The sequence below is a fragment of the Oceanobacillus luteolus genome, from assembly GCF_023715655.1.
Taxonomy (GTDB): Bacteria; Bacillota; Bacilli; order Bacillales; family Amphibacillaceae; genus Oceanobacillus; species Oceanobacillus luteolus.
On record NZ_JAMBON010000021.1, the window covers coordinates 1 to 54,398 of the forward strand.

A 54,398-nucleotide genomic window follows, 5' to 3' on the forward strand; every position below is an offset into this window, starting at 1 on the left:
AATACTAAGAATCGGGCACTACAGTCAATGGCAAGCAGCAAAGCTGTGGCTGCTCTCACACTATGGTTTCAAATAATATTACTACTGGTCGAAAATATGCTTTTACACAGAATTATGGACTTGACTACGAAAGCGCAGAAAGGATTTTTGTTCGTGCACATAGAAAGGTTCTAACGACACGAACAAACAAAAGTCATCTATAATCATGTCAATTGAGACATTAAAAACTATACAGCAGAGGAGGTAACCATATGGGGATTCGTTTTATCACTGGTCGTTCCGGTACGGATAAAAGTGATGTCGTAATTGAAGAAATAAGAGAAAAATTGTTGTCCAACCCGCATGGTGCACCGATCTATTATATTGTTCCTGACCAAATGACGTTTCAGCAGGAGCGTGCTTTATTTACAGCGGGAGGAATTGAGGGAAGCATCCGTGCTCAAGTGTCCAGTTTTTCACGACTTGCTTGGCGGATTTTGCAGGAAGTTGGTGGCGGAAAAAGACAATTTATCAGCTCCATCGGTATTCAAATGATGCTGAGGAAAATCATAGAGGAAAAGGATGGGGAGTGGCACACCTTCCAGAAAGCGGTCGAAAAACAAGGCTTCCTGCAGGATATGGAACGGATGATCACTGAATTTAAGAGGTATCAAGTGACTCCCGAATTGCTGCATCAGGAGATTGCTCAAATGGAGAAGTTTGTACATAAAGAACCGACTGAGGTGACTTTAGAAAAGAAACTTCGAGATCTTTTGTACATTTACGAACGTCTTACTGAAAAACTGGCACCTCATTATATTGATAGTGAAGACCAGCTTCAGTTGCTTGCTGAGAAAATCAATGCGTCCCGTCTGTTGGAAGGGGCAGAGATTTACTTGGATGGTTTTCATCAATTTACGCCAAATGAAATGGCAGTCGTTGAAGCGTTACTTAAAAAATGTAAGATGGTGACGGTTGTCCTGACGTTGGACGACCCTTATGAAGAGACTACGGAGCTTGATTTGTTCTATCAAACGAAGGAAACTTACCATCAACTGTTACAAACAGCGGAGGCAAATGATATCCCATTAGAGGAACGTATTGAGTTTAGTCCGGAACATGGGAGATTTAGAGACAGGCCTTATTTTGTCCATATGGAAAAATATTTCGATACGAGACCAGCACCTGCTTATGAAGGTAGTGTTCCAATAACAATTGCTGAAGCAGTGCATCCACGTGCGGAAGTGGAGGGAGCTGCTCAAGAAATACTTCGTTTAGTGCGCGAGGAAAATTATCGTTTCCGTGATTTTGCTCTATTTATGCGGGAAGCACCTGTGTACCATGATTTGATCGCCACAATTTTTGAGGATCACGGCATCCCCGTCTTCCTTGATGAAAAAAGGTCAATGTTGAATCATCCATTTATTGAATTCATCCGTTCCATTTTCGACGTGGTAGAAGGAAATTGGCGTTATGATGCGCTGTTTCGCGTATTGAAGACAGGATTCGTTCCAGCGTCTGACGAGGAATACCCACTGACAGCGGATGCGATAGATGAGCTGGAAAATTATATCCTCGAATATGGAATCCGTACGCGAGAACGGTGGTTTTCAGAGGAAGAGTGGATCTTCCAGCGTTTCCGTGGATTTGATGAAGCTCGGCAAACGGATAAAGAACTAGAAAAACAGAAGCGGATCAATCGCTACCGCAGACAAATTGTCGCTGCTTTGCAAGAATTTGATGAAGCAGTAAGAGCGGCAACCACTGTCCGGGAACGCTGTGAAATTTTGTATGCATTGTTTGAGAAAGTGAGAGCACCGGAAAAGCTGGAAAAATTACGGGATAGCGATGATGCGGCTGGAGAAATTGAAAAGGCACGTGAACAGGAGCAAGTGTGGGAAGGTGTAATCCAAATACTGGACGAACTGGTGGAAATAGCAGGTGACGAACATTTAAGTGTCGATGTCTTCCGAAATACGTTGGAAGCTGGTTTGGAAACACTTGAATTTGCTCACGTACCACCCAGCTTGGATCATGTCATTGTGGGGACGATTGACCGCTCGCGGGTTGGTGGAGTGAAAGTCGCGTTTCTACTTGGTGTGAATGAAGGTACATGGCCAATGAAACCTGGCGGTGATGGTCTTATTAATGAAACGGAAAGGGGTCTCCTGGAGCAGCATGGGATTCGTCTGGCTGAAAGCAGTGTCCGCCAGTTGCTTGATGACCACTTTTACATGTATTTGGCCTTTACTGTGGCAAGGGACAGGTTGCATATCAGCTATACACTAAGTGATGAGGAAGGGAAGGGGAAGATGCCATCACAGCTTATTAAGCGGATGGAGGCTCTTTTCCCGGAAACTAGTGAACGTTTGTTACTTCAGGATCCAGATGAGCTCGTATATGCAGACCGCTTCATTACGAATCCGGTGAAAACAAGAGCGGCGCTGACTGCCCAACTTGCTCGTTACCGTAGAGGTTATCCGGTAGAGGATATTTGGTGGTCTGTACTTAACTGGTATATAGAAAATGAACCGAAACATCAAACGACTTATACCATTCTACAAAGCCTCTATTACCAAAACAGACCAACGGACCTTTCGGAAGATACAATCAACGAATTGTATCCGAAACAAATTAAAGCGAGTGTCAGCAGGTTGGAAACCTATTATCGTTGTTCCTACCAACACTTTGCAAGATACAGTTTGAACTTGGAGGAGCGGCAGACGTATAAACTGGATGCACCGAATATCGGACAGTTATTCCATGAAGCTTTAAAAGTGATTACGGATTGGATCCGGCTTGAAGGCAGAGATTATAAAGAACTTACCGAAGAAGACTCCAATTACTTTGCAAATCGAGCAGTCGGAAAGCTGGCACCGATTTTACAGCATCAAATCCTGCATAGTTCGAACCGTTATAAATATATTCAGGAGAAGTTACAGCAGGTTATTGCGAGGGCGACATTTATCTTAAGTGAACAAGCAAGGAAAAGTAATTTTTCACCTGTAGGTCTTGAAGTTGCTTTTGGTGAAAATGCACCATTGAAACCATTGACGATGCAGTTGCCGAATGGTTTTGAGCTTATTCTTCGCGGTCGGATTGACCGTGTCGATCAGGCGGTGGACGATTCGCAATTGTATTTGAGAATTATAGATTATAAATCTAGTTCAAAGGGCTTGAATTTAGTCGAGGTATACTATGGTCTTGCTTTGCAGATGTTGACGTATCTTGATGTTGTCCTGTCTCAAGCTGAGTCGTGGCTTGGCATGAAAGCAACCCCAGCAGGTGTGCTGTATTTCCATGTACACAATCCAATGATCAGTGAAGAACCTGATATGGAAGAAACTAAATTGGAAAAGGAACTATTCAAGAAATATAAAATGCAAGGTCTAGTGCTGGCTGATGAATCCGTCGTCCGAAATATGGATACTGCGCTATCCTCAGGTTATAGTGATATGCTGCCGTTGGCGATTTCAAAGAATGGCAGTTTCTACAAAACATCGAAAGTTGCATCTGAGGATACATTTCAGCAATTGCAAGAGTATATCCATGGGTTGATTGAAGAAGCAGGTATTGAAATCACGACCGGAAAAGTCAAGCTCAACCCTTACCAATATAAACAAGAAACAGCCTGTACGTATTGTCCTTTCCTATCAGTCTGTCAGTTTGATACAGGATTGGAAGAAAACAACTTCCACCGGTTGAAGCAGATGAGGGAAGAAGAAGTGCTGAAGAGAATCAGTGGAGAGGAGGAGCAATAATGGTACAGTGGACAAAAGAACAAGAGCAAGCAATCTATACATCAGGAACGAATATCCTCGTAGCTGCTGCAGCTGGTTCGGGAAAGACGGCAGTCCTTGTGGAACGGATCATCCAAAAGCTATTAAACAAGGAAAATCCAGTAGATATCGATGCTTTATTGGTCGTAACTTTCACGAATGCTGCTGCACAGGAAATGCGCAATCGGGTCGGACTTGCATTGGAAAAAGCATTGGAATCCGAACCGCATTCGATTCATTTGAAAAAGCAGCTTTCCTTACTGCAGCGCGCGTCGATTTCGACACTGCACTCCTTCTGTCTAGATGTAGTAAAACAATACGCTTATTTATTGGACATCGATCCAGGTTTTCGTATCGGTGATGGTATGGAGATGGATTTAATCAAACAAGATGTCCTTGATGATTTATTTGAAGTATGGTATGGCAACGAAACAGGAAAAGTAGAAGAATTTTTTGCGGTCGTCGATCGTTTCTCAAGTGACCGCAGTGATGTGGATGTGGAACAGCTTATCCTCGATCTTTATCATTTTTCCGTTCAAAACCCTCAGCCGGAACAGTGGCTCGATTCGTTAGCCGAGGCATATCAGATTCCGGAAGATTGGCAGGAAGAGGATTTAGAATTCCTGGATATCCTCAAATATGAAGTGAGAAATCAATTCACTGCTCTCCGTGAACAGATGGAGCAAGCAATGGAAATCGCTAGGGAAACTGATGGCCCATACGCTTATATTGAAACGATTGAGGCTGACTTGAAAGGATTATCCGAGGCTGAGGAACATATGGACTCATGGGATAACCTGACAGCTTATATGAGCGCTTATAAATTTGCTCGTCTTTCATCGAAGAAAATGGATTGTAATGAAGATAAGAAAGATGCGGTAAAAAAATTACGTGAAGTTTATAAAAACAACTTTAATAAAATCAAGGAAAAGTGGCTCAGCAGATCCCTGGAACGACATATAGCGGATATGCGGGAACTCTACCCTGTCGTGAAGAAGCTTACAGAACTCGTAAAAGAGTTTAAAGATAGATTCACAAGTATTAAAAGGGAGAAGGCGCTCGTTGATTTTTCCGATTTGGAGCATTATTGTCTGGAGTTGTTATCGGATAACGAGGAAGCAGATGCTATAAAACCTTCTAGTGTGGCTAAACATTTCCAAGAAAAATTTGTAGAAGTTTTGGTTGATGAATATCAGGATACAAACCTCGTTCAGGAAACGATCATCCGTCTTGTAAGTAAACAAGAAGAGCCTGGAAATATCTTTATGGTGGGTGATGTGAAACAGAGTGTGTACCGTTTTCGACATGCGGAACCAGGATTGTTCTTGGAGAAATATAAACGGTTTGCTACAGAGGAAGATAGCGGAATCCGTATTGATCTTGCGAGTAATTTCCGCAGTCGGGAAGAAGTTTTGGCAGGGACGAACTATATATTCCGACAAGTTCTTGATGAAGCATTAGGGGAAATAAATTATGATCAAGCAGCTGAATTGATCTATGGAAATAAAAGTTACGATGATGCTCCAATCGGCCAGCCTGAAGCAGAACTTTATTTAATCGATGGAGAGAAGGAAGAAGTGTCTGGATTTGTGACGAATGATGAGAACGGGGAGTCAGAAGATTTTCGTGACTTGGAAAAAGCTCAGATCGAAGCCCGCTCTTATGCAGATCAAATTAAGAACTGGATTGGAAAAGAAGGAAAGCCGTTCTTAGTGTTTGATAAAGAAACAGGTTCACAACGACCTGCACAATATCGTGATATCGTTATTTTACTCCGTTCGATGACACAGGCACCTGTTATTGTCGACGAGTTGAAAAAACAAGGAATCCCTGTATATGCAGAAGTATCACAAGGATACTTTGAAGCGATTGAAATAAAAATAATGATGAGCTTATTAAAAGTGATCGATAATCCACGTCAGGATATTCCATTGGCATCTGTCCTACGTTCTCCAATTGTCGGGTTGAATGAAGACGAGCTTGCGAATATTCGGATGGCCAATCGCCAAGCTTCGTATTATGAAGCACTCCAAGAATATGAAAAGGCGAATAACAATGAAACGACAGAAAAAATCAATTTCTTCCTTTCCCACTTGGAGCAATTCCGCCGGGCTTCGAGGGAAGGAGCGTTATCGGAACTGATCTGGGATATCTACCGTGAAACAGGGTATTATGACTTCGTCGGCGGAATGCCTGGTGGCAGACAGCGACAAGCGAACTTGCGGGCATTGTATGATCGGGCACGCGGTTATGAATCGACCAGTTTCCGAGGCCTATTCCGTTTCTTACGATTTATCGAACGGATGGAGGAACGTGGGGATGATTTAGGTGTCGCCCGTGCCCTTAGTGAGCAGGAAGATGTTGTCCGTATTATGACCATCCATAAAAGTAAAGGGCTGGAGTTCCCAATTGTCATTGTCGGTTCCATGGACAAGCAATTCAATTTGCGGGATTTGAGCCAAAAATACTTGCTCCATAAAGATTATGGATTTGCGACGAAATACATTGATCCAGTGAAACGTTTATCTTATACGACGCTTTACTACGAAGCAGTTAAAAGAAAAAAACTACGTGAACAGTTAGCCGAAGAAATGCGAGTGCTCTATGTAGCACTCACCCGTGCGAGGGAGAAGCTCGTCATGGTCGGTTATGTCAATTCCCTGGAAAAGAAACTGGAAAGCTGGGATCAAATGCTTGACCATCATGATTGGGTGTTGCCGGAACATTATCGAATCGATAAAAAGTCATATCTCGACTGGGTCGGCCCAGCACTCATTCGACATGAGCATAGTGAAGCATTAAGAAGCCGTGAACCTTCTGATCATTTATTGACGGAAATAAGGAAAGACGCTTCTAAATGGAAAGTGACGATTCTGCATGCTAGTGAATTGACTAATTTGGAATCGACGGACGAGGAAGAAAAAGAACTATTAAAAAAACATATCGAAAGCTGGGAGCCGGTTCCCCATGAAAAAGAGGGTCAACGGGAGGTTGTCGATGCCAGATTGAATTACCGCTACCCGGATGAAGAGGCGACGGTTACTAGGGCAAAACAGACGGTAACGGAAATTAAACGTCAGCGGGAAATGTTTGATGAATATAGCGGGGACCAATTAATAAAAGATTACAAACCCCCAATCGTGAAGCGGCCGAACTTCCTGCAAAAAGAGAAAAAATTGAGTGCTGCAGAAAAAGGGACAGCAATGCACACGGTTATGCAGCATTTGCCGCTCGATCGTCCGCTCTACGCTGATGAAATCGTCGAGCAGATCGACCGGCTTGTAGCAAGGGAAATTCTTATTGCTGAAGAAGCAGAAGAAATCAATATCGAAGCAATACAGCATTTCTATCAAACACCTCTTGCTGAATATATCATGACAGTCAAAGAAGTCTACCGGGAAGCTCCTTTCAGTCTGATGTTGGATGCAACAGAAGTTTATCCGTCGTTTGATCCGGAGAAAAATGAAAAGGTGTTGATTCAAGGGGTAATTGACTGTCTGATTCCTAAAGATGATGGCTGGATCATTTTGGACTATAAGACGGATATGATCAACGAACCGGTCAGTGATGCTTTGATTGAAAAGCTGAGAAAAAGATATGAAACGCAGCTTACGTTGTATCGTTCTGCTGTCGAGCGGATATGGAAACAGCCAGTTAAAGAAGCTTATTTATATTTCTTTGACAAACAACTTTTCATTGAAGTACCTGAGGTGTACAATAAAGACAAATAATATTAATTCTTCATAATAGAAGGTGGCTCATTCATATAACGATTGTGAAGAGCCACCTTTTTTGAAAGTAAATTTAAAAAGGGTGATTATTAAGTATGCACGGTCAACTCAAACCAACGTCTGATCAAAATCGTATAAACCATATTGATATGATCAGAGGTTTTGCAATTCTAGGCATCTTTATGGTGAATATCGGTGCTTTCTCTGCACCTTATTTTCTTCGTGGAGGTGCGGAGGAGGCTTGGAATTCACCATTAGACCAATTTACATTAGCATTTATTGATATCTTCTTCCAAGGCAGCTTTTATACGTTGTTTTCCATTTTATTTGGTTTTAGTTGGCAGCTGATGAAAGACAGACTGCAGCTCAAAGGGATGAAATATTCCAGTTTTCTGTTTCGCAGACAGGTTGTATTAATTGGATTTGGTCTCGTGCACGCTATCCTCATTTGGCATGGAGATATTTTATTTTCTTATGGCTTGATTGGATTATTGTTATTGCTTTTCCTTGAAGTTAAGGACCGGACACTTTTAATTTGGGCTGCAATCCTCTTTGGAGGCAGTGTTGGAATCATCACGTTACTTCTATATCCTGTAAGGCATTTGATGAATTGGACCGATCAAGAAGGAATTCGTGTGGCAATTCATAACTATTCCAGTGGTTCATTTCCGTTGATCTGGCAACAGAATTTACAAGATTGGTTGATGGCGAATTCAGGGATTACTTTTATTTTACTTTGCTTTATTCTATTGCCTTTATTCCTATTCGGAATGTATTTGGCAAGAAAGCGCTGGTTTCATAAACCAGAAGAATTTCAGAAGGTTTTATCACGTTTGTTGGTGATTACATTCATATTAAGTGTCATTTTGAAATTCGGACCTTATCTATTTGGTAATCCTTTATGGCTTACGTATGTGCAGGATAACTTCGGTGGCGCAGCTTCAGCCCTTTTCTACATGACTCTCATTACATTGGGAGCACAGACTGATATCGGAATGAAAATTTTCCGTCCGCTTCAATATGTAGGGAGAATGGCGTTGAGCAATTATATATTGCAATCCGTTGTTTGTTTTCTGCTTTTTTATGGTGTAGGTTTAGGGTTATATCATTCGGTTACTCCAGCTGTTTCTGTATTAATTGCACTGATTATCTTTGGACTGCAAATCATATTAAGTAAATGGTGGCTGCTTCGTTTTCGGTTCGGTCCATTGGAATGGGTATGGCGCAGTCTGAATTATAAGCAACGTCAAGCATTACGGAAGTGATGGAAAGGAGAGGCGTATATGAAAAGGCAGGAACTTGAACGGGAAGGAAAAGAGTGGGTAAAAGAAGGGATTATTTCCGAGGAACAATTGAATCGCATTTTAGCACGCAAGAAGGAAACTGGACCGAATTATATTATTATCCTTTTCGCAGTATTACTGACAGGTCTAGGATTTTTAACTTTCATTATGTCGGAATGGGCACGGCAAGCCCATCTATCTCGTGTCGTTATTTTACTTCTTGTCACGTTGTTCTTCTATATACTTGGCGATATCCTTCACCGGAAGAACAACACACTCTACGGGATAAGTTTTATCGTGCTAGGATATATTGTTTTCGGTTCCGGATTATTGCTCGTTATTGATATATATCAAGTGACGCTCTTTTCCGCTTGGCCGTTCATCATTTGGACTGCTGTTGGTCTCGTGCTTTTCTATCTTTATCAACACCCACTCCTATATTTCGTTCTGGTTGTCATCGGAACAATTGGTCAATTGTATAATGGATTGTCATTTTCTGACTTTAATTGGATTTTATTTGTAGTGATGGTTCTTGGAGCTGGATATTTTGCTTTCCGTGAAGAGTTAGGTTTGTATTATTATTTACTTGCTGCGAGCTTTGCTTTGCAGAGCATCGTACTTACCATGACTGTTTCTGAACATTATTATTGGTACCTGATTCCGATTCTTATACTTTATCTAGTGGGGGATGCATTAAGGGAGCAAGAAAATGCTGTTGTGATATCTTATGTCACCCTCATTTCCATCTTTATTTACGGCATGTTTCAGACGTTGCTGTTACAAGATGAATGGTATTCTCCACAAATCCCAAGTTTCGATACTAGCTTTTTTATTGTTTGGCTGTTTGTCTTTATTTTCGCGCTTTATGTTAAATGGCGTACTGAGCGCAAGGAGGAAATGGTTGATTTTGTGCTGTTTTTACCGATCGTTTTATTACCGCAAGCTCATTTATTCAGTATCATCGTGTTATTTGTTTTCTCGTTGGGTTGGATATTTATCGGCTACAGAATACAGCTCCCACAGCGAATAATGCTTGGGACGGTTGCTTTCCTATTCAGCACTTTCAATGTCTATATCCAGTATGCCTGGGATGCACTCAATAAGTCGTTGTTTTTCTTTATCGGCGGAGTGCTTTTGTTCCTGATTAGTTTTATCTTTGAAAGACAACGGAGAAGGCTGAAAAAAGAGGGAAGTGATTTGAGATGAAACGATTGATTTTTATTTTCCTGCTAATCGTTCAAGCTGCTATTATTCTACTCGTTGCTTTCCAGTATGAATGGATAAAAGATAACGGTAAACCTATTTTTTTAGAAACTAAAACTCCAATAACTACGTATCATGCTAACAATGATGTTTACGTAGAATATGAAATCAATTATCTTCCAGCAGAAATTTGGGAAATCGATGAGGAACTCGATTATCGGGAGAAAGTCTTTGTTGTATTGGCTCCCGATGATACAGGAGTTCATCGGGCTGTCCGAGTGACAAAAGAGAGACCAGAGCTTCGTGCGGAAGAAGTATCACTGCCAGCAACCTATTCTTATGTTGATTCTATAAAGGATGAATATCGGGTAGACTACGGGATAGAAAAGATTTCTCAAGTCGATCCTGGCAAAGATAAGCATAGAAGATGGCTCATCACTTTAAAGGTCGCTCCTTGGGGACAAAAAGCTATAACGGAAGTGGCAGAATTATAGGCTCGGAAATTGTGTCTGTAGTTTGACATAGGTAATGTGAAATCCAGCTCCTAGTCTTAGTTATAAAATGAATTCTTTTTTGGAACATGGTATGATTGGTGTTGACAATCTTTAATGAAATTAAGGAGGAAACCTACATTATGCTGCACATGCATGTTACATCCTGGATTTTAGGAATAATTTTACTATTAGTGGCGTTTTTCCTTTATAAACAAGGAAATGAAAAAGGCGCAAAAATCGTCCATATGATTTTACGTTTAATGTACTTATTTATCATCTTCACTGGTGGTTATCTGCTGTTCGATGTTTATCTTGCGAACTTCCAAATGCCATTAGGAGCAGAAGCGATTACAAAAGGATTAGCTGGAATCTGGCTCATCGGTGCGATGGAAATGGTACTTACAAAAACGAAAAAAGGCAAACCAGCAACGTCCGCATGGGTTCAATTTGCAATTGCTTTTATTCTCGTACTTGTACTTGGATATATTCGTTTACCTTTATCATTCTAAGTTTGAAAAAGCTGTCTCTTTATTGTGGGGCGGCTTTTTTAATTGATTTACATATGAGTTTAAGTATTGGAATGCTCACGATGGACTGTCTCCGGAAAATCGAGATTGCATCGCACGCAAGAGTCCCTCGCGTGCAATTGTTGCTTTGGAATCGTGGGTGAATCGAACGCAAGGTTCTCTTACGTGCGATTGTCGCATTAGAATCGTGGGTGAATCGAACACAAGGTTCTCTTACGTGCGATTGTCGCATTAGAATCGTGGGTGAATCGAACGCAAGGGTCCCTCACGTGCGATTGTTGCATAGAAATCGTGGGTGAATCGAACGCAAGGGTCCCTCACGTGCGATTGTTGCATAGAAATCGTGGTCGAATCGCAAGCAAGGGTCCCTCACGTGTGATTGTCGCATTGAATTCATTGGTGAATCAAACGTAAGAGCCCAGCAAGTTCGGCTGCCACTTAAAAAGTCCCGCAAGCTGCTATCATTTTCAGTATCACCATGAAGTTATGAAGGTTTTTTAACAATTTTTGTATTTCAATTGACTAATAAATAATTTCGTTAATAATAGTACAGGACACGTAATAGAAATGATGGGGGAACAGTGATGAAGAAGAACATGATAATGAGTATTGCGGTATTATTTTCACTATTAATATATGGTCTACCAATAGAAGCTGCGGACAGACAGATTGAAGATGAAATCATCTATAAAGTCATGATCGACCGCTATAATAATGGTGATTTCTCTATCGATGAAGGAGTGGATGTGGATGATCCGCAAGCCTATCATGGTGGAGATATCGAAGGAATTAAAAAACGCCTCAATGAAAAAGCAGACCTTGGAGTAACGACGATTGCCCTTTCCCCGATAATGGCTAATTCGGAAAATGGTTTTCATGGATATTGGGTAGAAGATTTTACGGAAATGGAAGAACAGTTTGGTACAATAGAGGATCTTGATGAGCTTGTAGCAGAAGCGCATAAACTTGGTATGAAAGTCGTCATTGAATTCGTCACGAATTATGTTTCGCGCGATCATGAAATAGCACTGGAGCCAGAGTTTGCCGATTGGATCTTGACTGATGAAGTGAACGGTCCGGATTGGACAGAGAATGTGGTTCAATTAAACCAAGATAATCCAGAGGTACAGAAATTCTTGATTGATGCTGCTTCGTTTTGGCTAAAAGAAACGAATGTAGATGGATTAGTGCTTCACGCAGTTGACCAATCTTCTGTTGATTTTTTATCGAATATTACATCAGAACTTAAAAATAGTTATCCCGATCACTATTTGATAGGCGATGTTCTAAATCCCGAATCAGATGTTAGTGAAATTATGGAGAATACAGAACTGGATGCTGTTGATAATTATGCGTTAAGTAGAGGAATAGCGGAAGTGTTCAGCGAGGTCGACCAGTCGCCTGAGGAGATTTTAGAGCTCCATAAAGAATATGCTGAAGCGGGAAGTATACTGTTTGTAGATGATTTCTATTCTGAGCGTTTTACACAGAAGTTTTCCGAGAACGGCAGAAATTCGGTAACGACATGGACGCTGGCCTTAACTTATATGTACACCACACCTGGAACTCCGATGATAATACAAGGTTCTGAGGTAAGTATGTACGGTGAAACTGCCGAGGATTCTCAGCGGCTCGTCCCACACCATAGTGGAGAACCAGAGTTGAAAGAATTCCATGATCGAATCTCTTCTTTGCACGATGAATTCCCTGCATTACGCCACGGTGATTTTGAGTTAGTAGATTCAAGAGATTCGTTTGCTGTATTTAAGAGGACATATGAGGATGAAACATTGTATGTTGCTATCAATAACGGCAGTGAATCGAGCTATATAGATATAACGGATGTGGATTCTGATAAGATGTTAAGAGGTTATCTTGGAGATAATATCGCCCGTGAAAATGAAGAAGGAAACCACCGGATCGGAATACCTCGTGAATCCGTAGAAGTTTATGAAGTAGTCGACTATGAGGGCTTCAACTGGCTTCTGATTTCACTCGTCGGTGGAGTGATGATTGTTTTTGTTACTGGAATCATCTATCTGACCTTGAAGCAGAAGAGACGAGAAGCAAGCGAACAAACCAAATAATTTAAAGCGCTTGGTGCGAAATCCGCCAAGCGTTTTTATGTCCAGTAAGACGTGTTGGTTGAATGGCGCTTAGTTAGGGATAGCAGTGGTTAATTTTCCTGAATGTCGAGAAGGGAATCAAATTCGGGAAGATATGATGTGTTTGTTTTCCCGATTGTTGAGAAGGCAATTCTGTTCGGGAAGATATAATGCGTTTGTTTTCTCGAATGTTGGCAAGCAACTCTTATTCAAGAAAATATCTATTGTTTATCATCCCGAAGCACGTGGGTAGTTGTAGTTTGGGAGAATAAACTTGTAAATTTTCTCGAAGTGAGGGCTTCGTATGTTTGAAATGGCCATTCTTGTGTAAAAGTGTTATAAAACAATTAAAAAGACGTCTTGTCTGATTTTAGAACAAAACGTCTTCAAATTTATTATTTATTTGGTTGGTTGGAGAAGAATAGGGAAAGGGTGCCTGGACCAACGTGTGCACCGATTACGGCTCCGACCATTTCAATGACAATATTTTCTTTAGCTACGCCAAATTTATCTTGAATCATGCTTGATAATTGTTCTGCTCTCTCTAAGTCATCTCCGTGGCTGATTCCGATGACTTGGTGTTGGAAGTCTTTTCCGCGTTCTTCCATCAGTTCAATCATACGACCAAGCACTTTCTTAGAACCGCGAATTTTTTCGATTGGAACGAGTCGTCCATCTTCCACGTTAAGTAGTGGTTTGATCTTCAGCAAGCCACCGACGAAGGCTGATGTTTTACTGACTCGGCCACCGCGGTATAAGTATTCTAAATCATCTACAGTGAAGAGATGCTCCATATGTTTTGCTTGATACTCGGCAGCTTCTATAATTTGTTCTACGCTAGCACCTGCTTTTGCCATTTTAGCAACATGCAAGACAACGAGACCATAACCGATGGAAGCACATTTGGAATCGACAATATAAAGAGGGGCATCTGGATAGTCTGACTTTACCATATCCTCCATAATTTTAGCGCTTTGGTAGGTTCCAGAAAGTTCCGAGGAAAAAGATACATAAACGAGTGGTTCGTTTTTTTCTGCACAAGCCATGAAATGCTTTTTAAAAGCCTCTGGAGCAGGTTGAGATGTTTTTGGTGCTTTCCCATTACGCATCGCATCGTAAATCGTTTTTGGATCAATTTCATTTACATCTGCATAAGCACGATCATCTAGATGAACATTTAATGGTATCATTTCAATGCCATATTCGTTATAATGGTCTTTTGACAAGTCAGATGCTGAATCTGCTAGGATTTTTACGTTCATGATTTCACTTCCATTCTAATTTGCTTACTTATTATAGTTTAAAGCTTGATTGTCATTTAGTCAAAAAGTATTTGAAAAGTTATGAATTTGTTATCAGGAGGACCAAATATGTTTATGATGGAAGCAAAAAGGATTATTATAGTAATCATCGGTGCTTTCTTAACTGCAGTATCGCTAAACTTCTTCCTCATTGCTGCTAACGTTTATGCTAGTGGTTTTGCAGGTGCGGCTCAGTTATTAGCAAGTGTTTTCCAAGATTTTATTGGAGTCAATATCGGAACAGGTCTGTTTCTACTCTTACTGAATATACCTGTATTTATTCTGGGATGGTTTAAAGTTGGCAAGGGATTTACCATTTACAGTGCTATTTCTGTTGTTTGTGCTACGATTTTTCTTGAGATTATGCCAGTAATTGCTTTATCGAATGATATTATCCTGAATGCGGTATTCGGTGGGGTAATTGGAGGAATCGGTGTCGGTATTTCTCTGAAAATCGGTGCTTCAACAGGGGGAATGGACATTGTTGCTATGGTCCTTTCCCGTTTGAATGATAAACCGGTTGGCAGATATTTCTTATCTCTTAATGCGGTGATCATTGTATTGGCAGGTGTTCTTTACGAACCTGAAAACTCTCTTTATACACTTGTTGCTCTCTATGTCACGACAAGAATCATTGATGCAATCCATACTCGTCATGTGAAACTGACAGCGATGATCATAACCCAGAAAGCTGAAGAGATGCAGCAAGCGATCCACAGTAAATTTATTCGCGGCATCACGATTCTTCCAGCCCAGGGTGCATATACGAAAACAGAGAAGAAAATGTTATATCTTGTACTTACCCGTTATGAACTATACGATCTTGAGAAAATTATCCATGAAGTAGACGAACAAGCGTTCACAAATGTCGTTGAAACGACTGCGGTATATGGACAATTTAGAAAGGATTAGATGGAATGAAGAAGAGTTATTTATTAGCTATTTTACTCATTATTTTCCTCGCAGGATGCGGGAGTGATCCCGAGCCTGCGGAAGAATCGGACACAGAAGAAACAAGCTCATTGTTGTTCCGTAATTTAGATTTACAACAGGAGGAAAACACGTTTGTGTTATCTGGTGAGGTCACTTCAGACGAGCAAGTGTTTTATTATCGTTTAGAGCAAGGTGAAGAGGAGCTTCAGGAAGAGGCTGTTTACGAACTCGAAGCTGAAGCAGCAGGAACGTGGGAAAGTTTTGAAATAACTGGAGAAATTCCAGCTTCCGCATCTGAAGCAGAAGCTAGTCCAATTTTGACTCTTTATGGCAAGGCAGAGGATGGGGAGACGATTCATCCGAATTATATTCCAATTGATATGGAAAATTAGAAAACAAAAAGAATCATCCACAAATCAGGATGATTCTTTTTTTATTCCCACTCCGAACTCGTGAAGCAGTTCTTGTGGATATGTATTAGTAGCCTTTCTTTTCCAATAGTTCAATTACGTTAGGTGATAGTTGCTCCCACTCGACGTCGAACTTTTTATTTACTGTTACAAAATTTTGATAGCCGAAAACGTTATCGACTCCTTCAAGTTTCATCAATTCATTTAAAATTTCATGTTCACTCGTATCTCCTGGCATAAGGGAGAAGCTTTTCGTACCTTCAAAAATCAGCTTATCCGATGTAAATTTCATTGCGTTTGGGTTTGGGGTCCCTTCCATACGAATTGCCATTTCACACACTCCTTTTTGAATCATACTTACTAATATAGTAGCAGATATATAGGAAATTAAAAAGTAAAGCGAATGAAGTCAAGTCGGGCCTGCTTAAGGGGGATGAAACGCTTGAAAATGTAAGCAATGAAACTATTGATTCAGCAGTAAAAACAAACGGATTCACCTTTATCGAGTGAATCCGTTACGTATTAAAGCTGCTGATTATTTTTTAATTTACTCTCAAGTTGTTCAAGTTCTTGTTTTTCCTCTGGCGTCGCTTCTTGATAAGCTGCTTGAATGGCATGCTGTACAGCTTCACGGTCTGTATCTGATGCTTGCTGTCCCATGTTCATCATTTCCATTACACGTTGTCTTGCTTGTTGAAAAAGTGATTGTTGTTGGTCCATTTAAAATCCTCCTCGAGTATGTTCATCAACTTCTGCTTTCTTACGAGCCTTATCAGTAAAGGCTTTGTTGGATGCTACAGCATTTTCTTTTACTAATTCACTGTTTCCCTTTTTCTTCTTTTTGTTCAGGTAAGTCAGCCTCCTTATCATCAAATATTGAAAACACAAAAAGGGAACGTTCCACACGCTCCCTTTTAGTATGAACACTTCTAACCTTGCTATGCATGAATATATCAGCTTGGTGTGTTCGTTTTTATTTTCAGGTATTCTTCTAAAAAGACGCCGATACCGTCTTGTTCATTTGTTTTTGTCACATGTTTGGCGACGGATTTCAGTTCCTCAATAGCGTTGCCCATCGCTACGCCGACTCCAGCGTACTCGATCATTTCCAGATCATTATCTTCATCTCCGAATGCGATGATGCGGTCTTGTGGAATGTCGAAGTAGTGGGCGATTTTTTGAAGTCCTACTGCTTTGTTCATTCCTTTTTTGATGATCTCAATCACGTTCCAAGGAGCACCCCATTTACGATGCTCAATTACTTCAGCATGATACTCATCGAGGTGGTTACGGAGTTTATCGACTTGATTCTCTTCTGGATAGACGAGGACCGAGGTCGGGTCTACTTCAAGCTTCTGCTTTAGGTTCCCGATCACATAAGCAGGCTCATTTTCCAATTCATCGAAGAAACTCAGGAGTTTACTGTCATAGGAATCGAGATAGACGTCATCCATCACTTCAGCGAGAATATTATTAACACCGAGGTCATAACATGCATCAATAATTTTATGGGCAGTTCGAATTGGCATTGGACTATGTAATGCATCCCATTTGCTGTCTTGAGGATGGTGGATCAATGCTCCATTGAAGTTGACCATCGGAGTATCCAATTCGAGCTCATTGTAGTAATTGATGCTGGCCCGGTGTGGTCTTCCGGTTGAAATAACCAAAAGATGTCCTTCTTCTTTTGCCCGAAAAAGTACTTGTTTCGTGTGCTCACTGATCTTTTTATCATCTGTAAGTAATGTCCCATCTAGGTCTAATGCAATCATATGTTTTTTCATCTTTTTTCATTCACCTCATTTGTAATAACTAGTCTATAAGGGATTGAGGCGAATGTAAAGTAAATTAAAATTAAAATGAGCATTGACGTTTATACTGGAAGGTGGTTAGAAATACAGGTAACATTAGAATGAGAGGTGAAGTGGATGATTGGAATTATTAAAGAGAAGTTTGAAAATATACCGAGTTTAGTTGTAGTAGATAGCAATAAACAGAGAGAAGCACTGCCAACCGTCATCTTTTTCCATGGATTTACAAGTGCGAAAGAGCATAATCTAACTATAGCCTTTTTATTAGCGGAAAAAGGATATCGTGTTGTGCTTCCAGATAGTGAGCTTCATGGAGATAGGGAGCAGGAAACAACGGAACTTAAGAGGCAAATTTCCTTCTGGGATATTGTGCTGAATAATGTAAAGGAACTCGAGATAATAAAACAAATCTTAGATGATGAAAATTTAATCTTAGATGGAAGAATTGGTGTAGCGGGGACGAGTATGGGCGGAATCACTACCTCCGCGGCACTCTCACAATATGAGTGGATCAAATCGGCTGTTATTTTAATGGGTTCACCAAGAATTACAACTTTTGCCAAGACACTTGTTGAAAGCTTTAAGAAAGAAGGGGACTTGCCGATTACGGATGAGCAAATCGCCGCTCTGTATAACCAGCTGGAGACCTGTGATTTATCGTTACAGCCGGAAAAATTGAACGAGAGGCCGCTTTTATTCTGGCATGGACAACAAGATGCCGTCGTTCCATTCGACCACTCTTATACGTTTTATGATGAAGTGAAGCAGGATTATTCGAATCCGGAAGCTATCCAGTTTATCAAAGAACAAAATGCCGGACATAAAGTAAGCAGAAATGCTGTTTTGGAACTTGTAAAATGGTTCGAAAAATATTTGTAACAGAGTGGACAATTTAATTACTTAAATTTTTCATGCAAATATGGTTTAATTAATACAAGAAGGATAAAGGAGGTAGGAAACATGGATGAAGCAACAAAAGAGTATCTGATGGGTGCACTCGAGAACGTAATTGACCCTGAATTAGGCATAGATATCGTCAACCTCGGCTTAGTATATGATGTAGATCTTGATGAGAATGGTGTATGTACGGTTACAATGACATTGACTGCAATGGGTTGTCCATTGGCAGGGCATATTGAACAAGATATTAAATATGCACTTGGTGACCTTCCAGAAGTAAAGGAAACCGTAACAAATATCGTATGGAACCCACCTTGGGATAAAGACAAAATGTCCCGCTATGCGAAAATTGCATTGGGAATTCCTGATTGATTCAAACACATATAGTCATAAAATAAAAGCAACAGCTAACGAGAAATTCGCAGCTGCTGCTTTTTATTTTTTATAAGAAAATGATAACCAGTAAACCGACAACGACACAATAATAAGAGAAATACTTCAAGTTTCCGCGTGCCATGATGCCCATAAACCATTTTAGTGCGAAGTAGGTCGCAACAAATGCGGTAATAAATGCAATGGTGTTTGGAATCCATAGTGCTTGGAAATCTGGACTTGTTACGAGATCTGGTACCTCGAGAATTGTCGTACCTAGACTGACAGGAATATATAATAGAAATGCAAAACGTAATGCGGTATCCTGTTTCATTCCAACCATCATGGCGGCGACAATACTAGCTCCAGAACGGCTGATACCAGGAGTGACTGCGACAGCTTGTGCTAGTCCAACAATAACGGCGTCTTTCATTGTTAAATCACCGTCTTGCTTTCTCCCCCGCAAGTTACGAATCATCCAAATGGCTGCAGCTGTTATTAAGAGCGTAATACCGATGACTTCCGTTCGGCTTAGTAAATCCCCAAGATAGTCACCAAACAGAACTCCAACGACCCCTACTGGAATCGTTGCGATAATTAGATAAATGACAAATTGAAAGTCGCTTCGTGCCGCTTCATCCTTTTTGAAGAGAAAAAGCAATGTATTTTTAATTAAACGTATAATATCTTCCTTATAGATTAAAAGTACAGCCAATAGTGATGCAAAGTTCACAAAAATTTCAAAGGAAAGTCCTTTTGCTTTAATCCCGAATAATTCTCTGAATATGACCAGATGTCCACTAGAAGATATCGGAATAGGTTCAGTGACTCCTTGAACTAGTCCAAGGATAAAATATTGAATGATTAAGATAAGATCTTGAATATAATCCATTGTTTTTCGCTCCTTTTTTCACGCAGTCAACCCCCTCTAGACAAGTTCCAATTTTCAACTAGGTGAATAGTCTAGTTGATGAGGAGGGGTGATTTGTGTGACGATGAATAGTGATACTATGAAAATGTATGAACAATGTAAAAAACATATGCATTCTTATGTTCTTGTTGAAACGGTAGATGGGCTGAGTGTAGACGGGATATTAACCGGTTTAGACGATGAATATGTATACATGGCCGTCCCAAATGATGCTTACCCGGGTGATATGAATTCGATGCAAGGCATGAGCCATTATGATAGACAGTTCGGTTACCCATTCTACGGTCCTTTTGGCTATGGGCCAGGCTTCTATGGGTACGGACCATTCGGGGTACCTAGGTTCCGCAGACTGATTCTACCTCTTGCTGCCTTAACGGCCCTAACTTTATTACCCTGGTATTAACACGAAATAACAAACCCTTGCCAATTCCTTGAAGGCAAGGGTTTGTTAAATGGTTAGTTTTCTTTTTGTTTGAGAGCGACTTCACCTAGTAAAAATACGATTACCATAAAGAATGCCGCTAAAATAACTACCTCTGAAATTACGAATGGTTCTCCAGCCATACTAGTCAGTACGTACGAAACCGCTGCGCTAATAAGCAGTGACCAAATGATTGTCATAATGTATCGCATATTTGGCACCTCACATTTCTATGAATTTCATATGTATTAGTTATCTTTATAAAAATTATGTCCTTATACAGTTTAACAAATAAGGAATAAAAATAAAAGCTTTAATTTGAACATATATTAAAGTAGGGAGGAGATGACTATGCAAGCCCTAGTGTTGAATATTACAGATTGGATCAGCTACCATATTGCCGATCGGTTATTAAGTGAAGGTTATGAAGTGAATGCAGTGAAAAGTAATAATAATAATGAACATCTTGTTGACTTTTTTCCCCGTAACAGTAATTTTGAATTAGTGGAAGAGCCGTTGCAAACATCTTATCCTTTAGTTATTTGTGTCGGCCCTCTACCACAGTTTGCAAAAAAGCTGGAATGTAAAAGGATTTTTCTGATCAATAGTGATTCTATAAATTTAGATCACGCAATTTCTATTCAGGCTCCTTACTTATTTGGAGAATGGATGCCGCTGTCAGATGATGATTTACTCCAGAATGAAAATCAAATTACATTTTCTGCTTCTGAATATGAGAAAGAAGGCCTGTATATTGCTGATTTTCTCGAAGTTTTTATGGAATGGGTAGAAAAAGAGCCTCCTAACTCAGAAATTTATATGAAATCTAAAAGAAATGGAGAAAATACAGGTAAAAAACTTGAAAAAACTTTCCTCGTCGATGAAAATGTTCCTATAGAAGAAAATTTGAAGCAAGTCATTTCACATTATCAACAGTTTAAAGATTTATATCAATCATCATAATAAACGTTGGATAGGAGGGGCAGTATTGAAAAAGTATGGAATATATTCATTAATTATGATTCTTATAATACTGCCTGGCTGCAGCTACTTTGAGGGGAGCAATCTGCAAAATGTCGGTATGATCTTTGAATCCTCAATTGACGACAATTCTTGGAACGAAAAGGGTTATCAAGGGCTGCTGGAAATAGAACAAGAGTTTAAGACAGATGTCTTCTATAAGGAAAATATCCGCAGTGAAAACGAAGTCGCCCGGACAGTAGACGAATTCGTAAAAGAGGGTGTCAATCTTGTCATTGGCCATGGAAATATCTATGGCAGTCATTTTGTCGAGCTGACAAAAACATATCCAGAAATCCATTTTATTTATATGAATGGTGAGATTTACAATTCGAATGTTACGAGTTTAAATTTTAATTCCCATGCGATGGGCTTCTTCGGTGGTATGATCGCTGGTGAAATGTCCGAGACAGATCAGATAGGTGTAATAGCTGTCTACTCTTGGCAACCGGAACTGGAAGGTTTTTATGAAGGTGTGAAGTATGAAAATCCAAATGCAGATATTTATATTGATTTTGTTAATGATTGGGATGATAAAGAGCGGGCTTTATCCATTTACGAAGAGTTTGAACAAGCAGGCATCGATATTATCTTTCCGATAGGTAATGCGTATAATGAGGCAGTGATTCAAGCTGCTGCTGAAGATGGTATATATTCTTTAGGATACATTAACGACCAGAATGACATTGCTCCTGATTTTGTGTTGACTAGTCTGATTCAGCACGTAGATAAGGTATATGTAAAAGCAGCCCGAGATTTTAATGATGAGGAATTAGTTGGCGGTATCCGCTACTATGATTTCCATAATGATTATATTACGTTAGGTGATCTCAATGAAGCTATTCCCGAGAGCTTTGTAGACGAACTACTTAAAGATGTTGAAATATATAAAGAATCGAATCTTCTTCCGAATGAAAAGTGAGGGGAAAATATTCTCCTCTTGTCAGAAGGAGATTTTTGCTATAAAATTAGTACCAAGTCATAATGATTAGTCATATACTTTGATTCTAGTTTAATATAAAAGCAGAGTTAAACCTCGAAGGAAAGATGAAGGAGATGTTAAGATGAATGTGGGTATCTTAGGCACCGGCCATTACGTACCAACAAAATTAGTCACAAACAAAGATATGGAAAAATTGGTTGATACGACAGATGAATGGATCCGCACGCGTACAGGGATCGAGGAACGCAGATTTGCCGAGGATGATATTGATACTTCCGATATGTCCTACCATGCAGCATTAGGCGCTCTTGAAGAAGCAAATGTTTCTCCGGAAGAGATTGACTTAATTCTTGTAGCGACTGTCACACCTGATACACCTTTTCCATCGGTTGCATGTAAAATCCAAGATCGATTAGGTGCGACTAATGCAGCTGCATTAGACGTGGGTGCTGCTTGTGCTGGATTTATTTATGGGTTAGTGACTGCGGAACAATTCGTAAAAGCTGGCGCATACAAAAAAGTTCTTGTAGTAGGAGCGGATAAACTTTCAAAAATCATTAATTGGGAAGACCGTTCTACTTGTGTTCTTTTAGGTGATGGTGCCGGTGCAGTAGTCGTAGGTGAAGTAGGAGAAGGCAAAGGGATGCTCTCCTTTGAATTAGGTTCCAAAGGAGCTGGCGGAAAAGACCTTTTCCAAAATAAAGAAGGATACATGGAAATGAACGGACGTGAAGTATTTAAATTCGCGGTTCGACAAATGCCTGAATCCACTGTGAATGTAGTAGAAAAAATCGGTTTGGATAAACAAGATGTGGATTATCTTGTACCACACCAAGCAAATATTCGGATTATGGATGCAGCGAGAGAACGTCTCGGCATTTCTCCAGAGAAAATGGCGACAACAATTACGAAATATGGTAATAATTCCTCTGCATCTATACCTATGGCTTTATCCGAGTCAGTTAAGAATGGTAAAATCAAAGATAATGATTTAGTCGTATTAGTTGGATTTGGCGGCGGGTTAGCTTGGGGATCTACGGCTATCCGTTGGGGAGTCTGACATATTTCAGAAAGGAGTCAGAATGATGGCTGAAAGAAGAGTTGTTATAACCGGCTTAGGTGCGGTGACGCCAGTCGGAAATGATGTAGCATCAATGTGGGAAAATATATTAAATGGAAAATCTGGTATCGAAATCGCTACTAGAGTAGATGTAGAACAATATCCTGCAAAAGTTGCAGCAGAAGTTAAAGGTTTTGAAGCTGAAAAGTATATTGATAAAAAAGATATCCGTCGCATGGATTTATTTACCCAATATGCGGTAGCTGCGGCGAAAATGGCTGTGGAGGACGCGAAGCTTGTCATTGATGATAGCAATGCGACCCGTGTTGGAGTTTGGATCGGTTCAGGAATCGGCGGCATGCAAACTTGGGAGGATCAGCATCGTAAGTTACTAGAAAAAGGTCCTCGTCGTGTCAGTCCATTTTTTGTTCCGATGATGATTCCGGATATGGCTGCTGGACAAGTTTCGATTCAATTAGGCGCTAAAGGAATCAATTCATGTACAGTTACAGCCTGTGCTTCAGGAGCAAGTTCAATTGGTGATGCGTTCAAGTCCGTTCAGCGCGGGGACGTGGATTATATTATTGCAGGTGGAACAGAAGCACCTATTTCCAATATGGCGTTTGCTGGTTTCTCTTCCGCTAAAGCATTATCCACTAATCCTGATCCGAAAACCGCTAGTCGCCCATTTGATAAAAACCGTGATGGTTTCGTCATGGGTGAAGGTTCAGGTATCATCATTATGGAAACACTTGAATCAGCACTGGAACGTGGTGCTAAAATCTATGGAGAAATTGTTGGTTATGGTGCAACTGGAGATGCGTATCATATTACCGCTCCAGCTGAAAATGGAGAAGGTGCAGCGCGAGCAATGAAAGCTGCGCTTGATGATGCTGGAATTTCACCAAATGATGTCGATTATATTAATGCCCATGGAACAAGCACTGATTTAAATGATAAATATGAAACGGCAGCAATTAAATCGGTATTTGGTGACCATGCATATAAACTATCTGTATCTTCCACGAAATCAATGACAGGTCATTTGCTTGGAGCTGCAGGTGGAGTGGAATCCGTCATTTCATTGAAAGCAATTGAAGAAGGCATTGTTCCACCGACCATCAACTATGAAACACCAGACGAAGATTGTGATCTTGATTATATTCCTAACGAAGCACGCCAACAAGATGTGAATGTTGTGGTAAGTAATTCATTAGGTTTTGGTGGTCATAATGTGTCACTTGTATTTAAAAAATATAATGGTTAAAAGTATTAGAAGCTGACTCGTAATGAGTTGGCTTCTTTTTTTGATATAAGGAATTCAATAAAAATTTCCGTATAAGATAAATAGGCATGAATGACTGCTTCCATCTTTGTACCTGCATGAAACTACTTGGACAAGCATAGGATGTAACAATAAGTAGACAATTACTAGAGTAGTGGCAGGTGTGAGTGATGTTTTATATATTCTGGTTTTTGATAGGGTTCGGTTTGACCGTAACAGGTGGAGTAACGATAATCGCATATATGAATTTTCTTCCTGCCGGTATTACTTGGGTTGAATATTTCAGTTTCATATCCACCAGGATAGAATGTTATTTTTTCTTCATCGGAATATTGATTATGTTGGTTGTATTATACTGCTACCCAAATAACTCGTAAGCCATTCACATCGAATAAGAATAATTTCATTCTTTATTGGTCATAATGATTCTAGATTAATTTTCCAAAGAGGTGAGGGTGGAATGCTATATTTACATGATGTTTGGGTAAATTGGTTTGAAAGTGAAGAGAATGGCTATCAAGTCGCCCGCTACCACGAATGGCGCAAAGAAGACCGTATTGAACTATTAGATCAAACACCGTTGTTATACATAAATGAAGGTCTATTTGAGTACATTGAGAATGATTTGCAGGAAATACCAGAGAGCTTGTTAGATACGATCTACAAACGTTCTTATAGTCGAAAAGGACAAAATCGCAATGTCATTGAATATGCTTGTGTGGTGACAAACGGTATTGAAGCGTTGGCATTTGATACAATCGGTTACACAATACCAGTACGAAAAAGCCGCCTGATCCCAAGGCAGGAGCAGCTGATTTATGACATGATCAAATCTGCGAAACCGCAAAACTTTGGATTTAAAGCGAAGCATTACAAGAAGGAGTATCATATTTTATCAATGTCTCCGGAGCAAGTATTTGGGCTTACAAGGCGTGAGCGAGAAATCAAACATATTCTTATGATTGCTTTGGATCAACTGAAGACTTCCGGTAACTTGGAAGAATTGCGGTACTGGTTGACTGAATGGGACCCGAAACTTTATCCGGCTATCAAGTATTTGGATGCAGACCAAGTGTGGGAAAAATTATATGAAGGCATCCGATTAGGCTTCAATGAAAATCACGAAGAATTTTGTGCAAAAATAGTCCGTGGACAACCCTTTTTAGAAAAGTTATGGGATGCTGAAAAGGATTATGCAAAAGATACAACTCAATCGTAAATGAAATAAAAAAACCAGTTCATCAGAGGTGATATGCTCCCCCTAAAGTAGACACTTAAAAAAACAAAACTACTTTAGGGGGTTTTTCTATGCGTTCTAATAGTAAGCATACTGTTGATGAACTTGAAAGATATATTCAAATGTATCTTGATGAAGGTCTGAGTTATCGGGTGTTAAGTGAAGTGAAAGGCCTTTTGTTAAGCGAATCGACCTTTCATGACAAAGTACTAAGATACCAAGAACATGGTCTGACAGGTATTCAAACGAAGAGGAGAAATAATCATTATAGTAAAGAGTTTAAGAACTCAGTCGTTAGAGAGTACATGGAAGAAGGTACTCCCTTCGTTCAATTAGCTCGTAAATATAACATACCAGCTCATCAAACTGTGAAGAAATGGATCATCAAGTATACTAAGGGGGAAGGATTAAAAACTTATTCTCCAAAACCCGAGGTGTATATGATGGAAAGTAGAAAAACAACGCTTGAGGAAAAAGTTGAGATTGTCAAAGCCTGTTTAGCCAATAACTTATCGTATAAAGACACAGCTGAAAAATATCAAGTTTCTTATAACAATGTTTACTCATGGGTTCAAAAGTACAAAACGCATGGTCCTGACGGACTGGTAGATGGACGAGGTCGCGGAAAGCCAAACGAGATCCAAACCGATGAAGAAAAGTTACGAACAGAAATTGCGGCATTAAAAGCACGAAATGAGTACCTTGAAACAGAGAATGCTGCGTTAAAAAAGTTAGAAGAAGTGGAAAGAGAGTTGATATTACGCAAACGCGGTATGAGGCCGAGTACCAAACGATCAAAAAGCTCGAAAAAAAGGGATTCAAAATAACCATACTATGCGAAGCATTAGGTGTGAGTCGCTCGGGTTATTATAAATGGGTCAAACGAAAACCAACGAAAACAGAGAAGCGCTTAAAACACTTGATTAGCTGCATTCAAAAAGTATATGACGAACATAAAGGAATTTATGGTTATCGTCGCATCACGATTTATCTCAATCATTATCTTCACGCACAAGTGAACCATTAATGTGTTTACCGTTTGATGAGATTATTAGAGTTAAAAGCCGTTATCCGCCGGAAACGTTATAACTATAAACCACATAAACCGCAACATGTAGCTGAAAATGTCCTAAATAGAGAATTCCAAGCAGACTATAACGCAATGGAAGTCCTATTATCAGATATCACTGAATTTAAGTTCGGAGGTCATTCAAAGGCTTATTTAAGTGCCGTCTTAGATTACGGTGAAAATAAAATTGTAGCCTACAAATTATCCCGACATAATAACAATGCATTAGTTCGTGATACAGTCACTCAGATTAAAAATACTATTATTCCAACAAAAACATTATTCCATAGTGATCGTGGTTTTCAATACACGTCACATGGATTTAGAAACTTTGTGAAAGAGCACAAAATTAATCAAAGTATGTCACGTGTTGGTAAATGTATTGATAACGGTCCAATGGAGAATTTTTGGGGAATCATCAAAGAAGAAATGTATCGATTAACTACGTATAACACATTTGAAGAATTAGAGAAAGATATTAAGACGTTTATTGAATTCTATAACACAAAACGTATAACGTTAAAGATGGGTTTACATATTCCATCATAAGAAAAGCCATGCATGAAAATCATACATGGCACAAAATACTTTGTTTATTTACCTGTCTACTTGACAGGGGGCAGTTCAAGGGATGAACTGGTTTTTATATTATTTTCTGACCCGGCCTAATCCCATTGCTTTTTTCGCTTTTGCAACAGTTTTATTAGCGACTTTGGATGCATTCTCAGCACCTTCATCGAGAATCGTATCCAGCTCTGGTGAATCGATTAATTCATTATATCTTTCTTGAATTGGCTGTAGCAGATTAACTACTGCATCCGCTACGCCCTGTTTAAAGTCGCCATAGCCTTTACCTTCGTATTTTTTCTCCAACTCTTCAATAGACTCCCCAGTACAGCTGGAGTAAATCGTTAATAAGTTTGAAATTCCAGGTTTGTTTTCTTTATCGTACTTAACAATACCTTCAGAGTCAGTCACTGCACTCTTGATTTTTTTAATGATTTTTTTCGGTTCATCAAGCATAGAGATGAACCCTTTTTCATTTTTATCGGATTTACTCATTTTTTTCGTTGGTTCTTGAAGTGACATGATACGTGCTCCAACTTCAGGTATCCGAATATCAGGAACCGTAAAAATATCGTTGAAGCGATTATTGAAGCGTTGTGCCAAATCACGGGTAAGTTCCAAATGCTGTTTCTGATCATCACCTACTGGTACAAGATTCGCTTGATAAAGCAGAATATCCGCCGCCATTAAAGCAGGGTAAGTGAACAATGCAGATGATACCGCTTCTTTACCTTCTGATTTATCTTTATATTGGGTCATGCGCTCCAATTCCCCAACATAACTGAGTGATTGAAGCATCCATCCTAATTGCGTGTGAGCAGGAACCTCCGATTGAATAAACAATGTCGCTTTATTTGGGTCAAGGCCGGAAGCTAGATAGAGAGCTGCCAAAGAACGGATATTTTTTCTTAATTCCAGTCGATCTTGAGGAACGGTGATCGCATGCTCATCAACGATACAAAAATAACATTGATATTCCTCTTGCAGCTCCACGAATTGTCTGATCGCGCCTAGATAATTTCCTAGTGTCAACGTACCACTAGGTTGAATCCCTGAAAAGATTGTTTGCATACTGTACACTCCTTTAATTTTTCCCATTAAAAAAAGCCCACTCATTCCCTAATCTGAAGGGACGAATGAACCGCGGTGCCACCCTTATTACTCTGTGTTTGCACACAGAATCACTTTAATCTCCAATAAGCTCAGAAGCCCAATTCCAATCCACCTTGATGCTTGTTTCCACCAACCACAAGCTCTCTACCAAATCAGCGGGCAATTGTACTCTATCTTCGTCATTGCTCGAGTTATTTTGTTGAGTTTATTATATAGAGTTTTTGGGGGGAATGCAAGGGGATGGGGGCCTGTATTGAATTGACAAGAGAATAGGTCTCTCTTGTCACGAAGAAGATCTATTTATGTGTAGAACCGACAATAGACCTGTTCTCTTGTCATGAAGGACGTCTGTTAATGTGAAGAACCGACAATAGAGCTGCTCTCTTGTCATGAAGGGCGTCTGTTAATGTGAAGAACCGACAATAGAGCTGCTCTCTTGTCATGAAGGGCGTCTGTTAATGTGAAGAACCGACAATAGAGCCGCTCTCATGTCACGAATGGGGTTAGTTTTTGTGAAGAACCGACAATAGAGCTGCTCTCTTGTCATGAAGGGCGTCTGTTAATGTGAAGAACCGACAATAGAGCCGCTCTCATGTCACGAATGGGGTTAGTTTTCGTGAAGAATAGACAATAGAGCCGCTCTATTGTCAGGAATGAATTCAGTTTTCATGAAGAACCGACAATAGAGCCGCTCTCATGTCATGAAAGAGTTCAGTTTTTAAGAAGGACTGACGATATAGCCATTCTCTTGTACGGAATGCTATGTGTCTTGATAAGAAAACTTATAGTAAGTCACTTCTCTCGTCATAAACCATTACATTTAAAAATAGCCCTGCGTAATGCGCGCTAGGGCTAATGAATAAATGCTGGATATCTAGTATTTACTCAAAGTACGTCCACCTATTTACTCCAACAGCTTTAAAGTGCTTTGACAAAATTCGGTGTACTGTTCTTTTTGAAAAAACTCCTCCACACCAATCATAAATCTCCCCTGTAGTCACTCTCCTCTCCGGAAACAGCAACCGGAATTCCTTCACGGAGCGCAGCACGGCATTTGTAGGAGACTCCTTATGGCCACAGGATTCGCAGATACAGCTTCTTTTAACTGAATTAACTGCGCCCCTTCCACAAGTTGGACAGACGATTCCCTTTTTTAATTCTTCGTATGCATAATGTGGTTTATCAAATGGGTATTCTGTTTTTCTTAGGTCCAATAACTTAGCAGCAAGCCTTCTCATATTTGATGTTATGCTCGTAGACTGGTTGCTTACAAATTCCAGGTGTCGGTGGATCTGATTTGGAAAAATAACGGGAATATCAAGTGGTGCCTGATAGAGAGTGAATGCGGGATTTACAAAAATTACAGAAGCATCAATTGGAGTGTTATATCCGAGACTGAGGAGAACTTGGCGCAGAAGAGATTCTGCTCTACTTAATTGGTGCAGGGGGTTAAGGATTTCTTGCCGTGGTTTTTTAAAAAGCTTTTCATTTTCAAGATAAAAATCACCTTCAAAATTTTTCACTTCATATAAAAAGATTTTCGCTTGGTTAATAATCAAACAATCTATCTGGAAGGCAGTTTGATTATATTCGAAAAGCAAATCATTTAAGATCAAGCCTTCACCGGTGATATTTTCCGTTAACTTGGAAAACAACAGCTCTCCTTCATAACCTTTTTTTAGATTGAGATAGGTGAGCTTGTCCTTGTTGGAAAGATGCATGCGTCTACTTAACGATTCAAAAAGCAATAGTTTTGGCGATGGCTGCAGTTTTGTGATTACTTCCATCATTCACTTCCTCTCCTATAATTTAGATATCACATCAATAATATCATAAGTTGCACTATTCCGTTATTTAATACTCAATTTAAAAATGAATAACCATTCAATTTGTGGTAAATTAATGATAATAAGATGCGAGGAGCGATTATCATGTTGATTAAAACCGAGGCCAATGAGGGGACGATAGGTAACGTTAGATATATGGAAGGTGTTGTTGCCTTAAATAGAGTGAAATTAAATGTGTATTGTTATGAAGTAGATGGTATGTTAATCGATACTGGTGCTCCTAGATTACTGAGCGAATTCAAATCATTTTTTGATAAAGTTCGTGCAGATAAAGTAGTGTTGACCCATTCTCATGAAGATCATGTTGGTGGAGTGGCATACATAAAGCGTAAATATAATCTACCAATTTATATGGATAAAATCGGTATAGAGGATTCTATGAAAAAAGCGAACTACCCATTTTATCGTAAAGTCTTCTGGGGGAAAAGAGAACCTTTTCAAGCGCTTCCTCTTGAAAAAACAATTGAATCAAGAAATGCAACTTGGGATGTCATTCAGACACCAGGTCATGCGCCAGATCATGTCTCTCTCCTCAATCGAAAGACTGGGCAGCTATTTACTGGAGATCTCTTTGTCCAGCCGCAAACGAAGATCATATTGAAGGATGAAAGCATTCCTACAATCATCTCTTCGATCCGTCGGGTGTTAGGGTATGATTTTGAGGAGTTGTATTGCTGCCATGCTGGACATGTGAAAAGCGGCCGAAGTGTTTTGCAAAGTAAATTGGATTATCTTCTGGAGCTTCAGGAGAAAATACGTGAACTGAGTAGAAAGGGCTATAGTGAGAAAGAAATTCAAAAACAATTGTTCAATGGAAGGTATTCCATTTCATATATTTCTTTCGGAGAATGGGACTCCATCCACATTATTCGCTCGGTTCTCAGAGAAACACCCTAATCGACGAAAATAGACATGTTTCGATAATATGACAGAAAATAATAGGTTTTTACCATTCATTTAACCTAAAGTTTCCTTTATACTAGATTTAACTTGAAATTAGGAGATTGATAGGTAATGGGTAGAGCACAACTTTGGGTGAGGACAGTCATGGGAATTCTCCTGTTAAGCCTAGTCTTTCCTTGGGTCGTTCATGGGGAAGAGGCGATAACGATTTCGAAGCATGCTGAAAGAGAAACGAACATTGAGTTATTCGATCCGAGTCAAAAAATGAAGCGATTTTCCTTTGATTCGGGGCTTAACTTTGAATATCCGGATGCTGTAAGAGGGATTTATGTAACCGGTAATTCCGCTGGTGGCAGCCGTTTCAATGATCTCCTTAATCTAGTAGATTCCACCGCGTTAAATGCTATGGTTATAGATATTAAAGAAGACCACGGTAATTTGACTTTTGTGCCAGATGAAGATTCTCCCTATGCAGATATTGCGAAAAACTATATTTCCGATCCTGAGGGTATGATGAAAATGTTGGAAGAAAAAGAGATTTACCCGATCGCAAGAATTGTCGTTTTCAAAGATTCTGTATTGGCGAAAAAACGACCAGATTTATCATTTACTGAGAATGGTGAGGTTTGGGTAAATAACCGCGGAGAAGCATTTGTTAATCCGTTTGAAAAAGAGGTCTGGGAATATAATGTAGAAATCGCGAAAATGGCTGTAGAACTTGGATTCCAGGAAATCCAATTTGATTATGTGCGTTTTCCAGAAGGATTTGAGAAAAAAGATGAATCATTGTCTTACACATTAGGAGATTATGAAGATCTTGAGATGAATAATGTTAAAAAGCGTGTAGAAGCTGTAACGGATTTTGTTGCCTATGCACGTGAAGAGTTGTCGCAATACGGGGTCGATGTCTCGGTCGACATTTTTGGCTATGCAGCGACATTGGAAGAGACGCCTGGTATCGGTCAAAACTTCTCACGGATTTCAGATAACGTAGATGTTATCTCTTCGATGATTTATCCGAGCCACTGGTCAAGCTATTTCGGAATTGAGAAACCAGATACTGAACCGTATCGTCTGGTGAGCGAGTACGCGAAAGTAGAGAATGAAGTATTGGGTGCACTTGAAGATCCTCCAGTTTCCCGCCCTTGGCTGCAAGATTTCGAAGCTCCTTGGCTTTATGATGGAAAGACGAAACAGTACGGAAAAGCTGAGGTGGAAGCACAAATCCAAGCGCTCTATGAAAATGGCATCAACGAGTTTTTACTGTGGAATGCTGGAAATGTCTATACTGAAAATGTGGATTATTTGATAGGGAAATAAATATGGGACAAGGGGTTTTTGCCCCAAGTCCCTTTTCTATGGATGTTCTCTATTGAAAATTGATAGTCATTTTTTTCAATTAAGGGGTTTAATTGAAAATGGATAGGGTACAATACCGAGTAGATAATATTTTAAGCAGGCTATTTGAAAAATAAGCTAATAATCGTCGTTTACCCCCTACTTTTTTATAGATGAATGTAGTATACTGATGAAGGGATTATTTAAACTTATTTTAATATAAGAATGAAATGGGTTTAATGATAGCTTGCATAGCATTAGAAATAAATATTGAGGAGTGAAGTACATGGTAACACTTTATACCTCACCAAGTTGCACATCCTGCAGAAAAGCTAAAGCTTGGTTGGAAAACAATGAGATTCCGTATAAAGAACGTAACATTTTTTCGGAACCGCTATCAATTGAAGAAATTAAAGAGATTTTACGGATGACGGAGGATGGAACTGACGAAATCATTTCCACGCGCTCAAAAGTATTTCAGAAATTGGATGTAAATATTGAGCAGTTGCCGATGCAAGATTTATTTGATCTTATTCAAAAAAATCCAGGCTTACTAAGAAGACCGATTATCCTTGATGAGAAACGACTTCAAGTTGGTTATAACGAAGACGAAATCAGACGTTTCCTACCTAGAACAGTTCGGACATTCCAATTACGTGAAGCACAGCGGATGGTCAACTAGTCGAAGTACTTAACATTATAAAGCACAGGACGGTTTGCGCAGGGTCTTGTGCTTTTATTTATTTACTACCCCGATAATGACCCCACAACTTCTTGCTGCTCAAAAAAAGACGTGACAAATCCTTCAATCTGGTTTAAAATAACTATTTAATTATAGGCATATTCATTTCCAAAACACCATATTTTATCATACAATGGCTATAAGCAATGAAAGGTGACCATATGCTGTAGTTAGAGAATAAAGTGAGCAACCTGGGAAGAAGTTGTAAACTGATTTATATATATATAATCTTTCGTTTGAAGGGAGAGAAGAACGATGGAAATAGAAAGAATCAATGAAAATACAATCAAGTTTTATATTTCATATTTAGATATTGAAAATCTCGGTTATGAGAGGGAAGAGATTTGGTATAACCGGGAGCGCAGTGAGCAGTTATTTTGGCATATGATGGATGAAGTCAATCAAAAAGAAGACTTCAATCCGGAGGGGCCTCTCTGGATCCAAGTTCAAGCGATGGAAAAAGGTTTGGAGATCATCGTAACGAAAGCTAAGATTTCCAAACAAGATGAGTACGAATTTGATGATGAAGATGATGAGTCAATGGATTTGCATGGGGAAGAAGATATTGAGGGAATTCTTGAGGATACGTTTGGTAAAAGTATCGACGACAAAGAAGAGGATGATCTAGGTTTCCACGAAGAAAAGTTATGGATTGCTGTACAATTCAATGATTTTGAAGACGTCATTCAGCTTAGCCATGTCATGAAGCATGACTATGAAATTCAAGAGCAGACGTTATATCATTACGAGGGTAAGTATTACCTCTATGTTCAGTTTGGTATTGAAGTATTGGACGATGAGGCTATACAAGAAAATCTGGAGAGTAAGATTCTTGAATTTGCAACAGCTTCGAATGTTTCATTGCACGTGCTTGAAGAATATGGAAAGAAAATTATCGAAAATAATACATTTGGAGAAATCAGTAAGCATTTCCCAGCAGAAAAATAGACATCTTGATGAGATGTCTATTTTTTGTGTTTTATTGCAGGATTTCGAATCACTCTGTCGAATAAACTAATACGGAGGTGATTCGATGCTTCAGGCAAAACTAAATAATGGCAAACTGATTACTCCAGCTATGTTTCCGAGACAAAAGGTTTTAGAATTAAAATCTGGAAAGCATGTTTATTTTTGTCCAGTCTGCGGAGAAAGAGTAATCTTACGGGCAGGTGAGAAGGTGATTGCCCATTTTGCTCATGCTAAGGATGCGGATTGTCCTACTATTGGTGGAGGGGAAGGGGCGTATCATGAACAAGGTAAACTCCGGCTTTACCAGTGGCTCCGCAATCAAGGCTTGAAAGTTAAACTGGAAAGCTATGTACCTGAAATTAGACAACGTCCAGATTTATTAGTGCACGTCCAAGATAAGAGAATTGCCATCGAGTATCAATGCGTTAAAATTGCAACGGAAGAGATCATTAGTCGTACAACTGGTTATCAGCAAGCGGGAATCCACGTCCTTTGGATTCTTGGAGATAAGCTAATGAAACGCAGAGGCAGTCAGATGCTTAGGCTAGATTCATTTAAGAAAGCACTCATCCATCAATATTCCCCGGAATATCCATTAAGTATTTTCTACTTTTGTCCACTTACAAGTAAATTCATTAAATTTCAAGACTTAACCTTCATCAACACACACCACGCAGTTGGCAAACTTACCATTTCCCCTTTGAGACAAACTAATCTTCGTGAACTGTTATCCAAAGCGTATGTGTCAAAAGGAGTTTTAAATTCAATTTGGAAACGGGAAAAGAAGCGGTTCCGACTATCAAGAAAGTACAGAGTTTATGGGAGAGAGAAAGGATGGTTGAACTGGTTATATGAAAAAGGGGTTTATAAGGAACAGCTGCCGTCCATTGTCCATCTCCCCATTTTAAGTGCTTATTTGCTGAAAGTACCTGGCTGGATATGGCAAAGCCAAATTGTATTTCAAGTTCTTGCTAGAGTACGAATAGGTGGGATTGTCAGCTTGTCTCAATGCATCAAGGTCACAAAAGATGATCTGCTATCTCCAGAAGACTTTCCTTTAATTACATCCCCAATGGACCCTATTCTTGAATATTTGCTTCTCCTATGCGAAGCAGGTATCCTCGAGCGAACCTCGGAAACTACCTTCAAGAAGATTTCAGAAATCCAGCTACATACGGAATTGGAAACGGCAATTCAAACAGATTCCCTACTTATTGATACACTTTTTAAAAATAATAATCATTAATCAAGCATGAAAGCCCATTGATTCGGTATACTAAATATACCTGAAAATGTTTAGCCGCTTTGGCATTATTTTCTAATCAACATGGATGAATATAAAGGATTTCCTATGAATATCTAGAAATAGTATAGGAAGTGTATTAAAGGAGGATATTGGGATGACAAACGCAACAAAAGAATTGAAAAAGAGAAATGAAGTTCCTGTTGAATTGACATGGCGTTTGGAAGATATTTTCGCAAGCGATGAAGATTGGAAAAAAGAATATAAACAACTGGAGGCAGACCTCCCGCAAATTGATAAGTTCCAAGGGAAATTGGATACTTCTGCTGATGCGTTATATGATTTGCTGAAATTACAGGATGACTTATCATCCCGCTTAGGTAAATTATATACATATGCTCATATGCGCTACGATCAAGACACGACCAATTCTTTCTATCAAGACTTAAATGCCCAGGCAGAGACGCTGTTGACAAAGGCGTCCAGTAAAATGAGCTATATCGTACCTGAAATTCTTGCTATGGAAGAAGGGAAACTCGATCAGTTTTTAGAGGACGAGGAAGAGCTTAAGCTTTATGAAAAAGTATTGACTGATATCGCTAAAAGACGTCCTCATGTGTTGAGCGAAAAAGAAGAAGTACTATTAGCTGAAGCTGGGGAAGCTCTGTCAACTGGTGCGCAAACGTTTGGAATGTTGAATAACGCCGATTTAACTTTCCCTTCCATTAAAAATGAAGACGGAGAAGAAGTAGACGTCACTCACGGACGATATTCCACTTTCTTGGAATCCAAAGATCGTCGAGTCCGTAAAGACGCATTTATGGCTGTTTATGACACGTATGGAAAATTTAAAAATACATTTGCTGCAACACTTGGTGGAAATATTAAAAAAGATAATTTCTATGCAAAAGTACGTAATTATGATTCTGCTAGGCAGGCTGCACTTTCCAATAACCATATTCCAGAAGAAGTATATGATAACCTTATAGCAGCAGTGAACGAAAGATTACCACTTCTACACCGTTACACAGAACTAAGGAAAAAGGTTCTTGGAGTCGACGAACTTCATATGTATGACCTTTACACACCATTAGTCAAAGAAGTCGATATGAAGGTGCCGTATGAGAAAGCAAAAGAGTATGTATTAAAAGGTCTTGAGCCGCTTGGAAGTGATTATCAATCCATCTTGAATGAAGCTTTCAACAATCGTTGGATCGATGTCGAAGAGAATAAAGGAAAACGAAGCGGAGCCTATTCTTCGGGCACTTATGGAACAAATCCATATATTTTAATGAACTGGCAGGACAATATTAATAATACGTTCACGTTAGCCCACGAGCTGGGCCACTCGGTTCATAGTTACTATACAAGAAAGAATCAGCCATATCGTTATGGAAACTACTCGATTTTCGTTGCCGAGGTTGCTTCAACAACAAATGAAGCATTGTTGAATGATTATTTGTTGAAAAACCTTGAAGATGAACAAGAAAAAGCTTATATTCTGAATCATTTCCTAGAAGGCTTCAGAGGGACTGTTTTCCGTCAAACGATGTTTGCAGAGTTTGAACATGATATCCATGTACGGGCTCAAAACGGTGAAGCTTTAACTGCTGATAAGTTAACAGAAATTTATTATGAACTCAACAAGAAGTATTACGGTCCAGCGGTAGTGAGCGATGAGGAAATTGGTCTCGAGTGGGCTAGGATTCCACATTTCTACTACAATTATTATGTGTATCAATATGCTACTGGTTATTCTGCTGCAACATCCTTGGCACAGCAGATTCTTGAAGAGGGAGAGCCTGCAGTAGAACGTTACCTCAATTACTTGAAGGCAGGAAGCAGTGATTATCCGATCGAGGTGCTTAAGCGCGCAGGTGTGGATATGAATTCGAAACAGCCAATTCTATCTGCACTTGATGTATTTGAAGAGAAACTTAACGAGATGGAGAAATTATTAGGATAAATGTAAAGTTCATTCATAATGAATGACGTGCTAAGGGAGCAGCGTAATCCAGCTGCTCCCTTAGCGCATTCTACGATACACTTTTTTCTTTTGAGTCATCGAATAAAGCATTAAGTAAATAGAAATAAACAGTAGGGGAAGAGTTAAGTATAGAGGGATAAGTCTCATTAAGCCAATGACGTTAATAAATAATGCAAGGATTAATAATAGAAAAAAGAATAATGGAAGTAAGTTATTCATAAGCCACCTCCTTGTTACTATAAAATATGAATGACAAACTAAAATATAACTATCTCGAAAATATCACAAACTAAAATTGAACAATTTGTGAATGTATGCACAAAAAAATTGCGCGTTGAAAAAAATGCTGTTATTATATAATTGTAAGTTGAAACAAACAAAACCCCTTTTGTTTGATCATGAAACTTTCTCCCATCCCCCTTTGTAATCATACAAAGACGGAATACTTGAGAATATACGCTGCCCCGTATATTCTCATTTTTTTATGCTTTTATTTCCTGATAGTCGTTTAGGCTGAGGTAGGGGAGTGTATTAGAAATCAATGGGTCTAACGATTTAAAAGTTAAGCGATTACAATATTTCTGTTGTTATTATCAGACAATAAATCCATATAGTTTGGTCATATTGTCCAAATGGGACAAAATTTTATTTATGGGTCACAAAATGTCCTGTTAGTGAACATTTTGTGAATAAAGGCACATATCTATTGTCAAATAGTCCATGTGCTGTTAATATAAAATCATAAGTTGAAACAAACAAAAACCCCTTTTGTTTGATCATGAAACTTTCTCCCATCCCCCCCTTTGTATTCATACAAAGACGGAAATAAGGATATACGCTGCCCCGTATATCCTTTTTTTATGTCTTTATTTTGATATTGTAATAGCCGCTTCCACCTTTGATTCAAAAAAATAGACCGACTATTATATAGTCCGTCAATTTTTTGGTTTCCAGTATGTTTCATCTTCACTTTCAACCATCTCAACTAATTGTCTCAATTGTAGTTTTCTCATTTCTTTTAATACTTTCGTTTCCGACCAATCATAGATAATCCCTATTTCTGAAGTTCCAACAATGGAAGACCTTCTTACAAACTCCTCTAGGGAAGGCTTCGAGGATGGAATCGGGTGATATTGTAAGATCTCACTTAATACTAGTTCATATATTTCATACGGATATAACCCAGATACTTTAATGCCATGATCCTCCACGACTTGATTAAAAAACACTAGCGTCGGTAAGGTTTCTACATCCATTTCTTTTGTTAAGCGTAAATCACATTGATAAGCGCGTTTGGCAGAAGAGGAAATGATATCTTTTTCAAATTCCTGCATGTCCAATTTTGCTTCTTCTGCACAAGTAAATAAAACATCTGACTCCGAAATATCCAACTTGTCGATAAATAATTTTTCCTGAAGTTTACGCAAATAAACTTTGCCGGCACGTTTTCCTTGTAACTCGGATGCCTTGATGGCCAGGGAGGTGATCCAAGGATGTGTTGCTGGAGAGTTTTCTGTCTCCACTTTTGATTGCAACGCATGCAGTTCCCGTTTTGTCACTAAGGAAAAACGTCCACTCACAATTGCTCGTACAGTGAAAAACCTTCCATATTCAAATGTTAATTTCTTAAGGTATGATTGCAAAGACCAGCATTCTTTAGAAAAAGGATCCATGAACAAATAGATTTCCACAGGTTTTTGTACAGAATCTATATAGTTGAAACCAGCTGATGAGCTCAAATGATTGGAACTCTTAAGCTCAGATTGCTGCCAGCTCACATCAAATCCTCCTTTCCTTTATTCTGGCGTGTTCATCATATGGTTAGCAGTAAGCGTCAATTTCTCAAACATGACTGTTCGATATGGCTCTTCGATACCAACTTCATTTAAAGCTTCTTCCATACAATCCAACCATGCATCTCTGCGGCTTGGTGTAATCGGGAAGGGGAGATGCCTTCTGCGCATCATCGGATGACCTCTTTCGGCTTCATAAGCTCGCGGTCCTCCAAAAAATTGTGTCAAAAATAATGTCTGTCTTCTAGCAGTTTCCGTCAAATCCTCTGGAAAAATTGGAATAAGTAGAGGATGTTTTGCTACACGGCTATAAAAACTGTCGACAATCTTTTTAATCGTTTCTACTCCGCCAATCGCATCATATATGGAGCGATGTCTAATCTCCTGCATATAAATAACCCCTATTTTTAATCTTTAATTTTTAATCTAGGTTACCTCGTTTAGAAATGAAGTCACTAAACGGGCGCTCCCACATTTGTGCTAATTGTAGCAGTGCTATAGTTTATGAGCAAATAAACAGACTTAGTCAAGGTTTAATTTAGGAATTGTGTTAGTGTCTTCCATCTAAATTTTTCAAGCTTATATAAAAGCGTTCAATCTTGTTAGGTGTACGGCGTTTGGGGATATGATGTTCCTCCAACAATGCATGGAATGTCTTCTGGCCTTCATCAAAATTCTTGACCTCTAATTCCAATTCATAATCTTCTTGGTCATTGTAGCGGCTATAATCCAATACGAATAAGTTTGTTCCATCCTCATATTCGCGCCTTACCGTTGTAAGACTGCCAAAATTAATCAGACCTTCTATTTTCACATCAAGCTTTTTCAGCTGATTAAGTGTATGTTCTTTCTCTATCGGTTTCCCATTCAACCAGCTTTCGGCTTCTTCTGAAGTCAAGTGATCGTGGGTCTCGAGCAGTCCATCGCCGTATGGCTCTTTTAAGGTCAAGATGTATTGTCCATTTTTCTTCCGGATTCTCAATGCACAGCCTAGCTCTTTTAAATCCAAATTCGCCGTTTCAAAATAATAATTTGTTTGCTCGGTACCCTCTTTTGGGAAAGGATAAGCATCAAGCAATGTGTCAAATTCATCTTTTGTTAATAAGTTTTTAAATTCAATTTCAATCTCCTGTGCCATAGAATGCCTCCGTTGTAAGTGATTATAATTGATTATGGCAATTTCTCAAGTAATATGCAATGAATAGCCTTTTTTATCGTGTGTGGTAAAATAAGAGGGTACATACTTCAATAAACAAATGGAGTGGTTGCGATGAATTGGGAAGTCTTGCTTGCACCTTATGAACAAGTTGTAGAAGAGTTAAAAGTTAAACTAAAAGGAATGCGTAAACAATTTGAACAAGAGTCGAGGCACTCGCCGATTGAATTTATAACAGCTCGGGTGAAGCCGATTGCTAGTATTATGGAAAAGGCTGAGAAAAGACAAGTGCCTCTGCATAAAATTGAAGAAGAAATCCAAGATATCGCAGGTATTCGAGTAGTATGTCAATTTGTTGATGATATATATACAGTTGTGCGCATGCTACAAGAGAGAAACGATTTCACCATCCTAAAAGAAATAGACTACATTAAAAATGAAAAAAGTAGTGGATACCGTTCCTATCACATGATTATTGAATATCCTGCAGAAACGATCCATGGGAGGAAATCGGTGCTTGCGGAAATTCAAATACGTACATTGGCAATGAATTTCTGGGCTACGAACGAACATTCCTTAAATTATAAATATAAGGGTCGTATACCAGAGAAAATTCAAAAACGATTACAATTGGCTGCTGAAGCGGCGTTTAATCTAGATGAGGAAATGTCGAAGATAAAAAATGAGATTCAAGAAGCACAGCGGATCTTTCATCGCATGTAAAAGACAAGGGGGAGAATAACGTGAAATTTGCTATTGTATCTAAAGGGGATAATCGCTCTGATACGATAAAAGCTACAATGAAGCAATATTTAACGGAATTTGATTTGGAATATGATGAGGATGAACCGGAATTGGTCATTTCCGTCGGTGGGGATGGCACGTTTTTAGAAGCTTACCACCGTTACTTACATCGCTTGGAGGAAACAGCGTTCATTGGTGTGCATACCGGTCATTTAGGTTTTTACACCGATTATACTCCGGATGAATTGGAAAAGTTGATTATCGAAATTGCTAAAACGCCTTTCCAAACGGTCGAATATCCACTTCTTGAGGTGATTATCCGATCCAAGACTGGGGAGAAAGAGGACAGGCTCCTATGCTTAAATGAAGTGATGATAAAAACGGCAGATGGTTCTTCTGTTGTTTTGGATGTTGAGATTAAGGGTGAGCATTTTGAAACGTTTCGTGGTGATGGGATTTGCATCTCGACACCGTCTGGAAGCACCGCATATAACAAGGCGCTGGGTGGGGCTATCATCCATCCTTCCTTTGAAGCGATCCAGCTAACGGAAATGGCTTCGATTAATAATCGAGTGTTCAGGACCATTGGCTCTCCGCTAATATTACCGAAGCATCATACGTGCATGTTGCGCCCAATGCGTGACAGCAGCTTTTTGATTTCGATCGACCATTATACGAATACGTTTTCAAATGTAAAATCGATCCAATGTCGAGTTGCCAACGAAAAGGTCCGCTTCGCAAGGTTCCGTCAATTCCCATTTTGGAACCGAGTGCGGGATTCCTTCGTTTCCGACGGTGAGAGTCGATTTTAAACAGATTGAGAGGCAGTACTAAACATGAAGTGGATTATAGATGAAGAAGAGGCTGGCATGTCCATCCGTGATTTTTTAAGAGATATCGGTGGACTATCCCGTCGCATATTGATCGCTGCTAAATCTGAGGATGGAAAGATTTTGTTGAATGGTGAAAAAGTAACCGTCAGAGGTTCACTTTCCTCTGGCGATGTACTTGAGGTGAAACTTCCACCTGAACCGATCAGCAAGTGGCTTTTCCCTGAGAAGCTCGATATCCCGATTATTTATGAAGATGATGCAGTACTTGTTTTAAATAAACCAGCTGGAATGCCAACTTTACCTTCCCCGCTGCACAAGTCGGGAACGGTCGCCAACGGCCTTCTAGCACATTACGAAAAAATAGGAAACCCAAACACGATCCATATTGTAACAAGATTGGATAAAGATACATCCGGTTTAATTCTTATCGCGAAAAATCGCCTCAGTCATAGTTTACTTGCAAAAAGTCAAAAGCAATTCGAGGTTCACCGGAAGTATCAGGCGATTGTTGAAGGGATTTTGAAGGATGAACATGGGAAAATTGATGCGCCGATCGGGAGGAAACCTGGATCGATAGTGGAGCGGGAAGTTACGCCAGAAGGAAAGCCGGCCCGCAGTAATTATCAAGTCATCCAGCGTTTATCCAATCATACTTTGGTGGAAGTTGAACTGGAAACAGGGAGAACGCATCAGATTCGTGTTCATTTTTCATATCTGAACCATCCTTTACTCGGCGATGATTTATATGGTGGGAAGAAAGAACATCTGAATCGTCAGGCTCTCCATTGTCATAAGCTTACGTTTACACATCCGTTTACAAAAGAAGTTCATCAACTTCACGTAGATTTACCCGTGGATATGAAAACGACAATCGAAAAATTATCTGAAGTTTAATCAAACGTACGAAACTTTTCTTCATTTAATGGTTGTTTGGAAGGGACGGAAACCGTTTTATGTTCCGGTAGACGATAAGCGGTAAGTTTATTGCCAAATACACAACCCGTATCGATATTAGCCGTGTGATTCACAATACGCGGCTCTAAAACTGGGGTATGGCCGTAAATAATCCATTTTTTCCCTTTATAATGTTTCGCCCAATCCCGTCGTATGGGCATTCCTTTTTCATCGAATCCACCAGTTATATCCCCATATAATACAAAGGTTTTTACCTTTTTATCGGTTCGGCCGATAAATTCTTCTTTGATTCCCGCATGACAAACCACCGCATTTACTTCAGGGATTTCAAGATAAAGGGGAGCATTTTCATATAGTTTGGTAAACTTATAACGGATTCGCTGCTGTTCTTTTTTATCCAAGGCCTGGAATTCTGCAACCGTTGTCTCTAACCCATGGGTTTGTTGCACATTTCTTCCTAGAAAAAAACGGTATAACTTATTACAATGGTTTCCAGGCACGTACTTGGCAAGATTTTCGGTGACCATTTGATAAACAAGGCGAATCACTGCAATGGAATTCGGACCCCGGTCTGTCAAGTCACCAACAAAGACGGGAATCCGGCCGGCAGGATGAATGAAAACTTCATTCTTGTACTGATACCCAAGTTTGGAAAATAAATCATGCAATTCGTCCATACAACCATGGACATCTCCGATTACATCTATTTTCAAAAACATTACCTCCTTATTTGAACGGTAGTGTAGATAAATATGTTTTCTATGGTAAGCCTATTGTATACAAACTTATTTATTATATAAAGTGAAACTGCATTCAATTAATTATCTCATGATTAGAGGTTAGGGTTTACAGCCCGTAAATGCGTGCTAAAATAATTTATATCTTCTTCTTCATTAGTTTTGCCAAATTGTAATTTTTACATGATGGGGAGTGGAGAGGTTTGTAAGAAAGGATTGATCCGCATGACAGATTCATTAGAAAAATACGAAGCATTATATGAAGAAAAACATCAGGCCCATTGGAGAAGATTGCAAACGTCTCTTGAACAGGATGACTTGAATACGTTTAGAGAAGAATTTCTTGATATGCATACGTATGATCAAGCGAATTTTTTCATTGAGCAGGAAGAAGATATGCGCCAACGTATTTATGGCTATCTATCACCAGCTGAGTTTGCTGAGATTATTGAAAGTATGGAATTTGAAGATACAATCGGCTATTTTACAGAAATGAATCCGCAATATTCGGCGGCAATACTATCCGAGCTTCCAGCGGATGATACGGCAGATATTTTGAATCTGTTGGAAAAAGAAGAAGTCATGAGCTTCTTGACTGCGATGGAATCCGAATCAGCGGCTGAAGTAAAAAGCTTATTGAATTACGAAGAAAAAACAGCCGGTAGTATCATGACTACCGAATTTATTGCCATCTATAATATCCATACCGTCAAACAGGTAATGCAGTTATTGAAGGAAGAGGCTCCAGATGCAGAAACGATTTATTACTTATATGTCATTGATGAAGCGAAAACATTAGTGGGAGTTATTTCTATCCGTGATTTAATCATTGCTGATGAAGATACTGTCATTAAGGAAATTATGAGTGAAAAGGTTGTCGCAGTATCTGTAGCGAAAGACCAGGAAGAAATTGCCCAATTATTTCGGGACTATGATTTCCTTGCTGTACCTGTTGTTGATTTTCAGAATCGATTACTTGGGATTATTACCGTTGATGATATTTTAGACGTTATGGAAGAAGAGGCGAGTGAAGACTATTCCTTGCTTGCAGGGGTTTCTGAAGATGAAAGGCATACAGACACAGCTTTTCAAGCAGCTAAAAAACGGTTGCCTTGGCTTATCATTTTACTGTTTCTTGGCTTGATTACCGCAAGTCTAATCAGACAATTTGAAGATACTCTGGATCAAGTTGCAATATTAGCTATTTTTATACCGTTGATTGCTGGGATGGCAGGGAACACTGGAACACAATCTCTCGCGATTGCAGTCCGTGGTCTTGCTTCTGGTGAATTTCAAAAGCAAGGGAAATTGAAATTGGTTTTACGTGAGCTTGGAACAGGTATGATTACAGGTTCGGTAAGCGGAGTTGTGATTGCTATCGTGATTTTTATTTGGCAACAGAATTTAGTGCTTGGGTTGTTAGTCGGTGTATCGATCATGGCATCACTGATTGTGGCAACATTAGCCGGATCGTTTATTCCGATGCTGATGGATCGCTTGAATATTGATCCGGCAGTCGCATCGGGACCATTTATTACAACATTGAATGATATTATTTCCATTCTAATATATTTCAGTATGGCTACGAGTTTCATGTCATACTTAGGATGAACGAACATAGGGATAGGAGGTCTGAGACCTTTTATCTCTTTTTTTTATGTATATTGCTCTCTTTATAAAACACAGTTGGGCGTTTGCCGCATATACTGATTATGAAAATTGACAGATAAAGGGGAGACGATTTGTGGATAACGAGAAATATGCTAAAAATCCAATATTATATATCCATCAGCCACAGAGTGAAGAGATTCATGCAGTTATGCAATATAATTATCGTACCATTAGGGAAAGAAATGAGAATGAGGCAGACCAAGAAAACCATGAAAGTAACCGGCCGATCTATAAGCAAACATCAGAGTACGAAGTGGATGCGGAATATGAGACAGAAAAAAAAGAAGGTAAGCATTTAAAAGAGAAGAAGTTTCATGAGATGACTTTGGAGGAGCAATTGCTCTACTTAACTGAAAAACCTGTTTATGCACCTCAAGTGGTTTGTGAAATCAGAACAGATAAAGGTATCGATCATGGGGTTATTTCAAATTATAAAGATGGAATAGCACACATCCGTGGAGGGGATGGGATTATTGAGATTCCAAAAGATAAGATTAATCAAATTCGAATTATTAGTTTTTAATTTTTAAACAAAATCTATCTTTACAAGAGGTTGTGCGATAAAACATACAACAGAAAGCGCCCACCTTACTTCATGAATGGTGGGCGCTCATTATTAAAGTCAAATTAATCTCTTCTTAACCGTACTGCTGGTAGGCAAGTCACATGGCAGAAGCAGTGTAAGTTTACGGTAATACAAATTCCTGTTGATTCTAAGTCATCTGGGCATTGTTGTGTCGGATCTTTTAAGTGACTGGGTCCACAGTTTTCTCCATCTTTTAATAGTAACTCCAATACCGCGCAACCTTTTTTATCAATGTGTTTTACACGGAAGATAAAGCTTGCAACAATACAGTCTTTGTCTGGTCCTGGGACTCTTTGATATCCGAAGCCTTTAAAAGGGCTCCCATCCTTGTTATACAAAATAATTGGAACTGTATCTTTACGGCGCCTTCTAGGCCGCGTTTCACCTAGCACTTCATTGATGGATTCCTCACAACTTGTGCGGCAGCAATCATCATCTTCCACAGCATTTTGAACTTTTTCTATCTCTTTTAAAACATCAAGAACACAGCTTCCAGTATCAAAATCTTTTCCACAACCACAGCTCATACACAATTACTCCTTTCGCAAAAATATTGACTTTCTGATATAAGATATGTGCAAATGGGTGGTTGGTGTGGGCAGATATACTGAAAATCTATGTAGACAGCCTATATTATATAGGCATGTATTTGAGAAAGTAGGGTATAGGTTAGTAGAGGGCCCTCAATAATCATTCGGAGCTGTCGAATCATATATTAAATAAAAAGGGGGAGATGTGCTTGGGGTATATTATGCCAGTAGATAGGTTTCAGTACATTCAATATCAAGAGCGGATTCGTCCTGAAAAAATATCCACTTCTCCAGTGAATCCATCCTTTAAAGTTGTTTTAGAAAAAGAATACGAACAAATTTCAAGTGAGTACGAACGTCTTCTGCCAAGTTCTTATAAAAACATACCACTCAAACCTCAAACTCAGAAACTCACTGACTATACTTTCGCAAAAATGACAGGTATCGGCCGCAATTTTAATGAAACCATCTAAAATGGGATGTTTGAACATATCAAACATCCCATCTTTTATGGTTTCGATTGAAAATCGGATAGAGCTGTAAATCTTTACCTTTCTCATATTCTGCAAGGAAAATATCCTTCAACTTGTAATTTCTCTTGTCTAATTGCTCCATCAACCATGCTTCAGTTAAATTCTTTTCCCTCAGGTTGTCATAAATGATTTCACCGTCACTGATTAACGTGACTGGCAAAGCTGTTTTTACTGGAGAAAACTTCATATCCTTCCGTGTAGGAATCTGAAAATCCGACTTTTTTAATACAGATACTGTACCATCCATTTCGAGAATAGCATATTCCACTTCCTCAATGGAAAAAACATCTTTCGCCCGAAGCATATGCTTCAACTGGTTAATATCCAATTTGTTTTTCTTCATTTCATCCCGAACGAATTTCCCATTATAAATGACGATTACAGGGTTTCCTTCAAGCAAGTGACGTGATCGCTTATACCGTTGTGTAATAAATTCGGTAACATACATCAGACCACCCCATACAACGACAACGAAGAATATCTGAGGTATTCCATTATTGTCATCATAAAGTGCATTGCCAATTAATTCCCCAAGAACAATCGCGGAAATAAAATCAAACGCTGTAATCTGTGATATTTGCGTTCTTCCGAGGATTTTAGTGAGGGCAAAAAGTGCGACAAATCCAAAGACTAGATCAAAAAACATTTCGGTGAACCCTTGCATTTGTAATATCCCTCCAGTCAACGAGCTTAGTATCTCCAACTGAAAGGGTTTTATGTACGTTGTAATTGAAATATAGACCCGAGAAGTTTAAATGAAATTCGCTGAGTAGTTTCCTTGAAAACAATAAAAAAAGCATGATATCTCCCTTTATAATAAATGGAGATAACACGCTATTTTCATTCGTTATAATTCCTTCACCATAGTCACATGCGGTATGCCTGCATCCATAAATACATCAGAAACGGTCTTGTAGTTTAGTTGATTATAAAAGCTTTCCGCATGAGTTTGGGCGTTTAGCTTTGCTTTGTTGACGCCATTTTCACGGATTGTATTTTCCATTTCTTCCATAAGCATTTGTCCGAAATGCTTTCCACGGAATTCTTTAAGCACACAAATCCGTTCAAGTTTCCCATAATCATCTACAAAGCGGATTCTGCCCGCAGCTACGGGCTGATTATCTTCATATCCGATAAAGTGGGTAGCTGTTTCATCATATTCATCAAGTTCTTCTTCTTCCGGTACATGCTGTTCTTCAACGAAAACAGTCATGCGTACGAAAAATGCGTCATCTAGTTCTTTCTTTGTTGTAACTTTTCGGATTTCCATGTATTCCTTATTCCTTTCCAAATACGAAGGTATCGTGCACCGTCCATTGTCCATTTTCTAATTGATATAGAAGCTGAAAGCGATCAACCGTATCTTCATATTGATGATTTTCCATGTTGAGTCTGCCAAGAATATCGGTAAATTCAACATGTGTTAAGTCTTGTGCCAGTGTAACATGTGGAACGAAAGGATGTTTTCTCGTGTCTTCGAATTTTCCGCTATGCAGCTTTTCTTCAAGTTCGATAATTTCATCAGATGGTTCCACTTTAAAGTAGATTGTATTTGTAACCGGCTCAAACGAGCTTACTTTTGTAATTCTGAGAGGGAATGGTTTTGTTTCATTTGCAATTCGCTTAAGTTCTGAAACAACTTCACTTAATTTTCCTTCGGCTATAGTAAAACTGCTCTTTAATGTAACGTGTGGTGGAATCAAAGCATAATGTGGATCATATCTTTTCCGATAGGAGTTAGCAGCGTCTTGTATTTCTTTCGATGGAAAGTAAGCAATTCCAAAATTCATCATAAAACCTCCCGTTTAATTTTCTCTGTATGAATTATTTTTTATTATAGCAAACTTAGCAAAATAAGCTACAAAGTTTTTAGCTTCTTTAGAAATTTCACTGTTTTTTCATAAAATATCATTGAAAATTAACTGGTAAAAGATAATTTAGTTAATCGATGATGCTTGTCAACGCGCGTATCATATCTTTTTGCCAATATTTCCACGTGTGTAATCCGTCTTCCAACTCATGATAGATATAATTGCTGTTTTTACTCGATAAAAATTCATTTAGTTCACGGTTCGGGGTTAATTGATCTTCAATCTTCCCGTCAGATAGTTCTGCTTTGTCTTCTTTTTCACCAATCGTGTGGTAAATATCCAAGGAACTTAAATCTTTAGCTTGCTTCACTTTTTCCATTATGGCTTCATCGACATATGGGGAATGTAATATCACTTTACCAAAAGTGTTGGGATACTTTAACGCTGTTAATAAAGCAAATGTCCCAGCGAGTGAATCGCCCATCAATATCCGTGATTTACCCATATGATAAGTAGGAAGCTCATTGTCTAATAGGGGTACGACTTCTTTTACGAGGAACTTTGTAAAAGCATCGTGTTCTTCACCGTTCGGATGATATTTCTTCCGTCGGTCATACCTATTTTTATAATGGATCCCTACGAAAATCGTATTCGTTAATTCGTAGTCTTCGTGGAGTCGGTCGCTATATGTTGCAATGCGTCCCATTTGAAAATAGTCGTCCCCGTCAAACATGATGCAAATATTATACTTGTAAAGGTCGGAGAAAGTTTCAGGAAAATAGATTTTAATTACTTTCGTTTCATGAAGATATATACTATCAATTTCTCTGTCTACCATCTTACCTTTTCTAGCCAATAGACTACACCTCTTGTTATATTTAGTACTTTCAGTTTACCATTTCTCATGTTGATGTTCTATTTCTTAGTTCGCTTGCTCGAGCAGCTGACTTTGGTGCAATTCGTAGTATGCTCCTTTTTGTTTGAGGAGTGCTTCATGATTCCCTTTTTCAATGATTCTTCCGTGTTCCAGCATAATGATCGTATCCGCTTCTTGCACCGTATTCAATCTGTGGGCGATGACAAAACTGGTTCTGCCTTTCATGAGTCTTTTTAGTGCGTCCTGGATCTTCAGCTCGGTGATCGTATCAATATTACTCGTTGCTTCATCTAAAATTAAGATGGAAGGATTCGCAATCAATGCCCGGGCAATCGTAAGCAGCTGCTTTTGTCCTTGGCTGATTCCGCTTCCAGTCTGATCAAGGATCGTGTCATAGCCATCATGAAGCTTCATAATGAAATCATGGGCATTGGCATCTTTTGCTGCTTGTATCACTTCTTCATCTGTTGCATCAAGCTTGCCATAACGAATATTTTCCCGGATAGTGCTGTGGAAGAGGAAGGCATCCTGCAACACAAAAGCCATATGTTTCCGTAAGCTGTTACGTGTGATATCCTTCAAATCAATTCCGTCCAATGTAATCTTCCCTGAATCATAGTTGTAGAAACGTGAAATCAAATTGATGATGGTCGTTTTCCCTGCGCCAGTATGCCCGACAAAAGCAACCGTCTCACCAGGTTTGGCTTCAAAGCTCAAGTTGTCGATGATCGTTTCTTCCTCATAAGCAAAAGTCACTTCATCAAAAACAAGATGACCATTAGTAGAGTTGATTTCTATGGCATTCTTTTCATCTCGTTCCTCTTTTTCTTCATCCATCACATGAAACACTCGTTCAGCTCCAGCAATAGCAGAGAGGAGGATGTTGAATTGGTTCGATAATTCGTTAAGTGGACGAGTAAACTGTCTTGCATATTCGGTGAAAATTACAATGATTCCAACTGTCACCAGCTCTTGATTACTATAAATCGCAAGCAATCCACCGACTAATGCAATTAAACCGAAGCTTAAAAAGTTCAGCATGTTCATGATTTTAGGGATCAGACCAGAGATCATCAACGCCCAGAATCCAGTCTTTTTCAATTCGTCGTTTCGTTCTTCAAAAGCATCGATTACTTTCTGTTCTTGGGAGTAGGTTTTAACGACATGTTGCCCAGAGACGATTTCTTCTACATAGCCGTTTACTTCACCAAGATTTTTCTGTTGTAATTTGTATAATGGTCCAGTTCGTGAAGTGATCCATTTCATGGAGAAAAACATCAGCGGCACAATGATCATCGTAACCGCAGTAAGAATTGGACTGAGAATAAGCATCACGACAACCGTTCCAACAAGTGTCAGTACACTGGAGAAAATCTGGATGACCGACTGGTTCAATGTGTTGTTCACGTTATCGATATCGTTTGTAAGCCGGCTCATCAATTCTCCATGCTGTCGTTTATCGAAATAGGAAATAGGCAGGCGATGGAATTGTTGGAATAAGTCTTTGCGTAAATCATAAACAGTATTTTGTGCGATGCCGATCATCCAATAGTTTTGCAGGAATATCGCTAGTGAATAAAAGAGATAGACAAATATTAAACCAATTAATAACCTGCCTAATCCGTCCGTTTCTTGGGGCACGATGTAATGGTCGATGGAATAACCGATGAGATATGGTCCGAGTAATCCAAATCCAGAACTAAGGAGTACCATGAAAATCACAAGAAGGAGCATGCCTTTTTGTTTGGACAAGTAATCCCAAATTCGCTTTAATGTAGCGCCCATATTTTTTGCCCGTTTCTTTTTTTCGGCATTAACCGAATCGATCGGCACTTTTTCATATTGAAAGGGGGCTTTCCAATCTTTACTCGACATATGCATGCTCCTTTCCGTGTTGAGATTCAACAATCTGTTGATATAGAGATGATTGTTCCAGTAATTCATGATGCGTACCAGTCGCTAGGATTTTCCCTTCATCCATTAATAGGATGCGATTTGCTTTCCTCGCGGTAGATATCTTTTGTGTAATAATCAGGATAGTGCAGTTGTAGGATTCAATGGCTCGTAATAATCTTGCCTCTGTCGCCAAGTCAAGTGCACTCGTACTATCGTCCAGCATCAAAATCTTAGGTTTACGGATTAACGCTCGGGCAATGGAAATCCGCTGTTTTTGCCCTCCAGACAAGTTGACGCCTTTTTGGCCAACCTTTGTATCATATCCATTTGGCAGATCCATTATCGTATCGTGGATTTGAGCATCTTTTGCTGCTTGAATGATCTCTGCTTCCGATGCGTTTTCCTTTCCCCATGTAATATTTTCCCGAATGGTTCCTGTGAAAAGAAGCGGGCTCTGGGGGACATAGCCGATACTGTTTCTTAATGTAGTGAAAGGATAATCTGTCACGGCTTTCCCATCAATGAACACATCACCCTTCGTCGGGTCAAAAAGACGGGGCATCAATTGGAAGATGGAAGTTTTACCAGCACCAGTTGCTCCCATAATGGCGAGAGTTTCTCCAGCATCCACAGAAAAAGATACGTCCTGTAAAACAGCTTCATTTGACCCCGGGTAATGGAAAAAGACATTTTTATATTCGACCGCACCATATTTGATTTCCAAATCACTCGTAATAACGTCTGACTCACCTTCATCTTCTAAAGATAACACTTCGTCTACACGCTCTGCCGACGCCTTTGTTCGGGAAAGTATCATTATAATGAAGGAAAACATCGAGATTGCCATGGCGACACGGAGTGCATAGTTTACGATGGAAACAACTTCCCCGACTTCAGCATTTCCGGCAATCGACTGGACATTTCCAAACCAGATGATAAAAATCAAACTTAAGTTCATGATGAATAAGAGAATCGGCATGGATGATTCGACAAAACGGAATGTTGTTTTAGTTGAAGTCGCCAAGTCATCATTCGCTTCCATAAAACGATTTTCTTCAAAGTCACGCCGTGTAAAAGCTTTAATTAACCGCATTCCGGAAAGGTTTTCCTGCATGACCCGGTTTACATTATCAACATTGCTTTGAACCTTGGCGAACATTTTACTGGCATATTTCATGACCAATAACAAAAAGAGAATCAATAAAGGTACGGTCACTAAAAAGATCAGTGCCAAGCGGGCATTAACAACAAAAGCCATAATAACTCCACCAAGTACAAGGAAAGGGGCTTTTGCCATAATCCGTAATCCCATGAAGATCATATTTTGGATTTGTCTTATATCATTTGTAAATCGAGTGACTAAACCTGAAGTAGGATATTGGTTCAAGCTCTTAAAGGAAAAATATTGGATGCGGGAGAAGAGTTTCTGTCTAATATCGTAACCAAACGCGAAGCTCACGTGTGAAGAGTAGAATGAGTTAATGACTCCAACTACGAGGGATAATGCTGCGAGTCCAAGCATGATACTTCCCCACATGACAATATTTCCAACATCCTGCTGGATCACTCCTTGGTCAATCATCAGTCCAAGAAAGAGGGGCAGGAGGAGTTCAATGGTGAGTTCGGTAAACATCATGATGTAAGCCACTATAATGGAAAACTTATAGGGCTTCAAAAAGGAAAACACATTTTTCAAAAGAATGACCCTCCAAGTAAGAAATATAATAATAACAATTGTTTTACTATTATAATTCGAATAGCTATAATTATCCAGTATTTTATTTCGGGAGTCGAAGTTTATTTTGAGGAGAGTTTGTATTGGCCTAATCGGGGTCAGGCTTAACTTTTAAAATTTCATTATTCTATACGCATTCCTTTACTACTACTCTTTTGTTTATGCTTTAGTTTAGGTATATTCCGCGAATCGTCCGGGCATAGGTTCGTGTTTAGTCCGTTCATTAGTCCGGACTTGAAATGGAAGCAGCTTAGTAAAAAATGATTTGGTCATAAAGATCCAACTGGGATTTCGTAATAATTATGGTATGATAATAGAAGTTAATAAATTTCGATACATATAATAGAAAGAGGGGCAAAAGAATGGATATCGCTAAAATGTCTATCGCACTAAACCAAGCTCAAGTACAACAACAGGCAAGCCTTTCCGTTATGAAAATGGTGATGGATAAAGGGAAGGTTCAGGCAAATGATATGTTGGAGATGATGGGTGAGGGCGCGGCAGTTCCAACAGCAAATCATCCGCATTTGGGTGGGAAAATTGATATTCAAGCATGAGAGAATTTACGTCTGTAATTATAGCAAAACTATCATTTTGTAAATAATGCTTGCATAGTTTGTAAATTTATTGTATAGTAATTATTGCAATCACGAATTACATATATGATTCCGTAGCTCAGCTGGGAGAGCGCTACCTTGACAGGGTAGAGGTCGTTGGTTCGAGCCCAATCGGAATCACTATTCAAAACGCTTGTCCTAAAAGGGATTGAGCGTTTTTTTATGTTTAGAATGATTATAAATTGAACACTCTTGTTGTCCAATTGTTGTCCAAATAAGAATAACAAGTGTTTTCGCAAGCGAATTAGCATCTATTATAAGATTTATCTAGGGATGTGAAGGAGTATGTTAAACTATGTATGTAGATTGTGAAAAGATGTACTTAAACTAACGAGGCAGCATTCCTGTAATGAACTAAAATGCGGGTTGTGTAAAAAAATAACCTCCTGATAGAATAAGAGAGTCCAAAAGCTTGCAGGCATTTATAGGACAAACTTATAAACCAGGAGGCTAATCAAGTG

Annotated in this window: 54 protein-coding genes, 1 tRNA gene and 1 other annotated feature; of the genes, 35 read left to right on the forward strand and 20 right to left on the reverse strand. The window is 39.2% G+C overall.

Annotated elements, in window-relative coordinates:
* The first annotated feature begins 251 nt into the window (after positions 1 to 251).
* From addB to M3210_RS12420, 7 genes are all read left to right on the forward strand, one after another.
* A complete protein-coding gene (gene addB / locus M3210_RS12390) occupies positions 252 to 3,740 on the forward strand; it encodes a helicase-exonuclease AddAB subunit AddB (protein ID WP_251514789.1) in 3,489 nt (1,162 codons plus the stop codon).
* Complete coding sequence (addA, locus tag M3210_RS12395) at positions 3,740 to 7,489, forward strand: helicase-exonuclease AddAB subunit AddA (protein WP_251514790.1); 3,750 nt, start codon at positions 3,740 to 3,742, stop codon at positions 7,487 to 7,489. The genes addB and addA overlap by 1 nt, the downstream gene beginning before the upstream one ends.
* A gap of 95 nt (positions 7,490 to 7,584) precedes the next feature.
* Entirely contained in the window at positions 7,585 to 8,754 is a 1,170-nt protein-coding gene (locus M3210_RS12400; protein ID WP_251514802.1) for a DUF418 domain-containing protein, read from the forward strand.
* An 18-nt stretch (positions 8,755 to 8,772) separates the two neighbouring features.
* Positions 8,773 to 9,978: a DUF2157 domain-containing protein gene (locus M3210_RS12405; RefSeq protein WP_251514817.1), complete on the forward strand. Its 1,206-nt coding sequence runs from the start codon at positions 8,773 to 8,775 to the stop codon at positions 9,976 to 9,978.
* Complete coding sequence (locus tag M3210_RS12410; RefSeq protein ID WP_251514819.1) at positions 9,975 to 10,469, forward strand: GDYXXLXY domain-containing protein; 495 nt, start codon at positions 9,975 to 9,977, stop codon at positions 10,467 to 10,469. The genes M3210_RS12405 and M3210_RS12410 overlap by 4 nt, the downstream gene beginning before the upstream one ends.
* A 140-nt stretch (positions 10,470 to 10,609) precedes the next feature.
* Positions 10,610 to 10,978, forward strand: a complete 369-nt coding sequence (locus tag M3210_RS12415) for a YisL family protein (protein WP_251514822.1) — start codon at positions 10,610 to 10,612, stop codon at positions 10,976 to 10,978.
* Between the two features lie 602 nt (positions 10,979 to 11,580).
* Entirely contained in the window at positions 11,581 to 13,083 is a 1,503-nt protein-coding gene (locus M3210_RS12420; protein WP_251514824.1) for an alpha-amylase family glycosyl hydrolase, read from the forward strand.
* Between the two features lie 413 nt (positions 13,084 to 13,496).
* Here M3210_RS12420 and M3210_RS12425 read toward each other — a convergent pair whose 3' ends face one another.
* Positions 13,497 to 14,363: a DegV family protein gene (locus M3210_RS12425; RefSeq protein ID WP_251514827.1), complete on the reverse strand. Its 867-nt coding sequence runs from the start codon at positions 14,361 to 14,363 to the stop codon at positions 13,497 to 13,499.
* 108 nt (positions 14,364 to 14,471) lie between these two features.
* Here M3210_RS12425 and M3210_RS12430 point away from each other — a divergent pair, with 108 nt between their 5' ends.
* Together M3210_RS12430 and M3210_RS12435 are read left to right on the forward strand one after the other, a co-directional pair.
* A complete protein-coding gene (locus M3210_RS12430; RefSeq protein ID WP_251514829.1) occupies positions 14,472 to 15,314 on the forward strand; it encodes a YitT family protein in 843 nt (280 codons plus the stop codon).
* A 5-nt stretch (positions 15,315 to 15,319) separates the two neighbouring features.
* Positions 15,320 to 15,727 (forward strand): hypothetical protein, encoded by a 408-nt coding sequence (locus tag M3210_RS12435; RefSeq protein WP_251514831.1) that lies wholly within the window; start codon positions 15,320 to 15,322, stop codon positions 15,725 to 15,727.
* A gap of 85 nt (positions 15,728 to 15,812) precedes the next feature.
* On the opposite strand, the gene M3210_RS12440 is transcribed toward M3210_RS12435, so the two are convergent.
* From M3210_RS12440 to M3210_RS12450, 3 genes are all read right to left on the reverse strand, one after another.
* Positions 15,813 to 16,076, reverse strand: a complete 264-nt coding sequence (locus tag M3210_RS12440) for a NifU N-terminal domain-containing protein (protein ID WP_251514839.1) — start codon at positions 16,074 to 16,076, stop codon at positions 15,813 to 15,815.
* A gap of 191 nt (positions 16,077 to 16,267) precedes the next feature.
* Positions 16,268 to 16,465 (reverse strand): DUF3813 family protein, encoded by a 198-nt coding sequence (locus M3210_RS12445; protein ID WP_251514841.1) that lies wholly within the window; start codon positions 16,463 to 16,465, stop codon positions 16,268 to 16,270.
* 233 nt (positions 16,466 to 16,698) lie between these two features.
* A complete protein-coding gene (locus tag M3210_RS12450; RefSeq protein ID WP_251514844.1) occupies positions 16,699 to 17,529 on the reverse strand; it encodes a Cof-type HAD-IIB family hydrolase in 831 nt (276 codons plus the stop codon).
* Between the two features lie 144 nt (positions 17,530 to 17,673).
* Here M3210_RS12450 and M3210_RS12455 point away from each other — a divergent pair, with 144 nt between their 5' ends.
* Together M3210_RS12455 and M3210_RS12460 are read left to right on the forward strand one after the other, a co-directional pair.
* Positions 17,674 to 18,435: an alpha/beta fold hydrolase gene (locus M3210_RS12455; protein WP_251514846.1), complete on the forward strand. Its 762-nt coding sequence runs from the start codon at positions 17,674 to 17,676 to the stop codon at positions 18,433 to 18,435.
* An 81-nt stretch (positions 18,436 to 18,516) separates the two neighbouring features.
* Positions 18,517 to 18,828, forward strand: a complete 312-nt coding sequence (locus M3210_RS12460) for a metal-sulfur cluster assembly factor (RefSeq protein WP_251514848.1) — start codon at positions 18,517 to 18,519, stop codon at positions 18,826 to 18,828.
* 70 nt (positions 18,829 to 18,898) lie between these two features.
* On the opposite strand, the gene M3210_RS12465 is transcribed toward M3210_RS12460, so the two are convergent.
* Positions 18,899 to 19,711 (reverse strand): undecaprenyl-diphosphate phosphatase, encoded by an 813-nt coding sequence (locus tag M3210_RS12465; protein WP_379597295.1) that lies wholly within the window; start codon positions 19,709 to 19,711, stop codon positions 18,899 to 18,901.
* A gap of 112 nt (positions 19,712 to 19,823) precedes the next feature.
* On the opposite strand from M3210_RS12465, the gene M3210_RS12470 reads away from it, so the two are divergent.
* Positions 19,824 to 20,162 carry a hypothetical protein gene (locus tag M3210_RS12470; protein ID WP_251514917.1) on the forward strand — a complete coding sequence of 113 codons (339 nt, stop codon included), beginning with the start codon at positions 19,824 to 19,826 and terminating at the stop codon, positions 20,160 to 20,162.
* 53 nt (positions 20,163 to 20,215) lie between these two features.
* On the opposite strand, the gene M3210_RS12475 is transcribed toward M3210_RS12470, so the two are convergent.
* Positions 20,216 to 20,392, reverse strand: a complete 177-nt coding sequence (locus tag M3210_RS12475) for a DUF2929 family protein (protein ID WP_251514852.1) — start codon at positions 20,390 to 20,392, stop codon at positions 20,216 to 20,218.
* A gap of 139 nt (positions 20,393 to 20,531) precedes the next feature.
* Here M3210_RS12475 and M3210_RS12480 point away from each other — a divergent pair, with 139 nt between their 5' ends.
* The 9 genes from M3210_RS12480 to M3210_RS12515 all read left to right on the forward strand — a co-directional run bounded on the left by M3210_RS12480 (position 20,532) and on the right by M3210_RS12515 (position 27,343).
* Positions 20,532 to 21,143: a hypothetical protein gene (locus M3210_RS12480; protein WP_251514855.1), complete on the forward strand. Its 612-nt coding sequence runs from the start codon at positions 20,532 to 20,534 to the stop codon at positions 21,141 to 21,143.
* A 25-nt stretch (positions 21,144 to 21,168) separates the two neighbouring features.
* Positions 21,169 to 22,122, forward strand: a complete 954-nt coding sequence (locus tag M3210_RS12485) for a BMP family ABC transporter substrate-binding protein (protein WP_251514857.1) — start codon at positions 21,169 to 21,171, stop codon at positions 22,120 to 22,122.
* 142 nt (positions 22,123 to 22,264) lie between these two features.
* Complete coding sequence (locus M3210_RS12490) at positions 22,265 to 23,203, forward strand: beta-ketoacyl-ACP synthase III (protein ID WP_251514859.1); 939 nt, start codon at positions 22,265 to 22,267, stop codon at positions 23,201 to 23,203.
* 25 nt (positions 23,204 to 23,228) lie between these two features.
* On the forward strand, positions 23,229 to 24,470 hold the full coding sequence (gene fabF / locus M3210_RS12495) for a beta-ketoacyl-ACP synthase II (protein ID WP_251514861.1): 1,242 nt from the start codon (positions 23,229 to 23,231) through the stop codon (positions 24,468 to 24,470).
* Positions 24,471 to 24,658: 188 nt separating this feature from the next.
* Positions 24,659 to 24,865, forward strand: coding sequence for a YuzI family membrane protein (locus M3210_RS20855; RefSeq protein ID WP_251514863.1), 207 nt, complete (start codon positions 24,659 to 24,661; stop codon positions 24,863 to 24,865).
* Between the two features lie 83 nt (positions 24,866 to 24,948).
* Positions 24,949 to 25,707 (forward strand): DUF3603 family protein, encoded by a 759-nt coding sequence (locus M3210_RS12505; protein WP_251514865.1) that lies wholly within the window; start codon positions 24,949 to 24,951, stop codon positions 25,705 to 25,707.
* An 89-nt stretch (positions 25,708 to 25,796) separates the two neighbouring features.
* The gene (locus M3210_RS12510) at positions 25,797 to 26,552 is read left to right on the forward strand and encodes a helix-turn-helix domain-containing protein (protein ID WP_251514868.1); all 756 of its coding nucleotides are present in this window, start codon (positions 25,797 to 25,799) and stop codon (positions 26,550 to 26,552) included.
* Between the two features lie 23 nt (positions 26,553 to 26,575).
* Positions 26,576 to 26,752 carry an IS3 family transposase gene (locus tag M3210_RS20735; protein WP_432806990.1) on the forward strand — a complete coding sequence of 59 codons (177 nt, stop codon included), beginning with the start codon at positions 26,576 to 26,578 and terminating at the stop codon, positions 26,750 to 26,752.
* Between the two features lie 15 nt (positions 26,753 to 26,767).
* Positions 26,768 to 27,343 (forward strand): IS3 family transposase, encoded by a 576-nt coding sequence (locus M3210_RS12515; RefSeq protein WP_251514918.1) that lies wholly within the window; start codon positions 26,768 to 26,770, stop codon positions 27,341 to 27,343.
* A gap of 99 nt (positions 27,344 to 27,442) precedes the next feature.
* On the opposite strand, the gene trpS is transcribed toward M3210_RS12515, so the two are convergent.
* On the reverse strand, positions 27,443 to 28,432 hold the full coding sequence (trpS, locus tag M3210_RS12520) for a tryptophan--tRNA ligase (RefSeq protein WP_251514870.1): 990 nt from the start codon (positions 28,430 to 28,432) through the stop codon (positions 27,443 to 27,445).
* Positions 28,433 to 28,486: 54 nt separating this feature from the next.
* Positions 28,487 to 28,666, reverse strand: a binding site (T-box leader).
* A gap of 689 nt (positions 28,667 to 29,355) precedes the next feature.
* Positions 29,356 to 30,264, reverse strand: coding sequence for a nuclease-related domain-containing protein (locus M3210_RS12525; protein ID WP_251514872.1), 909 nt, complete (start codon positions 30,262 to 30,264; stop codon positions 29,356 to 29,358).
* A gap of 141 nt (positions 30,265 to 30,405) precedes the next feature.
* On the opposite strand from M3210_RS12525, the gene M3210_RS12530 reads away from it, so the two are divergent.
* The 6 genes from M3210_RS12530 to pepF all read left to right on the forward strand — a co-directional run bounded on the left by M3210_RS12530 (position 30,406) and on the right by pepF (position 37,482).
* Entirely contained in the window at positions 30,406 to 31,218 is an 813-nt protein-coding gene (locus M3210_RS12530; protein ID WP_251514874.1) for an MBL fold metallo-hydrolase, read from the forward strand.
* A 117-nt stretch (positions 31,219 to 31,335) separates the two neighbouring features.
* Positions 31,336 to 32,544 (forward strand): putative glycoside hydrolase, encoded by a 1,209-nt coding sequence (locus M3210_RS12535; RefSeq protein ID WP_251514876.1) that lies wholly within the window; start codon positions 31,336 to 31,338, stop codon positions 32,542 to 32,544.
* Between the two features lie 304 nt (positions 32,545 to 32,848).
* Positions 32,849 to 33,244 carry a transcriptional regulator SpxA gene (spxA, locus tag M3210_RS12540; protein ID WP_251514878.1) on the forward strand — a complete coding sequence of 132 codons (396 nt, stop codon included), beginning with the start codon at positions 32,849 to 32,851 and terminating at the stop codon, positions 33,242 to 33,244.
* A 315-nt stretch (positions 33,245 to 33,559) separates the two neighbouring features.
* Positions 33,560 to 34,252, forward strand: coding sequence for an adaptor protein MecA (mecA, locus tag M3210_RS12545; protein WP_251514880.1), 693 nt, complete (start codon positions 33,560 to 33,562; stop codon positions 34,250 to 34,252).
* Between the two features lie 85 nt (positions 34,253 to 34,337).
* On the forward strand, positions 34,338 to 35,519 hold the full coding sequence (locus M3210_RS12550; protein WP_251514882.1) for a competence protein CoiA: 1,182 nt from the start codon (positions 34,338 to 34,340) through the stop codon (positions 35,517 to 35,519).
* A gap of 154 nt (positions 35,520 to 35,673) precedes the next feature.
* Positions 35,674 to 37,482, forward strand: coding sequence for an oligoendopeptidase F (pepF, locus tag M3210_RS12555; RefSeq protein ID WP_251514884.1), 1,809 nt, complete (start codon positions 35,674 to 35,676; stop codon positions 37,480 to 37,482).
* A 60-nt stretch (positions 37,483 to 37,542) separates the two neighbouring features.
* Here pepF and M3210_RS12560 read toward each other — a convergent pair whose 3' ends face one another.
* From M3210_RS12560 to M3210_RS12575, 4 genes are all read right to left on the reverse strand, one after another.
* Positions 37,543 to 37,722 carry a hypothetical protein gene (locus tag M3210_RS12560; RefSeq protein WP_251514886.1) on the reverse strand — a complete coding sequence of 60 codons (180 nt, stop codon included), beginning with the start codon at positions 37,720 to 37,722 and terminating at the stop codon, positions 37,543 to 37,545.
* Positions 37,723 to 38,438: 716 nt separating this feature from the next.
* Positions 38,439 to 39,281 carry a DsbA family protein gene (locus M3210_RS12565; protein ID WP_251514888.1) on the reverse strand — a complete coding sequence of 281 codons (843 nt, stop codon included), beginning with the start codon at positions 39,279 to 39,281 and terminating at the stop codon, positions 38,439 to 38,441.
* A gap of 18 nt (positions 39,282 to 39,299) precedes the next feature.
* A complete protein-coding gene (locus tag M3210_RS12570; protein ID WP_251514890.1) occupies positions 39,300 to 39,686 on the reverse strand; it encodes a globin domain-containing protein in 387 nt (128 codons plus the stop codon).
* 160 nt (positions 39,687 to 39,846) lie between these two features.
* Positions 39,847 to 40,434, reverse strand: coding sequence for a CYTH domain-containing protein (locus M3210_RS12575; RefSeq protein WP_251514892.1), 588 nt, complete (start codon positions 40,432 to 40,434; stop codon positions 39,847 to 39,849).
* 132 nt (positions 40,435 to 40,566) lie between these two features.
* On the opposite strand from M3210_RS12575, the gene yjbM reads away from it, so the two are divergent.
* The 3 genes from yjbM to M3210_RS12590 are packed head-to-tail and all read left to right on the forward strand — an operon-like array spanning position 40,567 to position 42,923.
* Entirely contained in the window at positions 40,567 to 41,175 is a 609-nt protein-coding gene (gene yjbM, locus M3210_RS12580; RefSeq protein ID WP_251514894.1) for a GTP diphosphokinase, read from the forward strand.
* A 20-nt stretch (positions 41,176 to 41,195) separates the two neighbouring features.
* Positions 41,196 to 42,008: an NAD kinase gene (locus M3210_RS12585; protein WP_251514896.1), complete on the forward strand. Its 813-nt coding sequence runs from the start codon at positions 41,196 to 41,198 to the stop codon at positions 42,006 to 42,008.
* Between the two features lie 24 nt (positions 42,009 to 42,032).
* The gene (locus M3210_RS12590; protein WP_251514898.1) at positions 42,033 to 42,923 is read left to right on the forward strand and encodes an RluA family pseudouridine synthase; all 891 of its coding nucleotides are present in this window, start codon (positions 42,033 to 42,035) and stop codon (positions 42,921 to 42,923) included.
* Here M3210_RS12590 and prpE read toward each other — a convergent pair.
* Positions 42,920 to 43,657, reverse strand: coding sequence for a bis(5'-nucleosyl)-tetraphosphatase PrpE (gene prpE / locus M3210_RS12595; protein WP_251514900.1), 738 nt, complete (start codon positions 43,655 to 43,657; stop codon positions 42,920 to 42,922). The genes M3210_RS12590 and prpE overlap by 4 nt on opposite strands.
* A gap of 249 nt (positions 43,658 to 43,906) precedes the next feature.
* On the opposite strand from prpE, the gene mgtE reads away from it, so the two are divergent.
* Both mgtE and M3210_RS12605 read left to right on the forward strand, forming a co-directional pair.
* Positions 43,907 to 45,292 carry a magnesium transporter gene (gene mgtE, locus M3210_RS12600; RefSeq protein WP_251514902.1) on the forward strand — a complete coding sequence of 462 codons (1,386 nt, stop codon included), beginning with the start codon at positions 43,907 to 43,909 and terminating at the stop codon, positions 45,290 to 45,292.
* A gap of 133 nt (positions 45,293 to 45,425) precedes the next feature.
* On the forward strand, positions 45,426 to 45,875 hold the full coding sequence (locus M3210_RS12605; protein WP_251514904.1) for a CotO family spore coat protein: 450 nt from the start codon (positions 45,426 to 45,428) through the stop codon (positions 45,873 to 45,875).
* A gap of 104 nt (positions 45,876 to 45,979) precedes the next feature.
* Here the strand turns inward: M3210_RS12605 and M3210_RS12610 are convergent, their stop codons facing one another.
* Positions 45,980 to 46,465: a CotY/CotZ family spore coat protein gene (locus tag M3210_RS12610; protein ID WP_251514905.1), complete on the reverse strand. Its 486-nt coding sequence runs from the start codon at positions 46,463 to 46,465 to the stop codon at positions 45,980 to 45,982.
* A gap of 212 nt (positions 46,466 to 46,677) precedes the next feature.
* Here M3210_RS12610 and M3210_RS12615 point away from each other — a divergent pair, with 212 nt between their 5' ends.
* Positions 46,678 to 46,941: a hypothetical protein gene (locus M3210_RS12615; RefSeq protein WP_251514906.1), complete on the forward strand. Its 264-nt coding sequence runs from the start codon at positions 46,678 to 46,680 to the stop codon at positions 46,939 to 46,941.
* A gap of 19 nt (positions 46,942 to 46,960) precedes the next feature.
* Here the strand turns inward: M3210_RS12615 and M3210_RS12620 are convergent, their stop codons facing one another.
* From M3210_RS12620 to M3210_RS12645, 6 genes are all read right to left on the reverse strand, one after another.
* On the reverse strand, positions 46,961 to 47,665 hold the full coding sequence (locus M3210_RS12620; protein WP_251514907.1) for a DUF421 domain-containing protein: 705 nt from the start codon (positions 47,663 to 47,665) through the stop codon (positions 46,961 to 46,963).
* Positions 47,666 to 47,848: 183 nt separating this feature from the next.
* Positions 47,849 to 48,271 carry a GNAT family N-acetyltransferase gene (locus M3210_RS12625; RefSeq protein ID WP_251514908.1) on the reverse strand — a complete coding sequence of 141 codons (423 nt, stop codon included), beginning with the start codon at positions 48,269 to 48,271 and terminating at the stop codon, positions 47,849 to 47,851.
* A 7-nt stretch (positions 48,272 to 48,278) separates the two neighbouring features.
* Entirely contained in the window at positions 48,279 to 48,791 is a 513-nt protein-coding gene (locus tag M3210_RS12630) for a YjcG family protein (protein WP_251514909.1), read from the reverse strand.
* 151 nt (positions 48,792 to 48,942) lie between these two features.
* Positions 48,943 to 49,668 carry an alpha/beta hydrolase gene (locus M3210_RS12635; protein ID WP_251514910.1) on the reverse strand — a complete coding sequence of 242 codons (726 nt, stop codon included), beginning with the start codon at positions 49,666 to 49,668 and terminating at the stop codon, positions 48,943 to 48,945.
* A gap of 66 nt (positions 49,669 to 49,734) precedes the next feature.
* The gene (locus M3210_RS12640) at positions 49,735 to 51,564 is read right to left on the reverse strand and encodes an ABC transporter ATP-binding protein (protein ID WP_251514911.1); all 1,830 of its coding nucleotides are present in this window, start codon (positions 51,562 to 51,564) and stop codon (positions 49,735 to 49,737) included.
* On the reverse strand, positions 51,554 to 53,281 hold the full coding sequence (locus M3210_RS12645) for an ABC transporter ATP-binding protein (RefSeq protein WP_251514914.1): 1,728 nt from the start codon (positions 53,279 to 53,281) through the stop codon (positions 51,554 to 51,556). The genes M3210_RS12640 and M3210_RS12645 overlap by 11 nt, the downstream gene beginning before the upstream one ends.
* 401 nt (positions 53,282 to 53,682) lie before the next feature.
* Here M3210_RS12645 and M3210_RS12650 point away from each other — a divergent pair, with 401 nt between their 5' ends.
* Both M3210_RS12650 and M3210_RS12655 read left to right on the forward strand, forming a co-directional pair.
* Positions 53,683 to 53,877, forward strand: a complete 195-nt coding sequence (locus M3210_RS12650) for a YjfB family protein (protein WP_251514916.1) — start codon at positions 53,683 to 53,685, stop codon at positions 53,875 to 53,877.
* Positions 53,878 to 53,984: 107 nt separating this feature from the next.
* A tRNA-Val gene (locus tag M3210_RS12655) sits at positions 53,985 to 54,057 on the forward strand.
* Positions 54,058 to 54,398: the final 341 nt, after the last annotated feature.

Coding starts and splice junctions, on each gene's coding strand:
- addB (WP_251514789.1), top strand. CDS start 252: ATGGGGATTCGTTTTATCACTGGTCGTTCCGGTACGGATAAAAGTGAT.
- addA (WP_251514790.1), top strand. CDS start 3,740: ATGGTACAGTGGACAAAAGAACAAGAGCAAGCAATCTATACATCAGGA.
- M3210_RS12400 (WP_251514802.1), top strand. CDS start 7,585: ATGCACGGTCAACTCAAACCAACGTCTGATCAAAATCGTATAAACCAT.
- M3210_RS12405 (WP_251514817.1), top strand. CDS start 8,773: ATGAAAAGGCAGGAACTTGAACGGGAAGGAAAAGAGTGGGTAAAAGAA.
- M3210_RS12410 (WP_251514819.1), top strand. CDS start 9,975: ATGAAACGATTGATTTTTATTTTCCTGCTAATCGTTCAAGCTGCTATT.
- M3210_RS12415 (WP_251514822.1), top strand. CDS start 10,610: ATGCTGCACATGCATGTTACATCCTGGATTTTAGGAATAATTTTACTA.
- M3210_RS12420 (WP_251514824.1), top strand. CDS start 11,581: ATGAAGAAGAACATGATAATGAGTATTGCGGTATTATTTTCACTATTA.
- M3210_RS12425 (WP_251514827.1), bottom strand. CDS start 14,363: ATGAACGTAAAAATCCTAGCAGATTCAGCATCTGACTTGTCAAAAGAC.
- M3210_RS12430 (WP_251514829.1), top strand. CDS start 14,472: ATGTTTATGATGGAAGCAAAAAGGATTATTATAGTAATCATCGGTGCT.
- M3210_RS12435 (WP_251514831.1), top strand. CDS start 15,320: ATGAAGAAGAGTTATTTATTAGCTATTTTACTCATTATTTTCCTCGCA.
- M3210_RS12440 (WP_251514839.1), bottom strand. CDS start 16,076: ATGGCAATTCGTATGGAAGGGACCCCAAACCCAAACGCAATGAAATTT.
- M3210_RS12445 (WP_251514841.1), bottom strand. CDS start 16,465: ATGGACCAACAACAATCACTTTTTCAACAAGCAAGACAACGTGTAATG.
- M3210_RS12450 (WP_251514844.1), bottom strand. CDS start 17,529: ATGAAAAAACATATGATTGCATTAGACCTAGATGGGACATTACTTACA.
- M3210_RS12455 (WP_251514846.1), top strand. CDS start 17,674: ATGATTGGAATTATTAAAGAGAAGTTTGAAAATATACCGAGTTTAGTT.
- M3210_RS12460 (WP_251514848.1), top strand. CDS start 18,517: ATGGATGAAGCAACAAAAGAGTATCTGATGGGTGCACTCGAGAACGTA.
- M3210_RS12470 (WP_251514917.1), top strand. CDS start 19,824: ATGAATAGTGATACTATGAAAATGTATGAACAATGTAAAAAACATATG.
- M3210_RS12475 (WP_251514852.1), bottom strand. CDS start 20,392: ATGCGATACATTATGACAATCATTTGGTCACTGCTTATTAGCGCAGCG.
- M3210_RS12480 (WP_251514855.1), top strand. CDS start 20,532: ATGCAAGCCCTAGTGTTGAATATTACAGATTGGATCAGCTACCATATT.
- M3210_RS12490 (WP_251514859.1), top strand. CDS start 22,265: ATGAATGTGGGTATCTTAGGCACCGGCCATTACGTACCAACAAAATTA.
- fabF (WP_251514861.1), top strand. CDS start 23,229: ATGGCTGAAAGAAGAGTTGTTATAACCGGCTTAGGTGCGGTGACGCCA.
- M3210_RS20855 (WP_251514863.1), top strand. CDS start 24,659: ATGTTTTATATATTCTGGTTTTTGATAGGGTTCGGTTTGACCGTAACA.
- M3210_RS12505 (WP_251514865.1), top strand. CDS start 24,949: ATGCTATATTTACATGATGTTTGGGTAAATTGGTTTGAAAGTGAAGAG.
- M3210_RS12510 (WP_251514868.1), top strand. CDS start 25,797: ATGCGTTCTAATAGTAAGCATACTGTTGATGAACTTGAAAGATATATT.
- M3210_RS12515 (WP_251514918.1), top strand. CDS start 26,768: ATGAGATTATTAGAGTTAAAAGCCGTTATCCGCCGGAAACGTTATAAC.
- trpS (WP_251514870.1), bottom strand. CDS start 28,432: ATGCAAACAATCTTTTCAGGGATTCAACCTAGTGGTACGTTGACACTA.
- M3210_RS12525 (WP_251514872.1), bottom strand. CDS start 30,264: ATGATGGAAGTAATCACAAAACTGCAGCCATCGCCAAAACTATTGCTT.
- M3210_RS12530 (WP_251514874.1), top strand. CDS start 30,406: ATGTTGATTAAAACCGAGGCCAATGAGGGGACGATAGGTAACGTTAGA.
- M3210_RS12535 (WP_251514876.1), top strand. CDS start 31,336: ATGGGTAGAGCACAACTTTGGGTGAGGACAGTCATGGGAATTCTCCTG.
- spxA (WP_251514878.1), top strand. CDS start 32,849: ATGGTAACACTTTATACCTCACCAAGTTGCACATCCTGCAGAAAAGCT.
- mecA (WP_251514880.1), top strand. CDS start 33,560: ATGGAAATAGAAAGAATCAATGAAAATACAATCAAGTTTTATATTTCA.
- M3210_RS12550 (WP_251514882.1), top strand. CDS start 34,338: ATGCTTCAGGCAAAACTAAATAATGGCAAACTGATTACTCCAGCTATG.
- pepF (WP_251514884.1), top strand. CDS start 35,674: ATGACAAACGCAACAAAAGAATTGAAAAAGAGAAATGAAGTTCCTGTT.
- M3210_RS12560 (WP_251514886.1), bottom strand. CDS start 37,722: ATGAATAACTTACTTCCATTATTCTTTTTTCTATTATTAATCCTTGCA.
- M3210_RS12570 (WP_251514890.1), bottom strand. CDS start 39,686: ATGCAGGAGATTAGACATCGCTCCATATATGATGCGATTGGCGGAGTA.
- M3210_RS12575 (WP_251514892.1), bottom strand. CDS start 40,434: ATGGCACAGGAGATTGAAATTGAATTTAAAAACTTATTAACAAAAGAT.
- yjbM (WP_251514894.1), top strand. CDS start 40,567: ATGAATTGGGAAGTCTTGCTTGCACCTTATGAACAAGTTGTAGAAGAG.
- M3210_RS12590 (WP_251514898.1), top strand. CDS start 42,033: ATGAAGTGGATTATAGATGAAGAAGAGGCTGGCATGTCCATCCGTGAT.
- mgtE (WP_251514902.1), top strand. CDS start 43,907: ATGACAGATTCATTAGAAAAATACGAAGCATTATATGAAGAAAAACAT.
- M3210_RS12610 (WP_251514905.1), bottom strand. CDS start 46,465: ATGAGCTGTGGTTGTGGAAAAGATTTTGATACTGGAAGCTGTGTTCTT.
- M3210_RS12620 (WP_251514907.1), bottom strand. CDS start 47,665: ATGCAAGGGTTCACCGAAATGTTTTTTGATCTAGTCTTTGGATTTGTC.
- M3210_RS12625 (WP_251514908.1), bottom strand. CDS start 48,271: ATGGAAATCCGAAAAGTTACAACAAAGAAAGAACTAGATGACGCATTT.
- M3210_RS12630 (WP_251514909.1), bottom strand. CDS start 48,791: ATGAATTTTGGAATTGCTTACTTTCCATCGAAAGAAATACAAGACGCT.
- M3210_RS12640 (WP_251514911.1), bottom strand. CDS start 51,564: ATGTCGAGTAAAGATTGGAAAGCCCCCTTTCAATATGAAAAAGTGCCG.
- M3210_RS12650 (WP_251514916.1), top strand. CDS start 53,683: ATGGATATCGCTAAAATGTCTATCGCACTAAACCAAGCTCAAGTACAA.